Origin of the sequence: Polaromonas sp. YR568 (genome assembly GCF_943372955.1) — a bacterium.
Lineage (GTDB): Bacteria > Pseudomonadota > Gammaproteobacteria > Burkholderiales > Burkholderiaceae_C > Polaromonas.
This window is the reverse complement of the sequence record NZ_CALSAL010000011.1, coordinates 1-45,351: the sequence shown is the minus strand read 5'-3', so window position 1 is coordinate 45,351 and position 45,351 is coordinate 1. Positions and strand designations below refer to the sequence as shown.

General features: G+C 61.1%; 42 protein-coding genes, 3 tRNA genes and 3 rRNA genes. 11 read left to right on the top strand and 37 right to left on the bottom strand.

What is annotated here, in order from left to right; translation table 11 throughout:
- Positions 1 to 939 precede the first annotated feature (939 nt).
- The 20 genes from AAG793_RS15810 to AAG793_RS15715 all read right to left on the bottom strand — a co-directional run bounded on the left by AAG793_RS15810 (position 940) and on the right by AAG793_RS15715 (position 11,835).
- Positions 940 to 1,016: transfer RNA gene (locus tag AAG793_RS15810), tRNA-Met, on the bottom strand.
- 19 nt (positions 1,017 to 1,035) lie between these two features.
- Positions 1,036 to 1,437 (bottom strand): 50S ribosomal protein L17, encoded by a 402-nt coding sequence (gene rplQ, locus AAG793_RS15805; protein ID WP_341909903.1) that lies wholly within the window; start codon positions 1,435 to 1,437, stop codon positions 1,036 to 1,038.
- A gap of 86 nt (positions 1,438 to 1,523) precedes the next feature.
- Positions 1,524 to 2,513, bottom strand: a complete 990-nt coding sequence (gene rpoA / locus AAG793_RS15800) for a DNA-directed RNA polymerase subunit alpha (RefSeq protein WP_341909901.1) — start codon at positions 2,511 to 2,513, stop codon at positions 1,524 to 1,526.
- A 95-nt stretch (positions 2,514 to 2,608) separates the two neighbouring features.
- Positions 2,609 to 3,232 carry a 30S ribosomal protein S4 gene (gene rpsD, locus AAG793_RS15795; protein ID WP_341909898.1) on the bottom strand — a complete coding sequence of 208 codons (624 nt, stop codon included), beginning with the start codon at positions 3,230 to 3,232 and terminating at the stop codon, positions 2,609 to 2,611.
- A 130-nt stretch (positions 3,233 to 3,362) separates the two neighbouring features.
- The gene (gene rpsK, locus AAG793_RS15790; protein ID WP_011799771.1) at positions 3,363 to 3,767 is read right to left on the bottom strand and encodes a 30S ribosomal protein S11; all 405 of its coding nucleotides are present in this window, start codon (positions 3,765 to 3,767) and stop codon (positions 3,363 to 3,365) included.
- 13 nt (positions 3,768 to 3,780) lie between these two features.
- Positions 3,781 to 4,146 carry a 30S ribosomal protein S13 gene (gene rpsM / locus AAG793_RS15785; RefSeq protein ID WP_341909896.1) on the bottom strand — a complete coding sequence of 122 codons (366 nt, stop codon included), beginning with the start codon at positions 4,144 to 4,146 and terminating at the stop codon, positions 3,781 to 3,783.
- A 25-nt stretch (positions 4,147 to 4,171) separates the two neighbouring features.
- Positions 4,172 to 4,285 (bottom strand): 50S ribosomal protein L36, encoded by a 114-nt coding sequence (rpmJ, locus tag AAG793_RS15780; protein WP_011481465.1) that lies wholly within the window; start codon positions 4,283 to 4,285, stop codon positions 4,172 to 4,174.
- Positions 4,286 to 4,313: 28 nt separating this feature from the next.
- Positions 4,314 to 4,532 carry a translation initiation factor IF-1 gene (gene infA / locus AAG793_RS15775; RefSeq protein WP_007869286.1) on the bottom strand — a complete coding sequence of 73 codons (219 nt, stop codon included), beginning with the start codon at positions 4,530 to 4,532 and terminating at the stop codon, positions 4,314 to 4,316.
- An 18-nt stretch (positions 4,533 to 4,550) separates the two neighbouring features.
- On the bottom strand, positions 4,551 to 5,870 hold the full coding sequence (gene secY, locus AAG793_RS15770; protein WP_341909894.1) for a preprotein translocase subunit SecY: 1,320 nt from the start codon (positions 5,868 to 5,870) through the stop codon (positions 4,551 to 4,553).
- Positions 5,871 to 5,897: 27 nt separating this feature from the next.
- A complete protein-coding gene (gene rplO / locus AAG793_RS15765) occupies positions 5,898 to 6,329 on the bottom strand; it encodes a 50S ribosomal protein L15 (RefSeq protein WP_341909892.1) in 432 nt (143 codons plus the stop codon).
- 13 nt (positions 6,330 to 6,342) lie between these two features.
- Positions 6,343 to 6,525, bottom strand: a complete 183-nt coding sequence (rpmD, locus tag AAG793_RS15760) for a 50S ribosomal protein L30 (protein ID WP_122954340.1) — start codon at positions 6,523 to 6,525, stop codon at positions 6,343 to 6,345.
- Positions 6,526 to 6,550: 25 nt separating this feature from the next.
- Positions 6,551 to 7,069, bottom strand: a complete 519-nt coding sequence (gene rpsE, locus AAG793_RS15755; RefSeq protein WP_341909890.1) for a 30S ribosomal protein S5 — start codon at positions 7,067 to 7,069, stop codon at positions 6,551 to 6,553.
- A 17-nt stretch (positions 7,070 to 7,086) separates the two neighbouring features.
- Positions 7,087 to 7,452 (bottom strand): 50S ribosomal protein L18, encoded by a 366-nt coding sequence (gene rplR / locus AAG793_RS15750; protein ID WP_341909888.1) that lies wholly within the window; start codon positions 7,450 to 7,452, stop codon positions 7,087 to 7,089.
- An 11-nt stretch (positions 7,453 to 7,463) separates the two neighbouring features.
- Complete coding sequence (rplF, locus tag AAG793_RS15745) at positions 7,464 to 7,997, bottom strand: 50S ribosomal protein L6 (protein WP_341909886.1); 534 nt, start codon at positions 7,995 to 7,997, stop codon at positions 7,464 to 7,466.
- Positions 7,998 to 8,022: 25 nt separating this feature from the next.
- Positions 8,023 to 8,418 (bottom strand): 30S ribosomal protein S8, encoded by a 396-nt coding sequence (rpsH, locus tag AAG793_RS15740; RefSeq protein WP_092130236.1) that lies wholly within the window; start codon positions 8,416 to 8,418, stop codon positions 8,023 to 8,025.
- A gap of 18 nt (positions 8,419 to 8,436) precedes the next feature.
- Complete coding sequence (gene rpsN, locus AAG793_RS15735; protein ID WP_341909884.1) at positions 8,437 to 8,742, bottom strand: 30S ribosomal protein S14; 306 nt, start codon at positions 8,740 to 8,742, stop codon at positions 8,437 to 8,439.
- Between the two features lie 9 nt (positions 8,743 to 8,751).
- Positions 8,752 to 9,291, bottom strand: coding sequence for a 50S ribosomal protein L5 (rplE, locus tag AAG793_RS15730; RefSeq protein ID WP_341909882.1), 540 nt, complete (start codon positions 9,289 to 9,291; stop codon positions 8,752 to 8,754).
- Position 9,292: 1 nt separating this feature from the next.
- Positions 9,293 to 9,613, bottom strand: a complete 321-nt coding sequence (rplX, locus tag AAG793_RS15725) for a 50S ribosomal protein L24 (RefSeq protein WP_341909880.1) — start codon at positions 9,611 to 9,613, stop codon at positions 9,293 to 9,295.
- 9 nt (positions 9,614 to 9,622) lie between these two features.
- Entirely contained in the window at positions 9,623 to 9,991 is a 369-nt protein-coding gene (gene rplN, locus AAG793_RS15720; RefSeq protein ID WP_007869247.1) for a 50S ribosomal protein L14, read from the bottom strand.
- Positions 9,992 to 10,227: 236 nt separating this feature from the next.
- A complete protein-coding gene (locus AAG793_RS15715) occupies positions 10,228 to 11,835 on the bottom strand; it encodes a glycerol-3-phosphate dehydrogenase/oxidase (RefSeq protein WP_341909878.1) in 1,608 nt (535 codons plus the stop codon).
- A gap of 229 nt (positions 11,836 to 12,064) precedes the next feature.
- On the opposite strand from AAG793_RS15715, the gene glpK reads away from it, so the two are divergent.
- The 3 genes from glpK to proC are packed head-to-tail and all read left to right on the top strand — an operon-like array spanning position 12,065 to position 15,629.
- Complete coding sequence (gene glpK / locus AAG793_RS15710) at positions 12,065 to 13,558, top strand: glycerol kinase GlpK (protein ID WP_341909876.1); 1,494 nt, start codon at positions 12,065 to 12,067, stop codon at positions 13,556 to 13,558.
- A gap of 43 nt (positions 13,559 to 13,601) precedes the next feature.
- On the top strand, positions 13,602 to 14,789 hold the full coding sequence (locus AAG793_RS15705; RefSeq protein WP_341909874.1) for an esterase-like activity of phytase family protein: 1,188 nt from the start codon (positions 13,602 to 13,604) through the stop codon (positions 14,787 to 14,789).
- Positions 14,790 to 14,795: 6 nt separating this feature from the next.
- The gene (gene proC, locus AAG793_RS15700; RefSeq protein WP_341909872.1) at positions 14,796 to 15,629 is read left to right on the top strand and encodes a pyrroline-5-carboxylate reductase; all 834 of its coding nucleotides are present in this window, start codon (positions 14,796 to 14,798) and stop codon (positions 15,627 to 15,629) included.
- A 27-nt stretch (positions 15,630 to 15,656) separates the two neighbouring features.
- On the opposite strand, the gene ubiA is transcribed toward proC, so the two are convergent.
- The 5 genes from ubiA to AAG793_RS15675 all read right to left on the bottom strand — a co-directional run bounded on the left by ubiA (position 15,657) and on the right by AAG793_RS15675 (position 20,227).
- On the bottom strand, positions 15,657 to 16,526 hold the full coding sequence (gene ubiA / locus AAG793_RS15695) for a 4-hydroxybenzoate octaprenyltransferase (protein WP_341909870.1): 870 nt from the start codon (positions 16,524 to 16,526) through the stop codon (positions 15,657 to 15,659).
- Positions 16,527 to 16,569: 43 nt separating this feature from the next.
- Positions 16,570 to 17,082, bottom strand: a complete 513-nt coding sequence (locus AAG793_RS15690; RefSeq protein ID WP_341909868.1) for a Dps family protein — start codon at positions 17,080 to 17,082, stop codon at positions 16,570 to 16,572.
- An 87-nt stretch (positions 17,083 to 17,169) separates the two neighbouring features.
- On the bottom strand, positions 17,170 to 18,153 hold the full coding sequence (locus AAG793_RS15685; protein WP_341909866.1) for a LysR substrate-binding domain-containing protein: 984 nt from the start codon (positions 18,151 to 18,153) through the stop codon (positions 17,170 to 17,172).
- A gap of 595 nt (positions 18,154 to 18,748) precedes the next feature.
- The gene (locus tag AAG793_RS15680) at positions 18,749 to 19,486 is read right to left on the bottom strand and encodes a GNAT family N-acetyltransferase (protein ID WP_341909864.1); all 738 of its coding nucleotides are present in this window, start codon (positions 19,484 to 19,486) and stop codon (positions 18,749 to 18,751) included.
- A gap of 267 nt (positions 19,487 to 19,753) precedes the next feature.
- Positions 19,754 to 20,227, bottom strand: coding sequence for an Lrp/AsnC family transcriptional regulator (locus AAG793_RS15675; protein WP_341909862.1), 474 nt, complete (start codon positions 20,225 to 20,227; stop codon positions 19,754 to 19,756).
- Positions 20,228 to 20,472: 245 nt separating this feature from the next.
- Between AAG793_RS15675 and hppD the strand changes: the two genes are divergently transcribed.
- Together hppD and phhA are read left to right on the top strand one after the other, a co-directional pair.
- A complete protein-coding gene (gene hppD, locus AAG793_RS15670; RefSeq protein ID WP_341909860.1) occupies positions 20,473 to 21,552 on the top strand; it encodes a 4-hydroxyphenylpyruvate dioxygenase in 1,080 nt (359 codons plus the stop codon).
- 18 nt (positions 21,553 to 21,570) lie between these two features.
- Positions 21,571 to 22,494 carry a phenylalanine 4-monooxygenase gene (gene phhA / locus AAG793_RS15665; protein ID WP_341909858.1) on the top strand — a complete coding sequence of 308 codons (924 nt, stop codon included), beginning with the start codon at positions 21,571 to 21,573 and terminating at the stop codon, positions 22,492 to 22,494.
- Here the strand turns inward: phhA and AAG793_RS15660 are convergent.
- Positions 22,485 to 25,913: a response regulator gene (locus AAG793_RS15660; RefSeq protein ID WP_341909856.1), complete on the bottom strand. Its 3,429-nt coding sequence runs from the start codon at positions 25,911 to 25,913 to the stop codon at positions 22,485 to 22,487. The genes phhA and AAG793_RS15660 overlap by 10 nt on opposite strands.
- Positions 25,910 to 27,022 (bottom strand): response regulator, encoded by a 1,113-nt coding sequence (locus tag AAG793_RS15655; protein WP_341909854.1) that lies wholly within the window; start codon positions 27,020 to 27,022, stop codon positions 25,910 to 25,912. The genes AAG793_RS15660 and AAG793_RS15655 overlap by 4 nt, the downstream gene beginning before the upstream one ends.
- Before the next feature lie 311 nt (positions 27,023 to 27,333).
- Here AAG793_RS15655 and AAG793_RS15650 point away from each other — a divergent pair, with 311 nt between their 5' ends.
- Genes AAG793_RS15650 through AAG793_RS15640 form a run of 3 tightly spaced genes read left to right on the top strand, consistent with a single transcriptional unit; the run spans position 27,334 to position 32,238 of the window.
- The gene (locus AAG793_RS15650; RefSeq protein WP_341909852.1) at positions 27,334 to 29,115 is read left to right on the top strand and encodes an adenylate/guanylate cyclase domain-containing protein; all 1,782 of its coding nucleotides are present in this window, start codon (positions 27,334 to 27,336) and stop codon (positions 29,113 to 29,115) included.
- 15 nt (positions 29,116 to 29,130) lie between these two features.
- Positions 29,131 to 30,291 carry a phosphatase PAP2 family protein gene (locus AAG793_RS15645; protein ID WP_341909850.1) on the top strand — a complete coding sequence of 387 codons (1,161 nt, stop codon included), beginning with the start codon at positions 29,131 to 29,133 and terminating at the stop codon, positions 30,289 to 30,291.
- A 27-nt stretch (positions 30,292 to 30,318) separates the two neighbouring features.
- A complete protein-coding gene (locus tag AAG793_RS15640) occupies positions 30,319 to 32,238 on the top strand; it encodes a hypothetical protein (RefSeq protein ID WP_341909848.1) in 1,920 nt (639 codons plus the stop codon).
- A gap of 9 nt (positions 32,239 to 32,247) precedes the next feature.
- Here AAG793_RS15640 and AAG793_RS15635 read toward each other — a convergent pair whose 3' ends face one another.
- The 5 genes from AAG793_RS15635 to AAG793_RS15615 all read right to left on the bottom strand — a co-directional run bounded on the left by AAG793_RS15635 (position 32,248) and on the right by AAG793_RS15615 (position 36,948).
- Complete coding sequence (locus tag AAG793_RS15635) at positions 32,248 to 32,934, bottom strand: Crp/Fnr family transcriptional regulator (RefSeq protein ID WP_341909846.1); 687 nt, start codon at positions 32,932 to 32,934, stop codon at positions 32,248 to 32,250.
- 58 nt (positions 32,935 to 32,992) lie between these two features.
- Entirely contained in the window at positions 32,993 to 33,700 is a 708-nt protein-coding gene (locus AAG793_RS15630; protein ID WP_341909844.1) for a PAS domain-containing protein, read from the bottom strand.
- 133 nt (positions 33,701 to 33,833) lie between these two features.
- A complete protein-coding gene (locus AAG793_RS15625) occupies positions 33,834 to 34,739 on the bottom strand; it encodes an alpha/beta fold hydrolase (RefSeq protein WP_341909842.1) in 906 nt (301 codons plus the stop codon).
- A 52-nt stretch (positions 34,740 to 34,791) separates the two neighbouring features.
- Complete coding sequence (locus AAG793_RS15620) at positions 34,792 to 36,405, bottom strand: GMC family oxidoreductase (RefSeq protein ID WP_341909840.1); 1,614 nt, start codon at positions 36,403 to 36,405, stop codon at positions 34,792 to 34,794.
- A gap of 36 nt (positions 36,406 to 36,441) precedes the next feature.
- Entirely contained in the window at positions 36,442 to 36,948 is a 507-nt protein-coding gene (locus AAG793_RS15615; RefSeq protein ID WP_341909838.1) for a hypothetical protein, read from the bottom strand.
- 67 nt (positions 36,949 to 37,015) lie between these two features.
- On the opposite strand from AAG793_RS15615, the gene AAG793_RS15610 reads away from it, so the two are divergent.
- From AAG793_RS15610 to AAG793_RS15600, 3 genes are read left to right on the top strand one after another with little or no spacing between them, the layout of a single operon-like run.
- The gene (locus AAG793_RS15610; protein ID WP_341909836.1) at positions 37,016 to 37,783 is read left to right on the top strand and encodes a hypothetical protein; all 768 of its coding nucleotides are present in this window, start codon (positions 37,016 to 37,018) and stop codon (positions 37,781 to 37,783) included.
- A 56-nt stretch (positions 37,784 to 37,839) separates the two neighbouring features.
- Entirely contained in the window at positions 37,840 to 39,525 is a 1,686-nt protein-coding gene (locus tag AAG793_RS15605) for an AMP-binding protein (RefSeq protein ID WP_341909834.1), read from the top strand.
- A 32-nt stretch (positions 39,526 to 39,557) separates the two neighbouring features.
- Entirely contained in the window at positions 39,558 to 40,508 is a 951-nt protein-coding gene (locus AAG793_RS15600) for an MBL fold metallo-hydrolase (RefSeq protein WP_341909832.1), read from the top strand.
- 184 nt (positions 40,509 to 40,692) lie between these two features.
- Here AAG793_RS15600 and rrf read toward each other — a convergent pair.
- The 5 genes from rrf to AAG793_RS15575 form a co-directional block, all read right to left on the bottom strand.
- Positions 40,693 to 40,805, bottom strand: a 5S ribosomal RNA gene (rrf, locus tag AAG793_RS15595).
- Positions 40,806 to 40,948: 143 nt separating this feature from the next.
- A 23S ribosomal RNA gene (locus AAG793_RS15590) occupies positions 40,949 to 43,828 on the bottom strand.
- 322 nt (positions 43,829 to 44,150) lie between these two features.
- Positions 44,151 to 44,226: transfer RNA gene (locus AAG793_RS15585), tRNA-Ala, on the bottom strand.
- Between the two features lie 27 nt (positions 44,227 to 44,253).
- A tRNA-Ile gene (locus AAG793_RS15580) sits at positions 44,254 to 44,330 on the bottom strand.
- Between the two features lie 126 nt (positions 44,331 to 44,456).
- Positions 44,457 to 45,351 (bottom strand): 16S ribosomal RNA (locus AAG793_RS15575); the annotation flags it as partial.

Sequence of the window (45,351 nt, the reverse complement as noted above, 5' to 3'; positions counted from 1 at the left end):
GAGCAAATCCAGGCAAGAGGCCAAACCCAAAGGAGAAACAACAGACTCAAAGTTAGACTTATCCACAACCGAGTAGCTCGGCTACTGCAATACGGGTGGGGTCAAATTGAGATGAAAAACCGGGGTCAAGATTGGATGGAATTCAACAGTCAGCAGGGCTGACCGCGATGCGCAACGTACTGACCGGCGCATGTGATGCGAGGATTATTCTTGGTGGGAGAGTTACCGAATTCAAGGGGCGGATGCCCGGTATTGCTGAGGAGGCACTTTGCTCCATAGCTGCTAATCAGCCGCTATTTATTCTCGGAGGATTTGGAGGGTGTGCCCGAGAGATCGCTGAAGAGTTGGGCCTGTCAACGCCACGTCAGGCTCAAACTACCGCCTGGGCTGAACGATCTCACTTTACTGGCCTTACGGAAAGCGCCCTAAACAATCGTCTGGACAGCGCTGAAAACGCAACTCTTGCTCGAACGGTCCATGTTGACGAGGCTGTGGCACTGATTCTCAGAGGCTTACTTCGTTGTTTCAGCGGGTCTAACGGGAAATCAGAAGCCGCGGGACCTGTTGCACCCATCTAAGCTAGGAAAGCCGATACCAGATGTCGCGCTGTGCAACAGGACGCTTGGGCATTTAGGAGCAGAGACTGTTTCCGTCTTGGGAGGTGCCGTTGGCTGACGAGGTATAGACAGTTTATGCCTGTCCAAAAAGCGAACTCCGAACACTTTTTCTTGTCGCGGTGATTAGATTTCAACTTATTGAGATTAAGCAACTCATCGGCCCAACTTGGGCTTCAAGCAGATAGAGTGCCCCAATGGTCGCAACGCGATTAAGATGATTTCTGCAGGCACAGATTTGGCACAAAACGGGCACAAATTGGGCACAAAAGCGAAACGCCCACATAAAGTGGGCGTTTGCTACCAGCCTATACGGCTTGGATGTTGGTTGCGCGGGCAAGATTTGAACTTACGACCTTTGGGTTATGAGCCCAACGAGCTACCAGGCTGCTCCACCGCGCGTTAAGAGTTGAATTATAGCTTACTCTGCCTTGGCTGCGTCAGCAGAAGTGTCTTCCGACACTTCGGGACGATCCACCAGTTCGACCAGAGCCATGGGTGCGTTGTCACCAACGCGGAAGCCCATTTTCAGAATGCGTGTGTAGCCGCCGGGACGGGCCTTGTAGCGTGGGCCAATTTCAGCGAACAGCTTCACCACCATGTCGCGGTCGCGCAGGCGATCAAACGCAAGGCGCTTGTTGGCCAGCGTTGGCTCTTTGCCGAGCGTAATCATGGGCTCGACCACGCGGCGCAATTCCTTGGCCTTGGGCAGGGTGGTCTTGATGACTTCGTGCTGCAGCAGCGAGTTCATCATGTTGCGCAGCATGGCAAGGCGGTGCTCGCTGGTGCGGTTGAGTTTGCGTAATCCGTGTCCGTGTCGCATGGTGTTTCCTTTTTTAAAATCCGGGCAGCCGTATCAGGTACTGCCCGTGCGAGATCCCTTCGGGGCGGATCTTCTGGGGTTGAATATCAGCGTTTGTCGAGACCAGCCGGCGGCCAGCTCTCAAGGCGCATTCCGAGGGTGAGCCCGCGGGAAGCCAACACTTCCTTGATTTCGTTCAGGGACTTGCGCCCCAAGTTCGGCGTCTTGAGCAGCTCGTTTTCGGTGCGCTGGATCAGGTCGCCAATGTAATAGATGTTTTCGGCCTTCAGGCAGTTGGCCGAACGCACGGTGAGTTCGAGCTCATCGACAGGACGGAGCAGGATCGGATCGAACTGCTGCGAACTACGCTGCACAGGCGCATCGAATGCGGCCAGTTCATTGCCTTCGAGCTGTGCGAACACGGCCAGCTGCTCCACCAGAATCTTGGCCGAAGCGCGCACGGCATCTTCTGCAGTGACGGCGCCGTTGGTTTCGATTTCCAGCACCAGCTTGTCGAGGTCGGTACGCTGCTCGACACGGGCGCTTTCGACGGTGTAGCTCACGCGCTTGACAGGAGAGAACGACGCGTCCAGCACGATGCGGCCGATGGATTTTGGTGACTCGTCGCCGTAGCGGCGCATCGTGCCAGGCACATAGCCACGGCCGTTTTCCACCTTGATCTGCATGTCGATCTTGCCGCCGTGCGACAGGTTCACGATCACGTGCTCAGGGTTGATGATTTCCACGTCGTGCGGGGTCTGGATGTCAGCGGCGGTCACAGGACCTTCGCCGTCCTTGCGCAGGCTCAGCGTGACTTCATCGCGGTTGTGGAGCTTGAACACCACGCCCTTGAGGTTCAACAGGATGTTGACGACGTCTTCCTGTACACCGTCGATCGACGAGTACTCGTGCAACACGCCGGCAATCGTCACTTCCGTGGCGGCATGACCGACCATGGACGACAGCAGCACGCGACGCAGGGCGTTGCCCAGCGTGTGGCCGTAGCCACGCTCAAAAGGCTCCAGAGTCACCTTGGCGCGATTGACGCCAAGCTGCTCGACATTGATGGTTTTGGGTTTCAACAAATTGGTCTGCATGCAGTCTTCCTCTCAATACCCTCGGTTCGTTACACCGATAAGGCTGGCGAAGCACACCCTGGCAGTACGGTGCCCCGTACCGCAGGAACGAAAAATCAGCGTGAGTACAACTCGACGATCAACGATTCGTTGACGTCGGCGGCAAACTCGTCGCGGTCAGGCACCTTCTTGAAGGTGCCTTCGCCCTTGTCGGCGTTCACGTCAACCCATGCAGGCAGGCCGACTTGTTGTGCCAGTTGCAGCGCTTCCGTCACGCGGGTCTGCTTCTTGGACTTTTCACGCACGGCGATCACGTCACCCGTCTTCACGAGGTAAGACGGAATGTTGACCGACTGGCCGTTCACCGTGATGGCTTTATGCGACACCAGCTGGCGCGCCTCAGCGCGGGTGGAGCCGAAGCCCATGCGGTAGACGACGTTGTCGAGGCGGCACTCCAGCAGGAACAGCAGGTTGGCACCGGTGTTGCCCTTGCGGCGGTCCGCTTCTTCGAAATAGCGGCGGAACTGCTTTTCCAGCACGCCGTACATGCGCTTGACCTTCTGCTTCTCGCGCAGCTGCAGACCGAAGTCCGAGGTGCGGGTGCCAGAGGTACGGCCATGCTGGCCTGGCTTGGAATCGAACTTGGCCTTGTCGCTGATGGCGCGGCGTGCGCTCTTCAGGAACAGGTCGGTGCCTTCACGGCGGGAGAGTTTGGCCTTGGGGCCGAGATAGCGTGCCACTTGAGTTTCCTTGTGTCATCTGCTGCAGGTCATGCAGGAGCCGGAGGTCGTGACCTGCCGGCGGTGGGCTTGATTGAAAACGCCCGGTGCGGCCACTTGCAGCGCAAGCGACCGGTGCCGGGCAACGCGATTAAATACGGCGGCGCTTCTGGGGGCGGCAGCCGTTGTGGGGAACAGGAGTCACGTCAGCGATCGAGTTGATGCGAATGCCGAGTGCGCCCAGGGCGCGCACAGAAGACTCACGTCCCGGACCAGGTCCCTTGATTTCCACGTCAAGGTTCTTGATGCCCTGTTCAATGGCGGCGCGGCCGGCGACTTCCGAAGCAACCTGTGCTGCGAAAGGCGTGGATTTGCGCGAACCCTTGAAACCCTGACCACCCGACGATGCCCAAGACAGTGCATTGCCCTGGCGGTCGGTGATGGTGATGATGGTGTTGTTGAAGGACGCGTGGACGTGCGCAATGCCGTCGGCCACGTTCTTGCGAACTTTTTTGCGTACGCGTTGTGCGGCGCTGTTATTGGGTGATTTTGCCATGAGGACCTCTCAATTATTTCTTCAAAGCAGCCGCTGCCTTGCGCGGACCCTTGCGGGTGCGGGCATTGGTGCGGGTGCGCTGGCCGCGCATGGGCAGACCGCGACGATGGCGGAAGCCGCGGTAGCAGCCGATGTCCATGAGGCGCTTGATATTCATCGTGGTTTCACGACGCAGATCACCCTCAATGGTGAACAAGCCGATCTGCTCGCGAATCTTTTCGAGTTCGGAGTCAGACAGATCCTTGATCTTCTTTGCATAGGCGATGTCGCATGCCTCGCAAATCTTGCGAGCACGGGTGCGACCAATGCCAAAAATTGCAGTCAAGCCGATTTCGGCGTGCTGCTGCGGCGGAATGTTGATACCAGCGATACGAGCCATGTGCGTCCTCTAAATCTCTTGAAAATCAGCCCTGGCGCTGCTTGTGGCGCGGGTCGGTGCAGATCACACGGACCACGCCCTTGCGGCGGATGATTTTACAGTTGCGGCAAATCTTCTTGACCGAAGCTGAAACTCTCATTTCTTTCTCCTAAACTTTCACTCAGTGCCTACTTGGCACGGAAAACAATTCGCGCACGCGACAAGTCGTACGGCGTCAATTCAACGGTGACCTTGTCGCCAGGAAGAATCCGGATGTAGTGCATCCGCATCTTTCCTGAGATATGTCCAAGTACGACATGTCCGTTTTCCAGTTTCACCCTGAAGGTTGCGTTGGGGAGGTTTTCAACCACCTCTCCCTGCATCTGGATCACATCGTCCTTCGACATATCCCGTCAACTACCCAGTTAACCGCCCAGTGATGTCTTGAAGTTCGCCTTTTTGAGGAGCGACTCGTACTGTTGCGACATCATGTAGTTCTGCACCTGGGCCATGAAATCCATGGTCACCACCACAATAATCAGAAGAGACGTCCCACCGAAGTAGAACGGCACGTTGTATTTCAGGATCAGGAACTCGGGCAGCAGGCAGACGAAGGTGATGTACACCGCCCCGGCCAGCGTCAGTCGCACGAGAATCTTGTCAATGTATTTAGCCGTTTGATCACCAGGACGGATCCCGGGGATGAAGGCACCGCTCTTTTTCAGGTTGTCTGCCGTTTCACGGCTGTTGAACACCAGCGCCGTGTAGAAAAAGCAGAAAAATACAATGGCGCCCGCGTAGAGCATCACATAAATCGGCTGGCCCGGTGTGAGTGTGCCGGCAATGTCCTTCAGCCAGCGCATGCTTTCACCAGTGCTGAACCAACCCACCACTGTCGCGGGCAGCAGGATGATCGACGAGGCAAAGATGGGCGGAATCACACCAGCCATGTTCAGCTTCAGTGGCAGGTGCGACGACTGTCCGCCGTACACCTTGTTGCCCACCTGCCGACGCGCATAGTTCACCAGAATCTTGCGCTGACCTCGCTCGACGAACACCACGAAATAGGTGACCAGAGCGACAACCGCCACAATCACGATCGCTACGAGAATGCTCATGGCGCCGGTTCGCACCAGTTCCAGCAAGCCGCCCATCGCGCTGGGCAGACCCGCAGCGATACCTGCGAAAATCAGGATCGAGATACCGTTGCCCAGACCGCGCTCGGTGATCTGCTCACCCAGCCACATCAGGAACATGGTACCTGCAGTCAGGCTGAACACAGCCGTCATCCGGAAACCGAAGCCAGGCGCCAGCACCAGACCAGGCGAGCTCTCCAGCGCCACAGCAATACCCATCGACTGGAACAGGGCCAAGCCCAATGTGCCGTAGCGGGTGTACTGCGTGATCTTGCGGCGGCCGGCTTCGCCCTCTTTCTTCATCTGCTCGAAGGTTGGCACCACGTAGGTGAGCAACTGCATGATGATGGAGGCCGAGATGTACGGCATGATGCCCAGCGCAAACACGGTAAACCGTGACAGCGCGCCACCAGAGAACATATTGAACAGGTTCAATATGCCGCCCTGCTGTCCGTTGAACAGTTCCTTCAACTGGTTCGGGTCAATCCCCGGAACCGGAATGTGCGCACCGATGCGGTAGACGACCAGCGCCAGCAACAGAAACACGAGCCTGTTCCGCAGATCGCCGTACTTGCCGGTTTTCGCGAGTTGAGCAGGAGTGGTTGCCACTGATAGGTTCCGTCAGTTGTTCAGGACTCAGGCCACGGAGCCGCCAGCGGCCTCGATGGCTGCTTTGGCGCCCGCAGTCGCGCCGATGCCGTTCAGCTTCACAGCCTTGGACAACTCGCCGGACTTGATGACTTTCACGTTCTTGGCCAGTTGACCCACCAGACCCGATTGCTTCAGGGCCAGCAGATCAACTTCAGCCAGACCGAGCTGCTCGAGAGCGGCCAGGGTGACTTCAGCGTTGAACTTGAGCAGATGCGACTTGAAGCCGCGCTTGGGCAGACGGCGCTGCATGGGCATTTGACCGCCCTCGAAGCCGACCTTGTGGTAGCCGCCAGCGCGGGACTTCTGACCCTTGTGGCCACGACCAGCCGTTTTGCCCAGGCCAGAGCCGATGCCGCGACCGACGCGACGCTTGGCGTGCTTGGCGCCTTGACCAGGCTTGATTGTGTTCAATTCCATGATGGGGCTCCGCTCAGACAATCTTGACCAGATAGCTGATCTTGTTGATCATGCCGCGCACGGCAGGCGTATCCTGCAGTTCGCTGACGCTGTTGACACCGCGCAGACCGAGGCCACGAACGGTGGCGCGGTGCGATTCCTTGGTGCCAATCGGGCTGCGAACCAGCTGGACTTTGACTTTGGTTTCTTTGGTCATTTCAATGCTCCTCAAAGCTCAGCGTTTAGCCGAAGATCTCTTCGACTGATTTGCCACGCTTGGCTGCAATTTCAGAGGCAGTGGTGGAGTTGTTCAGGGCGTCCATGGTGGCGCGCACCATGTTGTACGGGTTGCTCGAACCATGGCTTTTTGCCACGATGTCAGTGATACCCATGACTTCGAAAACAGCGCGCATCGGGCCGCCGGCGATGATGCCGGTACCTTTGGGAGCCGGCGCCATCATGACGCTGGCAGCACCCCAGTGACCGAACACGTTGTGGTGGATCGTGCCGTTCTTCAACGAGACCTTGGTCATGTTGCGACGCGCTTCTTCCATCGCCTTCTGCACGGCAGCTGGCACTTCTTTCGATTTGCCCTTGCCCATGCCGACGCGGCCGTCGCCATCACCGACCACCGTGAGTGCGGCGAAACCGAGAATACGGCCACCCTTCACCACTTTGGTCACGCGGTTGACCGCGATCATCTTTTCCTTCAGACCATCGTCTGGAGCGTCGTTTTGCGATTTAGCTTGAAACTTAGCCATACTTAATTCCAGTCTGCTTAGAACTGCAAACCAGCTTCGCGTGCCGCATCAGCCAGCGCCTTGACGCGGCCGTGGTACGCAAAACCGGCGCGATCAAACGCCACTTTTTCAACACCTGCTGCTTTTGCCTTGATGGCAATGCGCTTGCCAATGGCCTGCGCAGCAGCAACGTTTCCACCCTTGCCAGAGGCCCCGATTTCCTTGCGGACTTCGGCTTCTGCGGTGGAGGCGGCAGCCAGGATCTTGGTGCCGTCGCCAGAAATCACGCTGGCGTAAATATGCAGATTGGTACGGTTCACCGTCAGACGGGCAACGCCTTGCGTGGCAATGCGGATACGGGTCTGGCGTGAACGACGAAGGCGCTGCTCTTTTTTGGTCAACATGATGCAGCTCCTTATTTCTTCTTAGTTTCTTTGATCGTGATCTTCTCATCCGCATAACGGATGCCCTTGCCCTTGTAAGGCTCGGGAGGACGCACGGCCCGCACTTCAGCAGCTATCTGACCGACGCGCTGGCGGTCGGAACCCTTGATCACCACCTCGGTGGGGGTCGGGGTGGCGACGGTGATGCCAGCGGGCATGTCCATGATCACAGGGTGCGAATAACCCACGGTGAGGTTCAGCTTGGCGCCTTGCGCCTGGGCCTTGTAACCCACGCCGATCAGGCTGAGCTTTTTCTCGAAACCCTTGGTCACACCAGTCACCATGTTGTTCACGAGCTGACGCATCGTGCCACTCATGGCGTTGGCTTCACGGGAGTCGTTAGCAGGCACAAAGGTGAGCTTGCCAGCGTCGATCTTGACGGTGACCAGCGCGTTCTGCGCCAGCGCCAGCGCACCCAGGGTGCCCTTGACGTTGATCTGGTCTTCCTTGATGGCGACGTCCACACCCTGTGGGACGGCGACCGGCATTTTTCCTACACGAGACATTTCAGTTTCTCCTCAATGCCGCCGTTTAGGCCACGTAGCAGAGCACTTCGCCACCGATGCCGGTAGCGCGCGCCTTGCGATCAGTCATCACACCCTGGGGGGTGGTGACAATTGCCACACCGAGGCCATTCATGACCTGGGGAATGGCGCCATGGCCCTTGTACACACGCAGGCCGGGGCGGCTGACGCGCTCAATGCGCTCAATCACGGGACGGCCAGCGTAATACTTCAGGGCAATTTCCAGCTGGGACTTGCCTTCGTCGGTCTTGACGGAGAAGCCATCGATGTAGCCCTCGTCTTTCAGGACCTGCGCAATGGCAACCTTGACTTTTGACGACGGCACCTGCACGACGGCTTTTTCAACCATCTGTGCATTGCGGATGCGCGTCAGCATGTCGGCGATAGGATCACTCATACTCATTTTGTGGTTCTCCTATGCTTACCAGCTTGCCTTGGTGATACCAGGGATATCACCAGCAAATGCGAGTTCACGGATCTTGGCGCGGGCCAGACCGAACTGACGGAACGTACCACGCGGGCGACCGGTGATCGAGCAGCGGTTGCGCTGACGGGTCGGGTTCGCGTTGCGGGGCAACTTCTGGAGCTCGAGGCGGGCCAGTTGACGCTCTTCGTCGGAGCGCTTGGCGTCGTTGGACGTTGCCTTGAGTTCAGCGTATTTCTTGGCGAACTTGGCGGCGAGTTTCTCGCGCTTGAGTTCACGTTGCAGCAGAGCTTGTTTTGCCATCTTGCGCCTTCAGTTCTTGAACGGAAAACGGAAGGCGGTGAGGAGCGCCTTGCACTCTTCATCGGTCTTGGCCGTCGTGGTGATACTGATATTGAGACCGCGCAGGGCATCCACCTTGTCGTACTCAATCTCGGGGAAAATGATCTGTTCCTTGACGCCGATGTTGTAGTTGCCGCGGCCATCAAAGGCCCGACCGGAAATACCACGGAAGTCACGCACGCGCGGCAGGGCTACGGTGACGAAACGGTCCAGGAACTCATACATCTGAACGCCGCGCAGGGTGACCATGCAGCCAATCGGCAGGTCTTCGCGGATCTTGAAACCGGCGATGGCCTTCTTGGCTTTGGTAACAACTGGCTTCTGGCCGGCGATCTTGGCCATGTCGCCCACGGCGTTGTCCATGACCTTCTTGTCGGCGACGGCCTCGCTCACACCCATGTTGAGCGTGATCTTGGTGATGCGGGGAACCTGCATCGGCGAGGTGTACCCGAACTTTTCCATCAGGCTCGGGGCGATTTTTTCGCGGTATTGCTGTTGCAAGCGTGCCATGTTATGCAGCCTTAATTTCTTCGCCGCTGGACTTGAAGACGCGCACTTTGGTGCCGTCTGCCAGGAGCTTGATGCCCACCCGATCCGCCTTGCCGGTGGACGCATTGAAAATGGCCACATTGGACTGGTGAATCGGCATGCTTTTCTCGACGATGCCGCCAGTGGTACCTTTGAGGGGGTTGGGCTTGGTGTGTTTCTTCACCAAGTTGATCCCGTCCACCAGCACGTGGCTGTCGTCCTTGCGCAGCGAAATCTTGCCGCGCTTGCCTTTGTCGCGACCTGCGATCACGATGATCTCGTCGCCTTTGCGAATCTTGTTCATGGCGCGTCCTTACAGAACTTCAGGAGCCAGAGACACGATCTTCATGAACTTCTCGGTGCGCAACTCGCGCGTGACCGGTCCGAAGATGCGGGTGCCGATGGGCTCCAGCTTGGCATTAAGCAACACGGCTGCGTTGCCATCGAATTTGACGAGCGAACCATCGCCGCGGCGGATGCCCTTGGCGGTGCGAACGACCACAGCGCTGTAAACCTCGCCTTTTTTGACGCGGCCACGCGGAGCGGCTTCTTTGATGCTCACCTTGATGACATCACCAACGCTGGCGTACCGGCGCTTGGATCCGCCCAGCACCTTGATGCACATCACGGATTTGGCACCCGTGTTGTCAGCAACATCGAGTTTGGATTGCGTTTGAATCATGTATTTAGTCCCAACTTGCACCGGGCGCCACCCGCAGAAACTGCGAGCTGCCATCCAGTCAGTCTTGGGCCCGTCGTCCACACTGCAAACCACTTGCAATGCTTCCAATTAGGCTGTTTAGAGTCAGATTTCTCCGCTTTTCTCAAGCGAAGCCCTCGACTATAACCGAACTCTGGCGGGTCGTCAACAAGCCCAAGCGGCCAAATGCACAACTTGCGCGAAGATGCCAAAAGTCGTCAGAGCCGTCCCGGGAGGTGCAGATACTGGCCGCACAGGGCCAAAAAGGCGTCGAGCTGGGGGTCTACGCCGGTTTCCTCGCGCAGGATGGCCGCCACCGCAGGCGCCAGTTCGCGCGCCAGGGCGGCGTCCAGAAACAGCAGCCGCGAACGCCGGGCCAAAACATCCTCAACGCAGCGGGCGTACTCAAACCGCGCCGCAAACCGGACCATGGCTTCGCTCAGCCCCCCGCCCAGCAATCGGTCGGCGCCGGGCAGTGCCTCCACGGCACCAGACTCGCTGCCGTACAAGTGCAAGCCCGGCGGGGCACTGATTTTCACGCTGGACATTCTGGCGCCGACCAGTGGGAGGTGAGCGGTCACTGCGCCGGCATCCCTCTGCAGCAAACCAGCCTCCATGCTGCGATCCAGCACATCCACCGCCATCGCCCGGTACGTGGTCCACTTGCCGCCCGTCACGGTGACCAGTCCGCTCTTGCTGACCAGCACCGTGTGTTCCCGCGACAGCGCCTGCGTGCTGCCAGCGTCCTCATCGGGCGGCTTGACCAGCGGGCGCAGGCCAACCCAGATGCTCTTGATGTCGGCCAGCCCCGGCGCACGCCGCAGGTAGCGGCCCGATTCGCGCAGGATGAAATCGACCTCCTCTGCAAAGGCCAGCGGTTCGCGGGCCAGGTCATGCCTCGGTGTGTCGGTGGTGCCCAGGATGACCTTGCCCAGCCAGGGCACAGCAAACAACACCCGGCCATCGATGGTCTTGGGGATCAGCATGGCATGGTCAGTCGGCAGGAACTCGCGGTCCACCACCATGTGCACGCCCTGGCTGGGCGCCACCATGGGCCGGGTTGGCCGGCTGATGGCCTCGCCGTCCTGCATCCGGAACTGGTCCACCCACACGCCGGCCGCATTCACCACGCAGCGCGCACGCAGCTCGAAGACCTGGCCCGACTCCTCGTCCCGGGCCTGGAGGCCCACCACCTTGCCGCACTCGTGCACCAGACCCGTAGCCGCACAGTAATTCACCAGCAACGCACCCCGTGCGGCGGCTGTGCGGGCCAGGGCGAGTGCCAGCCGCGCATCGTCGAACTGGCCATCCCAGTACTTGACGCCGCCCTGAAGACCGTCGGGCTGCACCGTCGGCAGCAGCCCCAGCGTCTCCTGCCGGTTGAGGAATTCGGTTGCACCCAGCGCGGCTTTTCCGGCCAGGGCGTCGTACATCTTCAGGCCGATGCCGTAAAACGGCTTCTCCCAGAAGCGATAGGAGGGCATCACAAACGCCAGCGGCTGCGCCAGATGCGGCGCGTTGGCCAGCAACATGGATCGCTCGTGCAGGGCTTCGCGCACCAGCGCGATGTTGCCCTGCGCCAGGTAACGCACGCCGCCGTGGACCAGCTTGGTGGCACGCGACGAGGTGCCCTTGGCAAAGTCATGCGACTCCACCAGCACCACCGAAAGACCTCGCGCGGCAGCGTCCAGCGCCACCCCCAGGCCCGTGGCGCCGCCGCCGATGACCGCCATGTCGTACTGGCGCGGCGCGGCCAGGCGGCGCATCAAGGCGGCACGGTCGGTCAGTACGGGGGCATCGGCAGCGATGTTGCGGGACGCGTCCATGGGCAATCGGCTGGGGTGTTGGTCGGACTTGAAAAGAATGACGTGCCAGGCGGGCGGCGCTGCACAGTCCCGCTACTGTAGCGGTGAACGCAGCTATCGCATTGACGCACACGTGAACGCAGACTTCGGTACAGGGCCACCCGGCGTTTTCCCTGCCGGGCAATGATGCCCCTTCCAGTACAGTCCCATCGACCGGACCGCACAACCACCCCCGCAAAGCCTGACGACCATGACCTACCTGCTTGCCCTGGACCAGGGCACCTCCAGCTCGCGCAGCATCGTGTTTGACGGACAGGGCCGCGTCGTGGCCATGGCCCAGCAAGAGCTGCCGCAGATGTACCCGCAACCAGGCTGGGTGGAGCACGATCCCATGATCATCTGGCAGACCCAGCTGGCGACCGCCCGCGAGGCCCTGCACAAGGCCGGGATCGCCGCCAGCAAGATCCGCGCGCTGGGCATCACCAACCAGCGCGAGACCACGGTGGTGTGGAACCGGCGCACCGGCGTGCCCATCCACCACGCACTGGTCTGGCAGGACCGGCGTGCCGAAAGCACCTGCGCCCGGCTGCGCGAAGAAGGCCACGAGGCCCTGATCCAGTCCAGAACCGGACTGCTGGTCGATGCCTATTTCTCGGGCACCAAACTGAAATGGCTGCTCGACCACGTCGACGGCGCACGCGCGCAGGCCGAGCGCGGTGAACTCGCCTTTGGCACGGTGGACAGCTGGCTGCTCTGGCAACTCACCGGCGGCAGCCTGCACGCCACAGATGTGAGCAATGCGTCGCGCACCATGCTCTTCAACGTGCACACCAACCAGTGGGACGCCGAGTTGCTGGCGCTGCTTGGCATTCCACCTTCGCTGATGCCGCGTGTGCTGCCGTCAAGCGCGCACTATGGCGAGGTTCGCCCCGACCTGCTGGGTCACGCCATCCCCATCGGCGGTGTGGCAGGCGACCAGCAGGCCGCGCTGTTCGGCCAAGCCTGTTTTTCCGCCGGTATGGCCAAGAACACCTATGGCACCGGCTGCTTCATGCTGATGCACACCGGCGGCGCGTTCGAAACCTCGCACAACGGCCTGCTGACGACCAGCGCAGCGCAGATCAGCCCGACGCCGGAATTCGCGCTGGAGGGCAGCGTGTTTGTTGGTGGGGCTGTGGTGCAGTGGCTGCGCGACGGTCTGCAGGCCATCGAAGGCAGCGCACAGGTCGAAGCACTGGCGCAGAGCGTTCCCGATTCAGGCGGCGTGATGATGGTGCCGGCCTTCACCGGCCTGGGCGCGCCCTACTGGAAGCCCCATGCCCGCGGCACGCTCACGGGCCTGACGCGCGGCACCACGCTGGCCCACATCGCACGTGCGTCGCTGGAGAGCATCGCCTACCAGAGTGCCGCGCTGCTGCTGGCCATGAGCCGCGATGCGGTGGCGGGAGGTGCCGCGCCGGTGACCGAGCTGCGTGTGGACGGCGGCGCCTGCGTGAACGACCTGCTGATGCAGTTCCAGGCCGACCTGCTGGGCATTCCGGTGATCCGCCCCGCCGTCACCGAAACCACCGCGCTGGGGGCGGCGTATCTGGCGGGGCTAAGCACGGGCGTCTACGCCAGCACGGCCGAGCTCTCGGCGCTGTGGCAAGCCGAGCGCTGCTTCATGCCCGCCATGGACCGCGCCACAGCCAGCGAGGCAATGGCCCGCTGGGAGCACGCGGTACGCCAGGCCATCGCGCCCTGAAAGCGTCACGCCAGCGACGCGAAGCGGCATCAGACTCCCTGCCATGCCCGTCTCATCCACGCCCTTCCCGCTGACGCGGCGCCGCCTTCTAGGGGGTGCCACCTCGCTCGCGCTACCAGCCTTCCTGCCGCAGGGCTGGGCCCAAGCCAGGCCGTTCGACGCGGCGTCGCTGCCACGCCTGCGCCTGATCGGCGAGGCCAGGGTTTCGCACCGCGCGGCGTTTCAGGGCACGGTGGTCGGCGGCTTGTCCGGCATGGACTACGACAGCCAGCGCGACCTGTTCCATCTCATCAGCGACGACGGATCGCGCGAAAGCCCGGCACGGTTTTACACCGCGCGCATCGCTGTGCAGGCCGACCGGATCGGTGAAGTCGAATGGCTGGGCGTGACCACACTGCGCCAAGCCGACGGCATGCCCTACCCCGCTGCGCTGCGCGGCCTGCAGGTGCCTGACCCGGAAGCCATTCGCTGGCGCGCCAGCAGCCAGACGCTGTGGTGGACCACCGAGGGCCATGCGCTGAGCGGCGCGGCGCCCATGCTGCGCGAAAGCCGCACCGACGGCACGCTGGTGCGCGAAATCAACCTGCCCGCCCTGTTCGACTTTCAGCTGACTGAGGGTTCACGCCCGAACCGAACCCTCGAAGGACTGGCGCTGACACCCGACGGCCAGCGCGCATGGGTCGCCATGGAAGCACCTCTGCGGCAGGATGGCCCCTTGCCCACCGTGCAGAGCCCGGGAGGCCCCTGCCGCTTCACGCTGCTGGATCTGGGTACTGGCAAGGTGCTGCGGCAGGTCGCATATGTGCCCGATGCCATTCCGCGTGCACCGGTTTCACCAGCCACCCAGGCCGACAATGGCGTCACCGAAATCCTGCTGCTCGATGAACACCACCTGCTGGTGCTGGAGCGGGCCTACATGGCCGGCCACGGCGCTGACCAGCGCAACTCGCTGCGGATCTACCTGGTCGACACGCGTGAGGGCACCGACACGCAGGACATGCCCGCATTGAGCACGGCCCGCTACCAGCCGGTCGGCAAACGGCTGCTGGCCGACCTCGCGATCTTCACCGGCGCTGGTGCCGGCCACCGCCTGCGACAGCTGGACAATACCGAAGGCATGAGTTGGGGCGCGAGGCTTCCGAACGGCAACCGCACGCTGCACCTCATCAGCGACGACAATTTCAGCGAACAACAAATCACCCAGTGGCTGGTTTTTGAGTTTCAGGATTGAACCCACATGACATCTTCTTCTTTAGCCCCTGTTTCCGTGGCTTTCATAGGCGGCGGCAACATGGCCAGCGCCATCATTGGCGGCCTGCTCAAACAAGGCACATCCGCCAGCCAGATCCAGGTGGTGGAGCCGTTTGCCGAACAACGCGCCAAACTGACTCAGCAGTTCGGCGTGGCGGTCCATGAAGCACCGGGTGCGGCGCTGGAGCAGGCCGGTCTGGTGGTGTGGGCCGTCAAGCCGCAGACCTTTCGCGAGGCGGCCGGGCAAAGCCGCGCGCACACGGCGAATGCTTTGCACCTGAGCGTGGCCGCGGGCATCCGCTCTGACAGCATGGCGCAGTGGCTGGGCACCGAACGCATCGTGCGCGCCATGCCCAACACGCCGGCGCTGGTCGGCAAGGGCATGACGGCGCTGTTCGCGCGCCTTGCTGTTTCGGCAGACGACCGGCTTGCAGTGGAAGGCGTGATCCAGCCGACCGGCGACTTCCTGTGGCTGGATGGCGAGACCCAGCTCGATGCGGTCACCGCACTTTCAGGCTCGGGGCCTGCCTATGTGTTCTATTTCCTGGAAGCGATGATCGATGCCGGCATGGACATGGGGCTGTCGCGCGAGAAGGCCCATCAACTGGCCGTCGGCACTTTTGTCGGCGCGTCGGCACTGGCGCAGGCCTCCAGCGACCCGCCGGAAGTGCTGCGCGCCCGCGTCACCTCCAAAGGCGGCACCACCTACGCCGCACTCACATCGATGGAGCAGGATGGCGTCAAACAGCACTTCATGCAAGCGCTGGAAGCGGCACGGCAACGCGCGGTGGAGCTGGGCGACGAGTTCGGTAGCGCCTGACGCTGCGGCACCACCGTCCTCGCCTATCTAACGGCCCACGTAAGACAAGGCCACGCCAGCGAACACTGCAAAACCCAGCCAGTGGTTCAAACGAAAGGCCTTGAAACAGCCGTCCCGCGCGCGCTGGCGAATCAACTGCCAGTGCCACAGCGCCTGCGCAAGGGCTGCGCCCAGCCCCAGGGCGATCACGCCAAAACCGGGCTGCTCGCGCAGCAACCAGGCCCACAGGCCCAAAAACAGCAGGTAGCTGGCCATCACGCCCGCCACATCAAAGCGGCCCAGTGTGATGGCTGAGGTCTTCATGCCGATCTTCAGGTCGTCATCGCGGTCGACCATGGCGTATTCGGTATCGTAGGCAATCACCCAGAACAGGTTGCCCAAAAGCAGCAGCCAGGCCAGCGGCGGCACCCGCGACTGCACCGCCGCAAACGCCATCGGAATGCCAAAGCTGAACGCCACCCCCAGGACCGCCTGCGGCATGGACACAAAACGCTTGGCGAACGGATAGGCCAGCGTCACCGCCAATGCGGCTACCGACCACAGCACCGTCACCGTGTTGGTGGTCAGCACCAGGCCGAAAGCCAGCAAGGCCAGCACCGCGCCCAGACCCAGCGCTTCGCGCACCGACACTGCTCCGCTGGTCACCGGGCGCTGCGCCGTGCGTGTGACATGGCGGTCAAAGTCGCGGTCGGCCACATCGTTGACACAGCAGCCGGCGCTGCGCATCAGGATGGTTCCCAGCGTGAACACCAGCACCAGATGCCAGCCCGGAAAGCCATGCGAGGCAATCCACAATGCCGACAGCGTGGGCCACAGCAGCAGCAACCAGCCGGCGGGGCGGTTCCAGCGGATCAGGTCAAGGTAGAGGCCGAGTTTGGTTTGAAGCGTGCTTTTCACGCTGCCGATTCTGGCATCACCGAAGGCATCGATTCGCGGCCGCTCATTCTTCCAGCAGCGAGCGAAGCATCCACGCGGTCTGCTCGTGCACCGTCAGGCGCTGCGTCAGCAGGTCGGCGGTCGGCTCGTCACCGGCCTTGTCAGCCAGCGGGAACAGCTCGCGCGCGGTACGGGCGACGGCTTCATGGCCCTGCACCAGAATGCGCACCATCTCCAGCGCCTTAGGCGGCACCGTGGGCGCATCCGGCACCGAGGCCAGCTTGCTGAACTGCGCGTACGAGCCCGGCGCCGGATGGCCCAGAGAGCGGATGCGCTCGGCCACCGGGTCCACAGCCGCCCACAACTCGGTGTACTGCACCATGAACATCTGGTGCAGCGTGTTGAACATCGGGCCGGTGACGTTCCAGTGGAAGTTGTGGGTGGTGAGGTACAGCGTGTAAGTGTCTGCCAGCACACGGCTCAGGCCCTTGGCGATGGCGGCCCGGTCTTTTTCGCTGATACCGATGTTGATGGAAGGCGCGGGCTTGGCAGACGCCTTGACAGAAGATTTGGCCATGGTGTTCCAGTCAATGATGAATCTGCCACTTTACAAAACCTGCTGGGCACAGGCAACCGGCGCGGCTGCCGTGACGGCGCATGGCGATCAGGACAGCCGGATCACCCCGGGCAGTTCGCAGGCGTAAATGGCATTGCGCAGCGCGGCAATCGCTTCATAGCGCGTGAAGCTGCGGCGCCAGGCCAGCACCACACGGCGCGACGGCACATGCCCTTCAAACGGCAGGTACTTCACAAAGGAGGGCATGTCGGCATCCGCCCCCGCCCTGGCCTTGCTGGCCTTCTTTGCAGTGCGCGTCTGCGCCATCGCCTCTTTGGGAACGCCCAGACGCGGCACCAGCGTGATGCCCATGCCGGCGGCCACCATGTGCTTGATGGTCTCAAGTGACGAGCCCTCAAAGCTCTTGCGAATACCATCCGAGTTGCTGGAAAAGCGGGCGAACTCCGGGCACACCTCCAGCACGTGGTCACGGAAGCAGTGCCCGTTACCCAGCAGCAGCATGGTTTCTTTTTTCAGCTCTTCGGCGGTGATGCTGCTGCGCTGCGCCAGCGGGTGCGAGCTGGGCACGGCGGCCATGAAAGGCTCGTCGTAGAGCGGCGCAATCGCAAGGTTGGCGTCCGGAAACGGCTCGGCCAGAATGGCGCAATCGATCTCGCCCATGCGCAGCTCCTCGATCAGCTTGACCGTGAAGTTCTCCTGCAGCATCAAGGGCATCTGCGGCGTCATGGCGATGGCGTGGCGCACCAGGTCCGGCAGCAGGTAGGGGCCAATGGTGTAGATCACACCCAGCCGCAACGCGCCGGCCAGCGGGTCCTTGCCGCGCTTGGCAATTTCGCGGATGTTCTCGGCCTGCTCCAGCACGCTTTGCGCCTGCCGCACGATCTCTTCACCCAGCGGCGTGACCGTGATTTCGTTGGCATTGCGCTCAAACAGCTTGACCTGCAACTCCTCTTCAAGCTTCTTGATCGCCACGCTGAGCGTTGGCTGCGACACGTGGCAGGCATCGGCGCCCTTGCCAAAATGCCTTTCACGGGCCACGGCGACGATGTATTTGAGTTCGGTCAGCGTCATGGGGTGATTGTGCGGCTTTTGTGTGGTGTTTGGGGCGCCGGCTTTGTTGAAGCCTGAGGCCGGGACTCGCCCCGGCGGGCGACTTACTTTCTCTTGCTTCGCCAAGAGAAAGTAAGCAAAGAGAAGGCGACCCGAAGTCTGGGTCCCTTCGCTGCGCTACGGGCAACCTGTGCTGCTCGACTCCGGCGGGGGTCCGCAGAACTCGCTGCGCTCAAACAACTGCGGCCCTGATCCCGCCTCCATCTGCGCTGCTCGGCCCAGCCACACGGGACAAGCGGGAACGGAAACCAATACCACAAGGACACGCCGCAGCGTGTCCTTGTGGAACCCGATTCCGGTTTTATGACTTTCAAACCCTTGTGAATGCGCCGAGGAGCACAGGTTCAGGCGGATCAGGGCTGGCGTTGTCTGAGCCGAAGGCGAGTTTAGCCAGACCCCGCCTGGACCGAGCACCGCAGGTTGCCCGTAGCGCAGCGCAGGGACGCAGGCACCAGGGTCGCCTTTCTTTTGCTTACTTTTCTTTGGCGAAGCAAAGAAAAGTGAGTTGCTGCCGGGCAACCCCCGGCCTCAACCCTCAGCAAAAAACCAGAACCCGTTACATCGGCATCCGATCCCGCCCATCCCGAACCCCCCGCCTCACCTCCTGAATGGTGGCCAGCAAGTCCCAAAACTGTTTGGCCTGCACCTTGAGCCGGTAGTCAGTCTGCGCAAACTGCTCTTCCACCATCTCCGTCACACGCGAATCCAGGTCGGCAGGTGGCAGCTTGAGGTAGGCCTCGCTTTCGGAGCCGTCCCGCTCGATGGTGGCACCGGCCTTGCGGGCGATGTTGAGCATGGCGGTGTTTTCGCTCAATGCGTGAATGAACATCATGTCCACGCCATCGTTGCGCGCGTGCATGACGGCGCGGTCAAACAGGCGGGAGCCGTAGCCCCGGCCGCGGGCCTGCGACAGCACGGACACGCCGAACTCGGCGCAGCTTTTCAGCTCGGGATCGGTCGAGTGCGCCAGGTGCGCCATCGCGATCAGTTCGAGCTTGCGGTTGTAGATGCCAAAGATTTCGTCGCGCTCGAAGTTCAGGCTGCTCACGTAGCGGCGGATCTGCTCGTCGTTGGCGGCATAGCCAAAGCGCAGGTAGCGGTCGCTGTCGTCCAGCGCCAGCAGGTGCGTGGCGATGCGCTCACCGTGGCTGGGACCGAGCGAACGGATCGGGACCATCACGGGCGGGGCCTGCTTGACGGACGAGCCGTCCTCCGCGCGTTCAGACGCCAGCGGGCGAAAAAACTCTTTGCCCGCGTGGTAGGACGCTTTAAGGAATGCACTGGGATTGACCATGCACGAAATATAAGGGTTATCCCTAGAATTGCCAGTCTAGGCGGGATCGGACTTTCCGCGGCCAGCACTAGTCTGTTGAAACACGAAACACCTCAAAGACCCATGCAAACAATGCTTAATTGCTATCTATTCAATAGCAATTTATCACCAACAAACCATTATGTTGCGGCGCAACAACTTTGTAACGGGCGCGCCTGAAGCATTAAACGTCCGAATGGCGCATTTGTCAGCCGGTGCAATGGCATCTAACAACAGCCATTCCCCCGCTCAGAGCGGCACGGCCGTGGTGGTTTTCACGCGGTCCAGCACAAAGCTGGTCTTGCAATCCTGCACGCTGGGGTGCTTGAGCAGCGTGTCCATGATGAAGCGGCTGTAGTGCGCCATGTCCTGCACCAGCACGCGCAGCAGGTAATCCATCTCGCCGGTGAGCGCCGCACACTCAACCACTTCGGGCCAGGTCTGCACGCTGGCGCGGAACAGGTCCATCGGGTTGCGTTTGTGGCTCTCGGTGTGCTTTTCCAGCCGCACGTTGATGTAGGCCGTCAGCCCCAGGCCCACCACTTCGGGTTTGACCAGCGCCACATAGCGGTCGATCACGCCCGCCTCCTCCAGACGCTTCACGCGCCTGAGCACTGCGCTGGGAGACAGCCCGACCTGCTCGGCCAGGGCATCAAAGGTCGCCCGACCATCCGCCTGCAGGCTGCGCAAAATCTGACGATCCAGCTTGTCGAGTGTTTCCATCACTTGAATTTTGCAGCTTTCGTGCGTCAAAGGCAATTCGAACGCCTTGATTCGCAGTAAACATGACTCACTGCGCATCTATATTGGAGACCTGTTTACTGGAGACACTGATGACACCGTCGACCGATATGGACACCTCCGTGCGCCGCGCCGGGCCGCCCCAAGCAAGCACAGCCCCCTCGGGGGGCAGCGCATTACACGCAGTGAAAAGCGTGGGGGCGAACAACTTCGCCTGGGAGAACCCCATGGGCACCGACGGCTTTGAGTTCATTGAGTACGCCGCCCCCGACCCGGCCGCGATGGGCGCGCTGTTCGAGCGCATGGGCTTCACGCCGATTGCGCGGCATCGCCACAAGGATGTGACACTGTATCGCCAGGGCGGCATCAACTTCATCCTCAACGCCGAGCCGGATTCGTTCGCGCAGCGCTTTGCGCGCCAGCATGGCCCCAGCGTCTGCGCCATTGCGTTTCGCGTGCAGGACGCCAAGGCCGCCTACGAGCGTGCCATTTCCCTCGGTGCCTGGGGCTATGCGCACACCTCGGGCCCGGGCGAGCTGAACATTCCGGCCATCAAGGGCATTGGCGACTCCATCATTTATTTCATCGACAAATGGCGCGGCAAGAATGGCGCGCAGCCCGGTGACATCGGCAACATCGGTTTTTATGACGTCGACTTCGAGCCCTTACCGGGCGTGCGCGCCGATGCGCTCAACCCCCTCGGCCATGGCCTCACCTACATCGACCACCTGACGCACAACGTGCACCGGGGCCGCATGGACGAGTGGGCGGGGTTTTACGAGCGCCTGTTCAACTTCCGCGAGATCCGCTATTTCGACATCGAAGGCCAGGTCACCGGCGTGAAAAGCAAGGCCATGACCAGCCCCTGCGGCAAGATCCGCATCCCCATCAACGAGGAAGGCAACGAAAAGGCCGGCCAGATCCAGGAGTACCTGGACCGCTACCACGGCGAAGGCATTCAGCACATCGCGATGGGCAGCAACAACCTGCTGGCCACGGTGGACGCGATGCGCGCCAGTGGCATCAAGCTGCTGGACACCATCGACACCTATTACGAGCTGATCGACAAGCGCATCCCCGGCCACGGCGAGAACGTGGCCGAGCTACAAAAGCGCAAGATTCTGGTCGACGGCAAGCAGGGCGCCCTGCTGCTGCAGATCTTCAGCGAAAACCAGCTGGGGCCGATCTTCTTCGAGTTCATCCAGCGCAAGGGCGACGATGGCTTTGGTGAAGGCAACTTCAAGGCGCTGTTTGAAAGCATCGAACTGGACCAGATGCGCCGCGGTGTGCTGGCCCCCGCCGCCTGAGGGCGTAGACTGAAAGCCATGCCTTCCACCACCCTGCCCGACAGCGCCAACACGGCCGGCCCCAAGCCCGCGGTGTACGGCCAGTCGGACCGCCCACCCCGGGGTGACTATGCGCGGGGCGGGCAGGTGCATGCCGACTACACCTGCCCACAGAATTACGCGGCCTACACCGCCGAAGACCACGACACCTACCGGCGCCTGTACGCGCGCCAGTCAGCGTTGATTGAAGGACGTGCCTGCCAGGCCTTCATCAACGCCCTGCCCCGCCTGGGTGCCAGCGACGCGATTCCGCGCTTTGAAGACATCAACGACCGCCTTTTCAAGGCCACCGGCTGGCAACTGGTGGGCGTGCCGGGGTTGATTCCGGAAGTGCCGTTTTTCACGCTGCTGGCCAACCGCAAGTTTCCGGTGACAGACTGGATCCGCACGCCCGCCGAGTTCGACTACATCGTCGAGCCCGACATCTTCCACGACCTGTTCGGCCATGTGCCGCTGCTGTTTGACACGGCCTATGCCGATCACATTCAGGCCTACGGGCAAGGCGCGCTGAAGGCACATGCGCTGGAACACGGGCCGCAGCAGATCACAGGCGCAGTGGAAATGCTCTCGCGGCTTTACTGGTACACGATTGAGTTCGGCCTGGTGCGGGAGGGGCCGCAAGGCGCGGTGCGAGCCTATGGCGCCGGCATCCTGAGCAGCCCGGGCGAACTGGTGTTCAGCGTGGAAGCACTGGAAAGTGCGGGCGGGCCGCAACGCCTGCCGCTCAGCGCAGAAGCCGATCTGCTGCGCTGCATGGCATCCACCTACAAGATCGACAGCTACCAGCAGCAGTACTTTGTGGTCGACAGTTTTGAGGCACTGCTGAACCTGACGGCGCCCGACTTCACGCCCTATTACCGCTCGCTGAGCAGCGCGGTGGCTGCAGCATCCCCTCAGGGCTGAGCCGCCCAGTCCCTCAGCGCCGCGCGGGTCTGCTCGGTCAGATCGCCCAGCAGGGCCACCTGCTGCGCCGCATCGGCCGGCCACAGCCCCTGCAGGCAGGATTGCTCCAGCGCAAAACAGGCGTCGCTGAGCGCCTCGGCACCGACGTTCGACGCCGCCCCCTTGAGCGCATGCGCGGCTCGCGAGAGGGCCATACTGTCATGCGCCACCAGGGCCTCGCGGATGTCGTCCATGCGGGTGGGCGCATCGCTGGCGAACAGCGCAATCACCTCGCGTGTCATCGTCAGCGCCTCGTCGTCAAACTCGCGGAACTGCTCCAGCCGGCTCCAGTCCATCAGCACCAGTGCACCAGCTACCTGTACGGCCACCGCCTCAACATCTGCACCTTTATCTTTATCTGCAGGCGCCACCGGCGCAGCTTCGGCGGCCGGCGCGAGGATGCGCGCCTCATCGCCGGGCTTGCGGGCGTAGCGCGCCAGCGCTTCGGAGAGCTCGTCGATGCGCAAGGGCTTCGGCAGAAAGCCGACCATGCCGGCGGCCAGACAACGCTGGCGGTCTTCTTCCAGCACCGAGGCGGTGAGCGCGATGATGGGCGGCGCAGCTGTTCCCCAGGCGTTGATGATCTGCCGCGACGCGGCAAAACCATCCATCACTGGCATGTTGGCGTCCATCAGAATTGCGGCAAAGGGGCGCACGCCGGGCACCGCCCGCATGGCCTCTGCCACACGCTCGACCGCCTCCCGGCCGTGAAGGGCAGTGGCCGCCTCAAAGCCCAGCTTGGCCAGCATGGCCACGGCCACCTTCAGATTCACGGCGTTGTCATCAGCCACCAGCACCAATTGATCCCGCACCACGGCCTTCACCGGGGTCGCCGCCGCTTTGGCCGCCACCTGAGCCGTGGCCACGCGGGCAATTGCCTCGAACAGCTGCGACTGTCGGTAGGGCTTGAGCAGGCGCGCATCGAACACCTTGGCCTGCTCGCCAGTCGGCATGGTGCCGGAGGTCAGCAGGATGATGGGCGTGGCCGGTTGCGTCTGCCGCAGCGTCTGTGCCAGCGTCTGGCCGTCCATGCCGGGCATGTGCATGTCAGTGATGACCACGTCCACCGTGGCGGTGCGGATCCACTGCAGCGCGTCGGCAGCGTGCTCGAACAGCATGGGCTCCATGCCCCAGCGCCGCAGCTGCTTGTCGAGAATGCGGAGGTTGACTTCGGTGTCGTCCACCACCAGCGCACGCTTGCCGGCCAGACTCACCATGCTCAGCTGCGACAGCGTTGACACCTCCGGCGCGTCGGCCTGACCGACCCGGGCGGTGAACCAGAAGGTGGACCCCTTGCCCGGGGCGGACTCCAGCCCGACCTCGCCGCCCATCAGCTCGGCCAGCCGTTTGCAGATGGCCAGCCCCAGCCCCGTACCACCGTATTTGCGGGTGGTGCTGGTGTCCACCTGGGTGAAGGACTGGAACAGCGCCGATTGCCGGTCTGCCGGAATGCCGATGCCGGTATCTCTGACGCGGAACTCCACCAACGCGGTGCCCGCTGGCGCCATACCTTCGTCGCGCACATGCGCCGACACGATGACCTGACCCTTGTCGGTGAACTTGACCGCGTTGTTCACAAAATTCAGCAACACCTGCCGCAAGCGCGTGACGTCGCCACGCACCCAGGCGGGCAGTTCGTCGCCCATATCCACCAGCAGCTCCAGCCCCTTTTCGCGGGCTCGCGGTGCGCTGATGTCGCAGGCCTCCTCGATAGTGGCCATCAGGTTGAGCGGCTCGTCTTCCAGCTCCAGCCGGCCCGACTCGATCTTGGAGAAATCCAGCACGTCGTTGATGACGCTCAGCAGCTGGTCGCTGGACACCCGCATGGTGTGCAGGTAGTCGCGCTGCTCGTCATCCAGCGGGGTGTCGGCCAGCAGGGTCGTCATGCCGACCACACCATTAAGCGGCGTGCGGATTTCGTGGCTCATGGTGGCCAGAAAGGCCGCCTTGGCACGCGCCGCCGCCAGCGCATCTTCACGCGATGCGGCCAGCTCTGCGGTGCGGCTGGCGACGCGCGCCTCCAGCGTCTCATTGGCTTCACGCAAGGCCACGGTCTGCGCCTCGATCTCGGCGCGGTTGCGCACCAGCTCTTCGGCGCTGTCGTGCATGGCCTGCGAAAGCTGGCGCACTTCGGTGATGCGGGCGCGCGATTGCACCGGCGGCACCTCGGCACGGGCCAGTTGCGCGGCGGCAGCGCCCAGCCCCCGGAAGCGGCGGCTCAGCCGCCAGGCCAGCCAGGTGGCCAGCAGCGCACCAACCACCAGCGTCAGTGCCATCACCCACAGGGTCTGGCGCAATGCGGCCTGTGTGGCGGCCGCGAAATCGCTCTCGGGCGCCACCACCACCAGACTCCAGCGCAGCCCCACGGCTTCGCCAAAGGGGCGCAGCACCACGATGAGCGCGTCGTCGCCCTTGGGCACGCGCTTGAGGAAGGCGACGCGCTGCACGCTGTCCGGCAAGGTCTTGCCCAGACTGCCAACCACCTCCTGGTAAGCGCTGCGGGTGATTTCGTTGCGCACCTGCGCCGGCGTCACACGCTCGGCCCTGGCGCCTGCACCGGTGAGCAGCGGGTCGATGGTGGAGCTGGCCACCAGAAAACCCTTCTCATCGACGATGAAGGCGCTTCCGTGTGCGCTGATCACCATGGTTTGCAACAGTTCGCTGAGCGGCTTGAGCTTGAGGTCTGCAGCAAACACGCCGAGTACCCCGCCGTCGCCGCCATACACCGGCTGCGCCAGCGTCAGTAAAAGTTGCGCTTCGCCAGTCGCTGCGTGAACCGGGGTGAATACACGCCCCTTGTTCTCCATCGCCGTCTGGTACCAGGGCCGGGTGCGCGGCTCGTAGTTGTCGGCCTCTGCCGGCAGCGCCTTGCTGCGGTCGCCCGGAAACTCGGCATTGAAAAACTGCCGGCTGGTACCCGCCTCGGCGCGCGCAGCCACCCGCATCAGTGTGCTGCCGCCCTGCGGCACCGCCTCGACGCTGCGGTACTCGCCCCGGTAGCCCGCCAGATAGAGGCGCGACACCCCGGCGGTCATGCGGGTCATGGCAAAGGCGGTTTGCTCGAACAGGTCGGGCCGCTGCACCAGTTGCCGCGCACGTGAAAGGTCGGAACCTGTCGGCTGCTCATGCAGCAAGCCATTGAGCACCACATGGGCCTGGGCCAGATGTTCTTCGGTGCCTTTCTGGACCCGCTGGGCCAGGTTTTCGACCACCTTCTCGGCCAGTGTCTGCACGGTTTGCACATTGCTCCGGTACAGCATCCAGCCCACGCTGGCCGCTGGCACCAGAGAAAACACCAGCAGGCTGCCGACCAGCACGGTGCGCAGCGACCAGGTGCGGCCGCTGTCCTGTGCGGTGCCCGCTGTCGCCTCACTGTTCATGCAAGGCCCAGGATTTCCACCGCGTCGGTGGGCTTGCTGCGTCCCGGCAAGGTGACCATGGCGCGCCGGCCGGTGCGCACCGCGCCGGTCACCAGCCGCACGGCCTGCGCGCTGGCGGCAATGGTCCAGTCCAGTCGCGGCTCGCCCTTGAAGAGCTGTAGTGCCGTGGCGACCGTGTCACCGACCGGCGTGGTCTGCCCGGTGCGGCTGGTCAGGCCGTCGAGCGCCGCAAACGCCACCGGGCCGCTGTGCAGCGCCACCCCCAGCGAAAACGGCGGCAGGCCCCGGTCGGCAAAGTGCTGCTTCACGTGGACGTCGATGCGCTTGGAAGCGTCAGCCAGCCCCATCGCCGCGCGGGTGGCGCGCAGGCCGTGGTTAACCGAGTCGGTGTCGTGCGACTGCACAAACACGCTCAGCATGCCGTTGCCGACGAACTGCATGTAATGCGCGCCAAACAGGTACACCGTGTCGCCGACACTGGCATAGAGCTTTTGCACCAGATCGCCCAGTTCGCCCGCCGACAGGCGCTCGGTCCACAGGCTGTAATCGCGCATGTCGGCAAAGAGCACCGTGGCGCTGTCGTATTTCTCGCTGTCCTTGACCGGGCCGCCATCGGGCCACTGCTCGGCCAGCATCTGGGCCAGCCGCTTTTCATAGAGCTCGCCGATCATCTGCGCCTGGGTTTCCAGCGCCTCCTGCAAGGCCTTGCCCAGGCCTTCGGCACGCATGGCCTCGGCCCGCGAGAGCTTGTTGAGCTGCGCACTGACCGCCTCGCGCAACTCCTGCGGCGCAAAGGGTTTGGTGAGGTAATCGTCGGCGCCAGTGGTCATGCCCTGGCGCATGTGGCTCCTGTCCTGCAGCGAGGTCAGCAGGATCACCGCCGTGCCGGCCAGCTCCACGTCGTTGCGCACGCGGTCCAGCACCTCAAAGCCGTCGAGCAGCGGCATCTGCACATCGCTCACCACCAGCTGCGGCTTGAGTTCGCGAATCAGCGCCAGGCCCTTGGCGCCGTCTTCGGCGGTCATCACCTCGTGACCCTCTTTTTTCAGCACCTGACTCACCAGAATCCGGGTGCCGGCGTCGTCATCTATCACCACAATCAGGGACATACCGAACTTTCACGCTCTTGTTGTTGAATGGCCAGCCGCCAGGCGCCGGGCACACGGGTTCATTGTCACGTCCATTGTCACGATTAGTAACCACCACAACAAGCACAACCGGCTGGCAACTGGATGGTATCCGCCGCTTGCTGCCTCCAAAGTCATCCAACGTCACAACACCCGCACCCGCCATCGCCTGATGGCGCCCGGCGGCGGCCCCTGCCTGTTTAGCGCTGATACAACACCAGGCCGTCCATCGGAAGAATTACGGCGATTTATCCTCCAGAATGAGGAGGTAAAAGTTTGTTACCTCGCTTACGATGCCCACGCTGACGGAACTCCCCCTGATCACCCACCGAAGCACCAAGGTGCTGATGGTGATGGACGTGGTCGAGTCCGTCCGGCTGATGGAGCTGGATGAAGATGACTTTGTACGGCGATGGCAACAACTGGTGGCCCATGCGGAAACGCAGGTGCTGCCGCTGCATGGCGGGCGTATTGTCAAAAGCCTGGGGGACGGGCTGATGCTGGAATTTGCCAGCGCCCAGAGCTGCACCAAGGCGGCGTTCATGCTGCAGCAGTTCAGCCAGCAGGCCAACGCCGGGCAGCCTGCCGACAGGCGCATGCACCTGCGCATGGGCGGGCACGTGGCGGAGTTTGTCGCCGACAAGCACGACATCTACGGCACGGATGTCAATCTGACTGCGCGATTTGCCTCGCTGGCAGAACCGGGCGGGCTGGTGATCAGCGCCGAGCTGCGCGACCTGATCCCGACCGGACTGGATGCCGACATTGAGGACATGGGTGAGTGTCATCTCAAGCATGTTCCTGAGCCTGTCCAGCTGTTTCGGGCCTGGCCGGTGGGCGACAGAATCAAGCCGCTGGCTGAAGAGACAGAAGCGGGTGATTTCCGGCCCACCATCGCGGTCATCCCGTTCGAAGCCCGATCCAACGAACCAGAGCATTTTGTCGTCGGCGAACTGATCGCGGACGGCGTCATTGCGCAGCTCTCGCGCAGTGCCGACTTGCGGGTGATCTCACGACTGTCCACCTCCGCCTTCCGGGGTCGGACCAACCTCGTTTCGCAAGCAAGCAGCCGACTGGCGGCGTCATACGTCCTTTCGGGCAGCTATGTCGTCAGCGGCAACCGCATCCTGATCACCACCGAATTGTGCGATGCCCGCAGGGGGGACGTCATCTGGGCGGAACGGGTGTCAGGAGACACCGGGGACCTGCTCGAGGCCGAGAGCGCACTGATCAACACCATTGCATCGGCCGCCAACCGGGCGCTGGTCGATACCGAAGTGCAGCAGTCACTGGTGCAGCCCATGCCGCGCCTCGACAGCGGTTCTTTGTTGCTGGGCGGAATAGCGCTCATGCACCGCTCGTCGGTGCGGGACTTTGACCGGAGCAGGCAGGTGCTTGAAGCGCTGCAGGATCGGCATGGCCGGTCCGCCACGCCACGGGCATGGCTGGCCAAGTGGTACACCATGCGGGTCATTCGCGGCTTCAGCGACTCCCCCAAAAAAGACACCGCCCTGGCGCTGGAGCAGACGCGGCGCGCGCTGGACCTGACACCCAACAACGCCCTGTCGCTGGCAATTGAAGGGTACGCCCGTTGCCAGCTGCTGGGTGACTCGGCGCTCGCCGAGGCGCGGATTGCCGAAGCCATCGCGCTCAATCCGAATGAGTCCATGGCCTGGCTTTACCGAAGTGTGTGGTCGTCCATGTGGGGATCGTCCGAGTCCTCCATCGACGAGGCCGTCGTGGCTGCAAAGCTGTCGCCGATTGATCCCCTGAAGTATTTCTACGATTTGATTCTGGCCACTGGCTATCTGATTCACCGGGACTACGACAAAGCCATCATGCTCGCCAGGCGGTCATTGACCATGAACAGGCGCCATCAACCGGCTTTGAGAACTTTATTGATGGCGCAGACCGAAAGCGGGGCGACCACTGACGCGCTGGAAACGCTGATCCTGCTCAAGCAGGAGATGCCCAACCTGACCGTTTCGAGCTACCTCGGAATGGGCAGCGCCACCAGTGCGGCGCGGCAACGTTTTGCCAATGCACTCCGAGCACTGGGTGTGTCTGAATTCTGAAAACAGGGAGTAACCATGTCTTTATTGAGCGTGATGGGTGGCGGTGTTGGCGGCGGTGTGGGGGGTGGCGTCGGGGGTGGCGTCGGGGGTGGCGTCGGAGGTGGCGTCGGAGGTGGCGTCGGAGGTGGTGTGGGGGGTGGCGTAGGCGGTGGGGTTGGAGGGGGCGTGAGTGCCAGCGAGTCGCCGCTCGTCGCAGGCGCACTGAACCTCAATCGCGCCGCATTGGCCGGCCCGTTCCAAGGCGCCACCTTGCCCATCGACCTGCCGACACCGCTGGACAAACCCGCGCGGCTGGCGGATTGGGCTGCTGCGCCGCGTCTTCTGGTCTGCGAACTGGAGCTGCTGTCGGGGCTGCACTTCAGCGACCAGCAGTCCAGGGAAAGCGTTTCTCTCGGCTTTGTGGACCTGGACAGGAAATCGCTCAAGTCGCAAACGCTGGTCACGCTCACCCGGCCCACCGAAAAGATCTTCAAACAACAGCTGCCGCTGGTGGCCGATTACGCGGCACTGCGTGAAGACCGGGGGGCCGAGATTCTTTCGCAGATGACCGGTGGCCTTGATTTTTTTGCCTCGGTCATTGGACTGCAGGCGCATCGCCACAAGTACACACTGGAGCTGATCTCGCTGGCGATGTCGGCGGCCCTGCATGTCGAGATGCGCTTCAAGCACGCATTCGCCTGCCCACGGCCGGTGTTGCTGTCGCCGCAGATTCAGCCCATGATCCCCACACCCGGCCACGCCAGCTGGCCCAGCGGACACGCGACCGAGGCCTTCATGACGGCGGTAGTATTGCAGGCGCTGATGCAGGCGGCCAGCTCGACCGGCAAGCCCTACGAAGAGCAATTGCAGCGACTGGCTGCCCGCATTGCCGTCAACCGAACCGTCGCAGGTTTGCACTACCCGGTGGACAGCGCCGTGGGCCGGCTGCTTGGCACGGCGCTGGGCGAGTTTTTTGTGGCGCGATGCACCGGGGGGAAGCTCCATCAGCGCGGCTTTGCCGGGCCGAAATTCCAGAACGCTAAAGGCCATGCGGTGGACTTTGACCTGCGCGTTTCCATGGACGATAACAAGAGCGGCTACTACCAGTGGCTGGCTTCGGCTGGCACCGTGGCGGCATCGCCGTTGATGGCGTTCATGTGGCACAAGGCGGTCGATGAGTGGAAGCCCTCCAAGTAAAGCCCCACGGCACACGGAGCACGCATCATGAAATGGACACCGCTTCCCAAGGGGCGCTTCACCGGCATCGACTGGGCCCGACCCGATGCGACCACAGGCTTTGACCCCTATCTGGTCTGGGCTGAGGCCACCGGTTTCGAGGGCTACGCGCGGCACCGCCCGCCGCGCTGGCTGACACTTGCGATTGAACTCCGTCCGGGCCATTCGGTGGCCCAACTGGAGGCCGCGGCCTCGCCTGCCTGGCTGCGGATTCCGCCGGTGTACACGTCACGCGCCGCACCGGCCGGTCTGAGCTTCTGCACGGCGCGCGTCAAGCCGGACTTTTTCAGGCACATCGCGCCCGGGGGCGTGCTGCACCCACTCATCAAACGATTCGAGCTGGGCATGCCGCTGGGCACGGATACAGATGGCGACAGCGACGAGCATCAGACCCGAGGCTCGGCCCCTGCAGACGGGCCACTGCTCAAGGGAAAGGTGCTGGGCCTGATCGACAACGGCCTGGCCTTCGCCAACACGAATTTCCTCACGCGCCATGGCACGCCGGGGAAGGCGCGCACGGCGTACTACTGGCGACAGGACCACAAAGGTACCGGCCGCAAAGGTGTGGGCCGCACGCCAGCCGCCATGGGCTATGGGCGCGAAATCACTGCCGCCGAGATGAATCTCGTCATGAAGCGCCTGACGTTCAACGGCCTGGTCGACGAAGCCGCGGTCTATCAGCACTTCCAGATGGGCATGCCTTTCGAGAAACAGGCCAACCACGGCACGCACGTGATGGACTTGGCCTGCGGGCCCCGAACGCTTGTTGCGCAAACGGGTGGGCCCGATGCGCCGCCGAGCTGGGCCTGGGCCGACGACGACGCCAGCCGCGCCACGCTGGTTGCCGTGCAGCTGGACTTCGACACGGTCAAGGATCCTTCGGGTGGCTCCGTGAATGCACAGGTGCTCGATGGCCTGATGTACATCCTGTCGCGCTGCGATGCCAGGGCCCAGGTGACCGTCAATATCAGCTGGGGCACCCTAGGGGGCCCGCACGACGGCAGTTCGGTGCTGGAAGCCGCGATGGACCAGCTGATTGCCTTGCGCAGCGGCCGCCTGCAGATCGTCGTGCCAGCCGGCAACAGCTATCAGAGCCGAACGCACGCCGACAGCACCCTGAAAAAAGGGGAGAGCGTGACGCTGCACTGGCATTGCCAGCCAGGTGATCTGACACAGAATTTTCTTGAGTTGTGGGTGGCGCCTGGCGCCAACGGTCTGGAGATCGAGGTGACGCCCGCCGGCTGGGAGCCGATGGCGCCGCTGCAAATCGGGCAGGCCGGCATGTGGGTCAACCCGGAAGGTGAACCCCTGGCGGCATTAATCTACCCGGAACGCGTTGCGACCGGCGAACACGGCACCTGCGCGCTACTGGCCACTGCACCGACATTCAGCTTTGACGCCACCGAACCCACCGCCCCGGCCGGCGCTTGGCAGGTCAAGCTGACCAATCGCGCCCGTGACGCCGTGACCTTCGACGCCTACGTCGAACGCGACGATGACATTGCGAGGCTGAACACCGGGGCCCGGCAGTCGTACTTCAATGACAGCCACTACGACACCAGCGGCAACCCGGGGTCGTTTGTCGACCATCCGGACAACCCCACACCGATACGCCGCAGCGGGAACTTCAACAGCATCGCCACCGGACGCCACACCGTGGCGGTTGGCGGGACACGGCTGTCCGATGGCAGCTGGGCCCGCTACTCGCCCCGAAAACCAGACCCGGACCATGCGCGGCCTCAGCGCCCAAGCGTGGTGAAAATGCCGGAAACAAAAGCCGCCAGCGATGAGAACCCGGTTTTGCAAGGCGTGCTGGCGGCAGGCACTCGCAGCGGTGCTGTGGTGCGCCTCAAGGGGACGAGCGACGCTGCGCCTCAAGAGGCGCGCCGTGTGATCAACAGCCTGTAGTCGTGCGGCTTACCAGCGGGTGGGCAGCTTCTTGCGCAGCGTAATGCGTTTGACGCCCATTTCAATGTAGCCACCCTTTTCCAGGTCCTTCAGCAGGCGGCTGACCATCTCGCGCGAGGCGCCGACCCGGCTGGCAATGTCCTGGTGGGTGATGGATTCGAGTGTCACGCTGTCGCCGCTGCGCGTGGCAGACAGGTCTTTCGGGTCTTCAAGAACGCCGACCAGTCGGCTGTACACATCGAGCAGCGCCATGCTGCGCGCCGCCTCGGTCGCATCTCGTGCCCGGCGAATCACCTGCACCACCAGGTTGATGGCAAAGCCCGGGTCTTCCACCAGGTGCTCGCTCACGTCGGAGCGGGCCAGCACAGCGAAGGTGCAGGCCTCCAGCGTGATGACCGAAGCCGACCGCGGCCCGCCGTCCAGCGACATCTCGCCGAAGTAATCACCGGCGTGGATGTGCCCGTAGGTGATTTCGCGCCCGTTGTTGTCCATCGCGTAGACCTTGACGCTGCCTTTGAGCACCACAAAAACCGTATCGCCAATGTCGCCTTCGTTGATCACGATGGTCTTTTTGGGATAGCTGCGAACCACCCCGCGCAGCGCAAAGGCGCGCAACTCGGGCGTCAGGTGGGCGTAGAGACCTTCATCAGAGGGGCTGGAAGGCTCGAAGGCGTCTGGCAATGTGCTGGAGGGCATAGTGCCCCGTAATCTAGCACGGCCGGGAAACCGGTAAATAGTTGCTTGAAAATGCCTGTCAGTGCATCGGCACCGAGTGCTCAGGGGCGACCGGCGGCAAGACCGCCAGCCGATTGACCAGTTCGCGCACGCCGCTGGAAGCGGTCTTGGCGCAAAGGCTGCGCACATGGCTGCGTACGGTGGAAACAGCCACATTCATCTGCCGTGCGATCTCCGGCGCGCCCAGCGAGCCACACAGGTGAATCAGCACCTGCTCTTCGGTGCGGGTCAGCTGGTGGCTGCGTGAAAACGCGGCGAACAGGCCCGAATCAGATACGCCAGCGCGTGAAAACAGCAGCGCCAGGTGCTCGGGCGGTCGACCGGAGGGATGCCTGAGCGGCAGCAGCGCCAGCGAAAAAGCCGAACCCGTGGCTGCGGCAAGCAGGCGTATCAGCTGGCACCTGCCGGCCAGCGCCCGCCCCAGGGCCTGCTGGAAGGTCAGCGCATCTTCAGGGCGAACCCAGTCCAGTTTTCCGGCGTCGATACGCAGCACTTCGGCACAGGCCAGCACCCGCCGGGCCGACTGATTGACATGCTGGACCTGGCCTTGCCTGTCGATGACGATGACGCCATGCGCCAGCTCATCGAGCAGCAGGGGCAGCCACGCATCGGGTTCGGTGGATTCGCTTGCCACGTCGGGTACATCAGGCAAATGAGGCGCCTCAGGCATCAACAGCGCTGCGGCAGGATCAGAAAGGTCATCGAGTGGCGCGGCTTGAAGGGTCACTGAGGCATCCATTCCTTGAAATGGACAAGCATAAAAATGAAGTGGCCAAACAGATAGTGAATCTGCGGAGCGATTCACGTGACAAATTCACCAGATAAGGCTGTTCGCCGCAGCCCGTGTGCAGCCTTCAGGGTCAGGGCGTCGGCGGTGCCAGCAATGCCAGTGTGCCGTCCATCACCTCCGGCAGGAACGCCATCTGCACGTGTGCTGCGGCAGGCACCCGGCGGTTGTCAGCTCCGGCCAGAATCGCCGTGGAGGTGGGAAACACGATGTTGTCGCAGTTCGAATACCAGCAGGTGAAGAGGGCATGGCGGCCTTCGGGCATGCCCTGATCGAGTTGCTGCTGCCAGTCCGACTGCAGCCGCATCTGGCGGGTGTTGTGCCCATGTCCAAAACGCGCCAGCCACGTACCGCCGTGCGGTGTGCCAATCGTGACGATGCGATGCACGCGCGGCTCAGCCTTCATGTGTTTGAGCCAGGCGCGTGCGGCGAGGCCACCCATGCTGTGGCAGACCAGCAGCGGGGCCAGCCCGGTGGCTTCGGTGATGCGGGTCACGGCGGCGTCTATGGCGGGCACGTAGGCGTCAATCGACCCGAAGACCGGCTCCAGTGTCAGCGCGATAAAGGGATGGCCTTCCGTACGAAGGCGTTTCAGCCACGGGTTCCAGAAGCCGCGGTTGCAGAAAAACCCGTGCACCAGCACCACACCGCGGCGTCCTTCGCAGGTCGGGCCACTGGCCTGGTCAGGAACTTCGGCAGCACGAAAGGGCTGGCGCCAGCAGAACACCTGCGGCGCCACCGTCGACTCACCCACCCAGGCCTGCAGCATCGACCACAGCGTCGGCGGCGGCGCCGGATCGCGGTGGTTCAGGCGCCAGGCGAAAGCGAACTCCAGCGCGAGAACCGCAGCGTGCCCGAACACCACCACCAGAAAACCGGCCAGCGCCAGCCCGGGCGAGCGTGGGTAGAAATACCCCAGCCAGCCCAGCGCCAGAACCAGCAACAGAACCGTAATGAAGCGTTGAAGACGGGCCAGCATCACTCAATCAAGCGGAGATGGAGAGCCAGTACCCGCCGATGTGGGACCGACTTCAGGCGAGTATGACATCGCGCCCCGACAGCCGCCGGGCCAGCTGCTGCGCGAGCCGGTTCACCACGCCATAAATCGACAGCTGCGGGTTGGCGCCAATGCTGGTGGGGAACAGCGAGCCATCGTGAACCGACAGGTTGTCGAGCTGCCAGTGCACGCCATCGGGCCGGGTGACACCCGTGCGTTCGCGATCGGCCATGCTGCATCCACCCATCACGTGGGCACTGACCACCTTGGTCAGGCCCGGTTTCATCGGCAGGGCATTCACGGCATCGCGGGCCTGCGCCCAGGTGGTGTAGGGCGTGGCCATTTCATGCAGCGGCAGCACCTGCCGCGCACCAGCCGCGAACTGGATTTCCATCATCGACAGCAACGCGCGGCGGGCGCCATCCATCACATAGTCGGTGAGCGGATAGTCGAGTACAGGCGATCCGTCACCACGCAGCTTGACATTGCCACCCGCAGACTGTTCATGGAAGCCGTCACGAAGAAGTGCCAGCAGGGTGTGGCTGTGGGGAAACGATGTCAGCAGATCATGCTGAGACTGACCATAGCCGGGCACCGTCGAGGCGAAGATCACCGGATGCAGCGGCGGCGCTTCCAGCTTGTAGCCCATGGGCCCGTCAATTGGGAGGGTGTCAAGAAAGTGATCGGTGTAGATGGTTTGGGGAGCGCCCGTCCATGCCTCCACCTTTTGCGTGAACACACTCGATGACATGACGACCGGATGCAGCGTGGTGTGCGTACCCAGCACGCCATGCGGGTCGGGCGCGCCGGAGCGCAACAACACCCCGGGGGAATTGATCGCACCGGCAGCCAGCACGTAGTGCTTTGCAACGATACGCGTCATGCCAGCCGGTGCTTCAGCGCCGTTCGCTGTCACAGGCCGGCAGACCAACGCAGTGACGCGACCATTGGCCATCTCGAAGCGCTCGGCACGCGTTTCAATCAGTAACTCGGCACCCAGATTCAGCGCCGCCGGAATGGTTGTCACCAGCATCGACTGCTTGGCATTGGTCGGGCAACCGAGGCCGCAGGAGCCGAGATTCCAGCAGCCTTTGACGTTGCGGGAGATCGCCGCAGCGGGAATGCCGAGCGCCATCGCACCACGCCGCAGCAGGTCGTTATTCTCGTTGGGTGCCGTGAGCCAGGGCGTGATGTTGAGGCGCTTTTCGGCCTGGGCAAAGAATGGCGCCAGACGCTCCGGCGTGTAATCGCCCAGGCCCTGGTGTTCCTGCCAGAACTTCAGCGTGGTCGGCGGGGTACGGAACGAGCTGGTCCAGTTCACGGTGGTCGAGCCGCCAACACACCGGCCCTGCAGGATGTTGATGGCCTTGTCTTCGGTTTTTCGGGCCGCGCTTTCCTGGTAGAGCGAGGGATAGGCTTCCGACTCTTTCTGGTTGAAGTCGGAGCTGCTTTTGAGCGGCCCCTCTTCAACAATCATCACGCGCAAGCCTGCCCTCGCCAAAACCTCGGCCGTGATGCCGGCACCGGCGCCGCTGCCCACAATCGCAACGTCGCACGATAACTTCTCGGGTGCCGGCGCACGCGCACCGCCATGCACTTTCCAGCCGCGTGCCAGCCCCTCCTGAATCGGATCCGGATGACGACTCATGACCTCAAGGGCCTGGTCGCGAGGCTCAGCACAGGCTCACACATTCAATGGCCCTGGATAGCCGAGCAGTGCCCACGTCGCGCTGTCGGAAAAATAGGCGCCTGCGGTGATGTCGTGCAGCGCGGCATAGGCCTGCTGCCTGATCGCCAGACCGGAAACACGCATGCCCTGCAGCGCCTGCTGGATGTCCGCCACGCTGGCGGTCGCCCACGGCGTGGCAAGGCCAGTCATCACCAATCGGCCGGGCGCACTGGCCAGCAGCGACAGCAGTTGTGACAGTTCGGTTTGTGCATGCGGTGCCAGACCCTGCGCCAACACATCAATGCGCGCGAGCAAGCCCTGCAGCGCGATCTGGCGCGGTCCTTCCTGATCAGGCAGGCTCTTGTCGAGAATCCCGCGCCCCATCGCAGAGAAAACCTCGCGGCCTGCATCGGTCAGCACGCCCGTGTGGAGGCCCGGGCGAAGCAATGCCGCGGTACCGCCCGCGACAGCCAACACCGCAGCGGAAGCGATACCAAGCGTGAGAAGGGTTCTGCGCTGCATGCAGGCAGTTTCGCATGGGGCTGTTGCAGGCACTAGAGAATGGCACCTAGATAAACTCGGGGTTTCCATGGACGACTCGTCAAAGCCCGCAGCACAGCAGATTCACGAGGCACTGGAGCGCGTGTTCAAATTGCGGCAGTTGCGCGCACACAATCCCGCCCTGGTGCAGGCCAGCGTGGCCGTCAAGCGGTTCCAGGCCTTGCGCTTCAAGGCCACTTACAGCGACCTGCTGAGCCATGTGCGATACCAGCAGGCTGCGCAGTTCTTCCTCCAGGAGCTTTACAGCGAAGCTGACTACGCCGAGCGCGATCAGCAGTTTGCGCGCATTGCCAATGCAATCGCGCGCATCTTCCCCAAAGCCGTGGCGGAAACGGCGGCTGCACTGGCACGGGTTCACGCGCTGACCGAGGCGCTGGACGACCAGATGGCGCGAGCGTGGCTTGTGCAGTCATCATCAACGACACACGCCATCAACGGCATGGATTGCGCCCGTTATCTTCGCTGTTGGCGCGCAGTCGGCGATGAGCCGTCACGGCTTGAGCAACTGGAAGTCGTTCTGCAGTTGGGTAGGGAACTGGACCGGCTGACGCGCAAGCCAGGTCTGCGCACGCTTCTCAAAATGATGCGCAGGCCGGCCGATGCGGCAGGGCTGTCTTCGCTTCAGCGCTTTCTGGAGTCAGGCTTTGATGCGTTTGTGGCCATGCGTGGCGCCAGCAAATTTCTCAAAACCATTGATGAACGCGAGCGGGCGTGGATTCGCGCGCTTTTCACCGAAGACACTGTCGCCTGTGAGACGCGACTGGCCCATTTGCTGGCTGCTGCGGGCCCGCACTAGGACAAGCCCCATGCGGATTTGACGGGGCGGCTCACAGAATACGGACAGGAGATCGTATGGACAAGTATTGGCTCAAAAGCTATCCCGAAGGCGTTCCGCAGACCGTGGATCCGGAGCAGTTCCACTCGCTCAATCAGCTGCTTGAAGACTCATTCCGCAAGAATGCCGCAAAGCCTTTTTCGGTTTGCATGGACCGCTGGATGTCGTACGCGCAGCTGGATGCATTGTCAGCCGCCATGGGAGCATGGCTGCAGAGCCGGGGGCTCGAACCCGGGGCACGCGTAGCGATCATGTTGCCCAACGTGCCGCAGTTTGCAGTCGCCATGGCAGGCATTCTGCGGGCGGGTTACACCTGTGTGAATGTGAATCCGCTCTACACACCGCGCGAGCTGGAGCACCAGCTCAAGGACTCGGGTGCCACTGCGATCATCATTCTCGAGAACTTTGCAGCAACCTTGAGCGAGGTCATTGAACGCACGCCAGTGCGGCATGTTGTGATGGCTTCGATGGGCGATCTGCTGGGTTTCTGGTTTGGTCGCTGGATCACTTTTGCGGTGCGGCACCTCGCGAAACTGGTGCCGGCGTACAAGCTGCCGCTGGGCGACGGACGAACGGTGACACCCTTCAATCGTGCGATTGCGGAGGGCGAGCAGTGCGCACTCAAGCCGTCTTCGAGCACGCTCGACTCCGTTGCATTTCTTCAATACACCGGCGGAACGACAGGGCTGTCCAAGGGAGCGGTGCTCACCCATCGCAACATCGTGGCCGCCATCCTGCAGGCGGAAGCATGGTTTACGCCGGCGCTCAAACGTATCGGCGATGTGAGCAAGACCAACAACATTGCGGCGCTTCCGCTGTATCACATCTTCGCGCTGACACTCAGCCTGCTCACCATTCGTTGGGGCGCACATCTCACGCTGATTCCCAACCCACGCGATGTGGGCAAGTTTATCGAGGTGCTCAAGCGCCGGCCATTTCATCTGCTGCCGGGCGTGAACACCTTGTTTAATGCGCTTCTTCAGCATCCGCAAATCAAGGGGGTTGACTTCTCACATCTTTGCGTGTCCCAGGCGGGGGGCATGGCGGCATCGGCGGGGACGGCGCGGCAATGGCTGCAGGTGACGGGTTGCGCGATGGTCGAAGGCTGGGGCATGAGCGAGACCTGCGCCATCGGCACCAACAACCCGGTCACGAACCGCGACTTCACGGGTACCATCGGCTTGCCTTTGCCGGGAATTGAGCTGGTGATGAAGGACGATGACGGCAATTCACTGCGAGCCGGCGAATCGGGTGAGATCTGTATCCGCGGTCCACAGGTGATGACCGGGTACTACCGTCAGCCGGCAGAAAGCGAAAAGGCGTTCACTGCAGATGGTTTCTTGCGGACCGGCGACATCGGCATCATGGACGAGCGTGGCTACACCCGCATCATCGACCGCAAAAAGGACATGATCATTGTTTCAGGCTTCAATGTCTTTCCGAATGAGCTTGAAAATGTGATCTCCCTGTGCCCCGGCGTTGTGGAATGCGCAGCCATTGGCATTGCAGACGACAAGCAGGGCGAGGCCATCAAGGTGTTTGTTGTGAAGAATGATCCGACGCTCACCGAAGAGCAGGTGGCCCGCTACTGCCGGGACAATCTGACGGGTTATAAGCGGCCCAAGTACATCGAATTCCGCGACGATCTGCCCAAAACCAATGTGGGCAAGATTTTGCGACGCGAGTTGCGGTCAGCGGCTTGATGGACAACGCTTACGATATGAGGGCGGTGTAGATGGGTACCGACGTGCCTGTCGCTCCGGTGAATCCAGCTGTTCGACTGCCTCTCGGAATCCAGGTCTTCGAGAGAGGGTGGTTGTCATCCAACAACATCCTGCTGACAAGTGACGAGCAGACGACGCTGGTCGACAGTGGTTACTTCAGTCACTCAGAGCAAACGCTTGCATTGGTCAAGTCTGCCGTGGGCGCAAGACAGCTCGACTTTTTGGTGAATACCCATCTTCACAGTGATCATTGCGGTGGGAACGCGGCCCTGCAGCGACAGTATCCCCAGATGCGGACTCTGATTCCGCCCGGTCACGCGGCGGAAGTGAGGGACTGGGACCCGGTCGCCCTGACTTACACACCAACAGGTCAGACCTGTCCGCAGTTTCGGTTTGATCAGACACTTCAGCCGGGGACAGAAATTGCGTTTGGCGCTGCTGTCTGGGAGGTTCACGCAGCTGCAGGCCATGATCCTCATTCGGTCATTCTGTTTGAGCGCCGGAATCGCCTACTCATTTCGGCCGATGCTTTATGGGAGAACGGTTTTGGCGTGGTGTTTCCGGAGCTGGAAGGCATTGACGCGTTTGCCGCGGTGGGCGCTACGCTGGATTTGATCGGCCAGTTGGATCCGAAGATCGTGATTCCAGGTCACGGCAGGGTGTTTCCTTTTCGCCAGGAGATTCTTGATCGCGCCCGGCAACGACTCGATGCGTTCATCGCTAACCCGCCACGGCACGCGAACCATGCCGTGAAAGTGTTGCTGAAGTTCAAGCTGCTGGAGTTGCAGCAGTTACCTGTTGCAGATTTTGTGCGGTGGGCTGTGGCCACGCCTTACTTTGCACAGATCAACAGCTTGTTTTTTCCGGACAAGCCGATGGCATCGTGGATTGAACAGCTCATCAGCGAGTTGGTGAAATCTGGTGCCGCCAGCCGGAGCGGTGATCTGGTGTTGAACGCCTGATTGCAGGCCCTGAGCTCGCGCATCGCACTGCACGGGACCATGATGCATCGAGCACATTGACCAGCGCAACTCGTCATTCATCCCTCACCGTTCATCCGCCGGCGAAGTACTTACTTCAAAATCGGGCGCACAAAAGAAAACGCCCCGCTGATCAAAAATCAACGGGGCGTTCCTTGCTGTAAGAGCCTGACGATGTCCTACTTTCACACGGGAATCCGCACTATCATCGGCGCTAAGTCGTTTCACTGTCCTGTTCGGGATGGGAAGGAGTGGTACCAACTTGCTATGGTCATCAGGCATAACTTGTTGACAGATTGTTGAAACAACAATCCATCGAATTCATAGAGCAAATCAGCTTTTATTTAGATTCACACAGCGGCTAGGCTGTGCATTTTGAATGCGTCAACTTGGCATAACAACTTCGAATTAATCAAAGTTATAGGGTCAAGCCGCACGAGCAATTAGTATCAGTTAGCTTAACGCATTACTGCGCTTCCACACCTGACCTATCAACGTCCTGGTCTTGAACGACTCTTTAGGGGGCTCAAGGCCCCGGCAGATCTAATCTTGAAACGAGTTTCCCGCTTAGATGCTTTCAGCGGTTATCTCTTCCGAACTTAGCTACTCGGCAATGCCACTGGCGTGACAACCGATACACCAGAGGTTCGTCCACTCCGGTCCTCTCGTACTAGGAGCAGGCTTCCTCAAATCTGCAGCGCCCACGGAAGATAGGGACCAAACTGTCTCACGACGTTTTAAACCCAGCTCACGTACCTCTTTAAATGGCGAACAGCCATACCCTTGGGACCGGCTACAGCCCCAGGATGAGATGAGCCGACATCGAGGTGCCAAACACCGCCGTCGATATGAACTCTTGGGCGGTATCAGCCTGTTATCCCCAGAGTACCTTTTATCCGTTGAGCGATGGCCCTTCCATACAGAACCACCGGATCACTATGTCCTGCTTTCGCATCTGCTCGACTTGTCAGTCTCGCAGTTAAGCACGCTTATGCCATTGCACTATTAGCACGATGTCCGACCGTACCTAGCGTACCTTCGAACTCCTCCGTTACACTTTGGGAGGAGACCGCCCCAGTCAAACTGCCTACCATGCACTGTCCCCGATCCAGATAATGGACCTAGGTTAGAACCTCAAACACACCAGGGTGGTATTTCAACGTTGGCTCCACCAGAACTAGCGTCCCGGCTTCAAAGCCTCCCACCTATCCTACACAGATCTGTTCAAAGTCCAATACAAAGCTACAGTAAAGGTTCATGGGGTCTTTCCGTCTTTCCGCGGGGAGATTGCATCATCACAAACATTTCAACTTCGCTGAGTCTCAGGAGGAGACAGTGTGGCCATCATTACGCCATTCGTGCAGGTCGGAACTTACCCGACAAGGAATTTCGCTACCTTAGGACCGTTATAGTTACGGCCGCCGTTTACTGGGACTTCAATCAAGAGCTTGCACCCCATCATTTAATCTTCCAGCACCGGGCAGGCGTCACACCCTATACGTCGACTTTCGTCTTAGCAGAGTGCTGTGTTTTTAATAAACAGTTGCAGCCACCGATTTTTTGCAGCCTCATTGGGCTCCCCAAGTAAATGGTTCACCTACTAAAGGCACACCTTCTTCCGAAGTTACGGTGTCAATTTGCCGAGTTCCTTCTCCTGAGTTCTCTCAAGCGCCTTAGAATACTCATCTCGCGCACCAGTGTCGGTTTGCGGTACGGTCGTGTGTAGCTGAAGCTTAGTGGCTTTTCCTGGAAGCAGGGTATCACTCACTTCGTCTGCAAGCAGACTCGTTATCACTCCTCATCTAAGCCCGGCGGATTTACCTACCAGGCACGACTACAAGCTTGAACCAACATATCCAACAGTTGGCTGAGTTAACCTTCTCCGTCCCCACATCGCACTACACATCGGTACAGGAATATTGACCTGTTTCCCATCAGCTACGCATCTCTGCCTCGCCTTAGGGGCCGACTCACTCTACGCCGATGAACGTTGCGTAGAAAACCTTGCGCTTACGGCGAGGGGGCTTTTCACCCCCTTTAACGCTACTCATGTCAGCATTCGCACTTCTGATACCTCCAGCAGGGTTTACACCACCACCTTCACAGGCTTACAGAACGCTCTCCTACCACTTGCAATAAATTGCAAATCCGCAGCTTCGGTAACTGGCTTAGCCCCGTTACATCTTCCGCGCAGGACGACTCGATCAGTGAGCTATTACGCTTTCTTTAAATGATGGCTGCTTCTAAGCCAACATCCTGACTGTTATAGCCTTCCCACTTCGTTTCCCACTTAGCCAATTTTAGGGACCTTAGCTGGCGGTCTGGGTTGTTTCCCTCTTGAGTCCGGACGTTAGCACCCGGTGCTCTGTCTCCCAAGCTGTACTCATCGGTATTCGGAGTTTGCATTGGTTTGGTAAGTCGCCATGACCCCCTAGCCAAAACAGTGCTCTACCCCCGATGGTAATACTTGAGGCACTACCTAAATAGTTTTCGGAGAGAACCAGCTATTTCCAAGTTTGTTTAGCCTTTCACCCCTATCCACAGCTCATCCGCTAGTTTTGCAACACTAGTCGGTTCGGACCTCCAGTGCGTGTTACCGCACCTTCATCCTGGCCATGGATAGCTCACTTGGTTTCGGGTCTACACCCAGCGACTGATCGCCCTATTCGGACTCGATTTCTCTACGGCTACCCTATTCGGTTAACCTTGCCACTGAATGTAAGTCGCTGACCCATTATACAAAAGGTACGCAGTCACCCCTTGCGAGGCTCCTACTTTTTGTAAGCACACGGTTTCAGGATCTATTTCACTCCCCTCCCGGGGTTCTTTTCGCCTTTCCCTCACGGTACTAGTTCACTATCGGTCAATGATGAGTATTTAGCCTTGGAGGATGGTCCCCCCATATTCAGACAGGATTTCTCGTGTCCCGCCCTACTTTTCGTTAGCTCAGTACCACAAGTCTCTTTTTGCATACGGGGCTATCACCCGCTATGGCCAGCCTTTCCAGGCTGTTCTGCTAAGAGTCTTGCTATCACTAACAGGCTTCTCCGATTTCGCTCGCCACTACTTTCGGAATCTCGGTTGATGTATTTTCCTCGAGCTACTGAGATGTTTCAGTTCACCCGGTTCGCCTCGCATACCTATGTATTCAGTATGCGATACCCCGAAGGGTGGGTTTCCCCATTCAGAAATCTCCGGATCAAAGCTAATTTGCCAGCTCCCCGAAGCTTATCGCAGGCTATCACGTCTTTCGTCGCCTATCATTGCCAAGGCATCCACCATGTGCTCTTATTCACTTGACCCTATAACTTTGATTTCTCAAGTTATCTTCAAGGAATGATGTCTGGTCTTTCACCAGACGCGTTATGCCGTATCTTTCAATTCGATTTAATTTGCATTAAGCCGAAATCAAAAGTTTATTTTGACGCAATCAAAAATCTCTAAATGTTGCTGGCGGCACGGTCTGCACTAAACCTTTACGAATGTGCAGTTTCCACCAGCAACGCTGATTTAACTCTATGAATTTTTAAAGAACAGCCAATAATTGAAATGAATCAATTAACACAAAGCATCCTCAAAGAAGATGCTTTGCACTAACGATTTCCGTCAGGACATCAAGATAAGTGGTGGAGGATGACGGGATCGAACCGACGACCCCCTGCTTGCAAAGCAGGTGCTCTCCCAGCTGAGCTAATCCCCCAGGATTCAAACGACTTCAAACCTGATTTGGTGGGTCTGGTTGGGCTCGAACCAACGACCCCCGCCTTATCAAGACGGTGCTCTAACCAGCTGAGCTACAGACCCTCTCGATTCAGCGTTGAACTCTGAAGGTGGCACCAATTAGATTAAAAAATCAAACTGAAAGCCAATGCTGTTGTGAAGACAACAGCCGATAAGAATGGGCGTAAGAATTTGATTGCATATTTCCAGAAAGGAGGTGATCCAGCCGCACCTTCCGATACGGCTACCTTGTTACGACTTCACCCCAGTCACGAACCCTGCCGTGGTAATCGCCCTCCTTGCGGTTAGGCTAACTACTTCTGGCAGAACCCGCTCCCATGGTGTGACGGGCGGTGTGTACAAGACCCGGGAACGTATTCACCGCGACATTCTGATCCGCGATTACTAGCGATTCCGACTTCACGTAGTCGAGTTGCAGACTACGATCCGGACTACGACTGGTTTTATGGGATTAGCTCCCCCTCGCGGGTTGGCAACCCTCTGTACCAGCCATTGTATGACGTGTGTAGCCCTACCTATAAGGGCCATGAGGACTTGACGTCATCCCCACCTTCCTCCGGTTTGTCACCGGCAGTCTCATTAGAGTGCCCAACTAAATGTAGCAACTAATGACAAGGGTTGCGCTCGTTGCGGGACTTAACCCAACATCTCACGACACGAGCTGACGACAGCCATGCAGCACCTGTGTTACGGTTCTCTTTCGAGCACTAAGCCATCTCTGGCGAATTCCGTACATGTCAAAGGTAGGTAAGGTTTTTCGCGTTGCATCGAATTAAACCACATCATCCACCGCTTGTGCGGGTCCCCGTCAATTCCTTTGAGTTTCAACCTTGCGGCCGTACTCCCCAGGCGGTCAACTTCACGCGTTAGCTTCGTTACTGAGTACTAATGCACCCAACAACCAGTTGACATCGTTTAGGGCGTGGACTACCAGGGTATCTAATCCTGTTTGCTCCCCACGCTTTCGTGCATGAGCGTCAGTACAGGTCCAGGGGATTGCCTTCGCCATCGGTGTTCCTCCGCATATCTACGCATTTCACTGCTACACGCGGAATTCCATCCCCCTCTACCGTACTCTAGCTAT

Bases quoted from the DNA above. Each gene is read 5' to 3' on its own strand.
- rpsE (WP_341909890.1), bottom strand. From the start codon at position 7,069: ATGGCTAAGTTTCAAGCTAAATCGCAAAACGACGCTCCAGACGATGGT.
- AAG793_RS15715 (WP_341909878.1), bottom strand. From the start codon at position 11,835: ATGGACGCGTCCCGCAACATCGCTGCCGATGCCCCCGTACTGACCGAC.
- rplO (WP_341909892.1), bottom strand. From the start codon at position 6,329: ATGGAATTGAACACAATCAAGCCTGGTCAAGGCGCCAAGCACGCCAAG.
- hppD (WP_341909860.1), top strand. From the start codon at position 20,473: ATGGGCACCGACGGCTTTGAGTTCATTGAGTACGCCGCCCCCGACCCG.
- AAG793_RS15600 (WP_341909832.1), top strand. From the start codon at position 39,558: ATGGGTACCGACGTGCCTGTCGCTCCGGTGAATCCAGCTGTTCGACTG.
- rplX (WP_341909880.1), bottom strand. From the start codon at position 9,613: ATGAACAAGATTCGCAAAGGCGACGAGATCATCGTGATCGCAGGTCGC.
- rplR (WP_341909888.1), bottom strand. From the start codon at position 7,452: ATGTTGACCAAAAAAGAGCAGCGCCTTCGTCGTTCACGCCAGACCCGT.
- rplN (WP_007869247.1), bottom strand. From the start codon at position 9,991: ATGATTCAAACGCAATCCAAACTCGATGTTGCTGACAACACGGGTGCC.
- rpmD (WP_122954340.1), bottom strand. From the start codon at position 6,525: ATGACCAAAGAAACCAAAGTCAAAGTCCAGCTGGTTCGCAGCCCGATT.
- rplE (WP_341909882.1), bottom strand. From the start codon at position 9,291: ATGGCACGCTTGCAACAGCAATACCGCGAAAAAATCGCCCCGAGCCTG.
- AAG793_RS15625 (WP_341909842.1), bottom strand. From the start codon at position 34,739: ATGCTGGCCCGTCTTCAACGCTTCATTACGGTTCTGTTGCTGGTTCTG.
- AAG793_RS15660 (WP_341909856.1), bottom strand. From the start codon at position 25,913: ATGAACAGTGAGGCGACAGCGGGCACCGCACAGGACAGCGGCCGCACC.
- AAG793_RS15675 (WP_341909862.1), bottom strand. From the start codon at position 20,227: ATGGAAACACTCGACAAGCTGGATCGTCAGATTTTGCGCAGCCTGCAG.
- AAG793_RS15620 (WP_341909840.1), bottom strand. From the start codon at position 36,405: ATGAGTCGTCATCCGGATCCGATTCAGGAGGGGCTGGCACGCGGCTGG.
- rpoA (WP_341909901.1), bottom strand. From the start codon at position 2,513: ATGCAGACCAATTTGTTGAAACCCAAAACCATCAATGTCGAGCAGCTT.
- AAG793_RS15655 (WP_341909854.1), bottom strand. From the start codon at position 27,022: ATGTCCCTGATTGTGGTGATAGATGACGACGCCGGCACCCGGATTCTG.
- rpsK (WP_011799771.1), bottom strand. From the start codon at position 3,767: ATGGCAAAATCACCCAATAACAGCGCCGCACAACGCGTACGCAAAAAA.
- AAG793_RS15615 (WP_341909838.1), bottom strand. From the start codon at position 36,948: ATGCAGCGCAGAACCCTTCTCACGCTTGGTATCGCTTCCGCTGCGGTG.
- AAG793_RS15690 (WP_341909868.1), bottom strand. From the start codon at position 17,082: ATGGCCAAATCTTCTGTCAAGGCGTCTGCCAAGCCCGCGCCTTCCATC.
- proC (WP_341909872.1), top strand. From the start codon at position 14,796: ATGACATCTTCTTCTTTAGCCCCTGTTTCCGTGGCTTTCATAGGCGGC.
- rplQ (WP_341909903.1), bottom strand. From the start codon at position 1,437: ATGCGACACGGACACGGATTACGCAAACTCAACCGCACCAGCGAGCAC.
- rpsH (WP_092130236.1), bottom strand. From the start codon at position 8,418: ATGAGTATGAGTGATCCTATCGCCGACATGCTGACGCGCATCCGCAAT.
- rpsN (WP_341909884.1), bottom strand. From the start codon at position 8,742: ATGGCAAAACAAGCTCTGCTGCAACGTGAACTCAAGCGCGAGAAACTC.
- AAG793_RS15680 (WP_341909864.1), bottom strand. From the start codon at position 19,486: ATGGTCAATCCCAGTGCATTCCTTAAAGCGTCCTACCACGCGGGCAAA.
- AAG793_RS15685 (WP_341909866.1), bottom strand. From the start codon at position 18,153: ATGACGCTGACCGAACTCAAATACATCGTCGCCGTGGCCCGTGAAAGG.
- rplF (WP_341909886.1), bottom strand. From the start codon at position 7,997: ATGTCTCGTGTAGGAAAAATGCCGGTCGCCGTCCCACAGGGTGTGGAC.
- AAG793_RS15635 (WP_341909846.1), bottom strand. From the start codon at position 32,934: ATGCCCTCCAGCACATTGCCAGACGCCTTCGAGCCTTCCAGCCCCTCT.
- AAG793_RS15650 (WP_341909852.1), top strand. From the start codon at position 27,334: ATGCCCACGCTGACGGAACTCCCCCTGATCACCCACCGAAGCACCAAG.
- AAG793_RS15605 (WP_341909834.1), top strand. From the start codon at position 37,840: ATGGACAAGTATTGGCTCAAAAGCTATCCCGAAGGCGTTCCGCAGACC.
- infA (WP_007869286.1), bottom strand. From the start codon at position 4,532: ATGTCGAAGGACGATGTGATCCAGATGCAGGGAGAGGTGGTTGAAAAC.
- glpK (WP_341909876.1), top strand. From the start codon at position 12,065: ATGACCTACCTGCTTGCCCTGGACCAGGGCACCTCCAGCTCGCGCAGC.
- rpmJ (WP_011481465.1), bottom strand. From the start codon at position 4,285: ATGAGAGTTTCAGCTTCGGTCAAGAAGATTTGCCGCAACTGTAAAATC.
- AAG793_RS15705 (WP_341909874.1), top strand. From the start codon at position 13,602: ATGCCCGTCTCATCCACGCCCTTCCCGCTGACGCGGCGCCGCCTTCTA.
- AAG793_RS15640 (WP_341909848.1), top strand. From the start codon at position 30,319: ATGAAATGGACACCGCTTCCCAAGGGGCGCTTCACCGGCATCGACTGG.
- rpsM (WP_341909896.1), bottom strand. From the start codon at position 4,146: ATGGCTCGTATCGCTGGTATCAACATTCCGCCGCAGCAGCACGCCGAA.
- phhA (WP_341909858.1), top strand. From the start codon at position 21,571: ATGCCTTCCACCACCCTGCCCGACAGCGCCAACACGGCCGGCCCCAAG.
- AAG793_RS15645 (WP_341909850.1), top strand. From the start codon at position 29,131: ATGTCTTTATTGAGCGTGATGGGTGGCGGTGTTGGCGGCGGTGTGGGG.
- AAG793_RS15610 (WP_341909836.1), top strand. From the start codon at position 37,016: ATGGACGACTCGTCAAAGCCCGCAGCACAGCAGATTCACGAGGCACTG.